The sequence below is a fragment of the Novosphingobium sp. CECT 9465 genome, assembly GCF_920987055.1.
GTDB lineage: Bacteria > Pseudomonadota > Alphaproteobacteria > Sphingomonadales > Sphingomonadaceae > Novosphingobium.
On the sequence record NZ_CAKLBX010000001.1, the window covers coordinates 1,645,101 to 1,701,019 of the forward strand.

Below are 55,919 nucleotides of genomic sequence, written 5' to 3' on the forward strand. Positions count from 1 at the left end.
CGTCGCCTTCGCGGGTGGCGTCTTCCTGCAACAGCACCATGTCCGCGCCTTGCGGAACGACCGCGCCGGTGCTGATCCGGGAGGCTTGGCCTTTGCCGATCGTGCCTGCGAACGGATGGCCCGCAGCGCTTTCCCCGATCACGTCGCACGGTCCGGGAAGGTCTGCGGAGCGCAAGGCATAGCCGTCCATGGCCGAGAGCGGCGCGGCGGGCTGGGTACGGCGGGCGTGCAGCGGGGCCGCGAGATAATGGCCGATGCATTCACCGACGGCGCGGTGTTCGACCGGAACGGCAGCGGCGAGCGCGAGCAGGCGCGCCTGCGCTTCGGCGAGGGGAAGCGGCGGCGTTCTCATTCGGGCGCTACCCAAATGCCGGACTTGCCGCCGCGCTTCTCGATCAGGCGGATACCTTCGATGACCATGCCTTTGTCCAGCGCCTTGGCCATGTCGTAGACGGTCAGCAGCGCGACCGATACGGCGGTGAGCGCTTCCATCTCGATCCCGGTCTTGCCTGTCAGAGAGGCGGTGGCGGTGCATTCCACACCGGTTTCGGTGAACGCAAAGTCCACGTTCACCGCGTCGAGCGCGAGGGGGTGGCACAGCGGGATCAGATCGCCGGTCTTCTTCGCGGCCATGATCCCGGCGATGCGCGCGGCGCCGAGCACGTCGCCCTTGGGCGCGTTGCCCTCGCGCACGGAGGCGAGCGTGGCCGCGTTCATGCGGATCGCACCCTTGGCGATGGCCACCCGGTGCGTCTCGGCCTTCGCACCGACATCGACCATCCGCGCGGTGCCGCCCGAATCGAGGTGAGTCAATCCGTTCATCCCAGCCCTAACTTCCCTGAACAGGTTTATACAGTCCAGAGCAAAACTCCGACGCCCCCGCTTTGGCCCGGAATGCGGGGCTTTTCAAGGAGAGTGCCACCTGACAAGGCGGCGAGCACGACCGGCGACGGTGCCGTGCACGAGAGATGTATCGGGCTGGAGAGAATACGATGATCGTACTATATCGAAAGTAAGTATAGTATATTCAAATAAAAATAGTCCACTTTGGTTCTGAGAATATGGAATGCTATAATATTTATATATCTCAATGCTTTCTGCAAAGTCTGTGGAAGGTCGCTGCAAGCAGGGCTACCTTGATTGTGTCAAGAGATGGGTGCAGCGCAAAAATATAAAATTAAGTAATATCAATGCAAAATATCATATATAGCAAAGAATTGCTGCGATGCGGCAAAAACGGATTGACTCTCCTTTTTCAAGATAAGAGTAAGTATATACTTATCATAAAAGGGTCATCCCAGGTGGCAAGCATTCTTCGATCCGAAGTGCAGGCGGAGCGCCATGTACTGGCCCCTCGTTTGTCTGTAGTCATTCCCACTTTCAATGAATTTTCAAACATCGCGCCGCTGGTAGAGGCTGTGCGCGGAGTGTTAGGGGATTTGCCGTGGGAAATGATCGTCGTTGATGACGATAGTCGTGATGGTACTTACGACGAAGTGTTGCGTATCGCGCAAACAGAGCCAAGACTGAGATGTCTTCGCCGGATCGGTCGCAGGGGGTTGTCTTCGGCAGTGACCGAAGGGGTGCTGGCGGCGAATGGTGATGTCATCGCGGTAATGGACGCCGATTTTCAGCATGACGAAACAAAATTGCCAATCATGTACCACCGCCTTTTGGACGAGGACGCAGATCTGGTTGTTGGCACCCGGTACGCCGGGGATGGTTCAGTAGGGGATTGGGACGCGACGCGCGCCCGGATGAGCGATCTTGCGACCCGTCTCAGTCGTCGACTGACCGGCTATCAGGCAACCGATCCGGTCAGCGGATTTTTTCTCATTCGTCGTGCCGTGTTTGTCTCCACGCTCTACGGACTTTCGCAGCAGGGTTACAAGATACTGATCGATATTCTTACATCGGCCACGCACAAATTAAAGGTGATTGAAGTACCGTACATTTTCAGAAATCGTGCCCAAGGTGAAAGCAAGATCAGCCTGATGGTTGTTGCCGAGTTCGCATTTTTGCTTATCGACAAGGTGACGCGTGGATGGATACCGCCACGGTTCGTTCTTTTCGCCGGAGTGGGTGGGCTGGGTCTGCTGGTTCATCTGGCAGTTCTTTTCAGTGGTGCGCGGGGGGGCATGAATTTTATTCATGCGCAAGCGCTGGCAACGTACACTTCCATGATATTCAATTATGTCATCAATAATGAGTTTACCTACCGCGATCGCCGTCTTGTCGGCTTGAATTTCGTGCGGGGGCTGGCTCTTTTTATCATCATTTGCAGTATAGGCGCGATTGCCAATGTCGGCGTTGCCGAACTCGTTATAAGTCGTACGCAAAGCTGGACGATTGCGGGCATTGGCGGTGCTTTGATGGGGGCGGTTTTCAACTTCGGTGCAGCAAGCAGCATCGTATGGGGACAACACAAGCGTCGGCGGGCAGGGGCGCCAAAGTGATTTTGGATTGCATAACGCGTCTGGTGACACGTGCAGGATTCTCCATCAGAGAAGCACTATTTCTTGCAGCGCTCATAATTGCTGCGATTATTGTGCGGATTGAATTGGCTGACTACTCCTTGGGGTTCGATGATTTTGCATCGCTGTTTTTTGCAGAGCAGCCCCTGTCAGTACTGTGGAGCGATTGGATGGTGCGGGAAACAAACCCGCCTTTATACTATTCTATGCTTCATGTATGGGTTTCCTTGTTCGGTCACTCAGAAATGGCGATACGCTGGCTATCAATCATCGGCGCGGCAGTCGGGATTGCGATGCTGGCGATGTTGGTGCGGCCTCGCTTCGGCATTCGAGCGGCAATCGCTGTCGTCGTGCTGACAGGCTTATCGGCGCACCATGTGTTTTTCAGTTTGGCCGCCCGCGGATATATCTTTGCGTTCGATGGAGTCGTGCTGTCTCTCTTTGGGCTGTTTGCCATGATAGAGCAGCCGCAGATGGATAGGCGGCATGCGCTGCCAGCGGTTGCGTGTTATGCGATTGGATCGCTTGTCGCGATCTACAGCCACACCACCATGGTGATCTGGCCGGTGGCAGCCACTGCTGGTGTATTTGTATTGCGCTGGCGCACATTGCTGGAAAACCGTGGACGCCTCCTTGTGATCCTTGCAATTGCCAATTTAGTAGTTCTGGTGGGCGCGGCGTGGTGGCTCTCGATCACCGTCATCCAGATGCGCGGCGTCAATCACAACATCAGCTGGATAGAACCGGTCGGTGGACGCAAACTTGCGCGATTGGTTTCGAGAAACAGCTATCTCGTTCGCGCAGTCGATGGAGCAGAGCGTATCACCTTCGTCATGATTGCCGGTTTGATTGTTTTGGCAATGGTGAGGACTTGGAGTACGTTGGCGACGCGGGCGATCACGATTTTGCTTGTTTTGGCAACGGTCGTGTTTTGCGCCGTCGGCTATGTAAAGCCGATCGTTGCACCTCGTACGCTGTTCTGGCTCAATGTGTTTCCACTGCTGCTCGTCGCCATCGCGATTGGATCGATCAAATCCCGCTTAGGATATTTGGCTGTGTTAGCGACTATGGTCGGCTTGTTTGTTGCAAACCTTTCCTGGAGCCATTGGACTTTCCTGGAAGAAGACGGATATTCCGAAGGGCTGATGCATGTCGCGGCAGATCCGAACCGGGTTATGGTCGTTGAAAGCGAAGCGATGGGCAATATCGTGCAGCGCGCCTGTCGGGTTACTTACCCTGACAAAGCCCGTTGTCCGATCCGCATTTTCACCATCAGGACAAATAAGAAAGCTGATGTCTGGGCAACCGGGACTATCGCTGAGCCAATTTTACCTTGGAATCGGTTACGTGAAGTGATTCCGCTGCGCACTGAGATATACACTTTGGGACGATGGGGGATTTATGATCCTGCCTCCAAAATCTACAAGAGTTACTGGATCAAACCTACCGCAGGCCCGATGAGAGTGAGATTGGATGGACCATTTTCAGCCGAACATTTTGCGCACGTGACCACCAATCTTTCGGACCACGCGCAACGCAAGTAGTTGATATACTTCACAACCTAAAAGATGGCTTGTTATCACCCCTCCAACAACCCCCGCGTAGCCGCTTCCACATCTGCTTGGCGCATCAGCGCTTCGCCCACCAGAAACGTACGCGCGCCGCACTTTTCGAGGCGCAACAGGTCCGCGTGGGTGTTGATGCCGCTCTCTGCCACAAGCAGTGTGCCTTCGGGTGCTAATGGCGCAAGGCGCTCCGTGGTGTCGAGGTCGGTAACGAAGCGTTTGAGGTCGCGGTTGTTTACGCCGATCAGGCGGGATTTGAGGCGGGCGGCGCGTTCCATTTCCGCTTCGTTGTGGACTTCGACGAGGGCGTCCATGCCGTGTTGGCGGGCGGCGGCTTCGATCTCGGCCATTTGCGCGTCTGACAGGCAGGCGGCGATGATCAGGATGGCGTCGGCGCCGATGGCGCGGGCCTCAAGGCACTGCCACGGATCGACCATGAAATCCTTACGGATCACTGGCAGGGTGCAGGCGGCGCGGGCTTCGATCAGGTAGTCCTCGTGGCCCTGAAAATAGGGCGCGTCGGTGAGGACCGAGAGGCAGGCAGCGCCTCCCGCCTGATAGGCGGCAGCGTGGGCGGCGGGGCTGAAATCGGCGCGGATCAGACCCTTGGACGGGCTGGCCTTCTTGATCTCGGCAATCAGCGCATATCCGGTGGCGGCCTTGGCGCGAAGGGCTGCTTCGAACCCGCGCGGCGGCGTTTGCTGCGCGGCGCGGCTTTCCAGTTCGCCACGGCTGATGGCTGCCTTGCGGGCGGCGACTTCGCTGCGCTTGGTGTCGCAGATTTCGGTGAGTTTGTCGGTCATGGTGGGGCGGCTTTTGGCCTGTGGGGCGGGTTTAGTCGAGTGGGTTTTGGGGCCGGTGTGGCGCATGTCCTTCGACAGGCTCAGGACGAACGGGGCGGGTGTGGTGCGTGGGGCGGAGTGTGTCTCGACTTCGCTCGACACGAACGGGGTTTGTGGGTTGGGTTGAGGCTAAGGCCCACCCCGCTGCGACTAACTTCACTGCGTTCAGTAAGTCTCGCGGCCCTCCCGCTTGCGGGAGGGCTATTGGTCGTGCGGCATTCGTTCTCCCCTCCCGCTTGCGGGAGGGGTTGGGGGTGGGTGGACGTGCTTATTTGAGCGCCGAAATCCAGCAGTTGAGCAGCGCATTGGCGAGGCCCTTGTCGATGGCTTCGGCGACTTCTTCTACGCCTTCGTGCCAGTCCCGCGCTTCGCCTGCCACGATCAGCGCGGCGGCGGCGTTGAACAGGACGGCGTTGCGGTAGGGGCCTTGTTCACCCTGGAGGAGCGCGCGCAGGGCGGCGGCGTTGTGGGCGGCGTCTCCGCCACGGATGGCATCGACCGGGGCGGTGGGCAGGCCTGCGTCTGCAGGGGTGATCCGGCGCATGGCGAGTTCACCGTCTTTCACTTCGGCCAGTTCGTTGCCGCCCGCCAGACTCAGTTCGTCCAGGCCTTCATCGCCGGAAATGACCAGGCTGTGGTCGGTGCCAAGGCGCAGGAGGGCTTCGGCGTAGATCGGCACATAGGCGGGTCGGGCGATGCCGACGAGCTGGCGGCGGACGCCTGCGGGATTGGCCAGTGGTCCCATCAGGTTGAAGATGGTGCGGCGGCCCAGCGCCTTGCGGATGGGCATGATGCGGCCCATCGACGGGTGGTGGCGCGCGGCAAAGAGGAAGCATATGCCGAGATCGTTCAGCGTGGCCTCGGCGGTTTCGGCCGCGCGATCGAGGTTCAGGCCGAGCGCTTCCAACGTGTCAGCAGCGCCGGCCTTGGAACTGGCGGCGCGATTACCGTGCTTGGCGACGGGCACCCCGCAGGCCGCAACAACGAGGCTGACAGCGGTGGAGACGTTGAGCGTGTGATGCCCATCGCCGCCGGTGCCGCAGACGTCGATGGCATTGTCAGGCGCGATGATGGGGATCATGCGGGCGCGCATGGCGCGGGCGGCACCTGCGATTTCGCTGGCTGTCTCACCGCGATCCGACAGCGCGACGAGGAAGTGGGCGATCTGATCGTCGGGCACCTTGCCATCGAGAATCGCGGCGAAGGCCTGTTCGGCTTCGGCCTCTTCCAGCGGGTGGAGGGCGTCGGGCAGCGCGCTCATGCCGGGACAGGGCGGATGTTGATGCCGCAGAGCTTGAGGAAATTGCCGATCATCGCGTGGCCGTGCTCGGTGGCGATGCTCTCCGGGTGGAACTGGACGCCGTGGATGGGTAGCGAGGTGTGGCGGAAGCCCATGACGTGCGTGTCATCGGACTGTGCGTTGACTTCGAGGCAGGCGGGAATGTCGGTGACGATCAGCGAGTGATAGCGCGTGGCGATGAACGGGCTGGGCAGCCCTTCGAACACGCCGGTGCCATCGTGGGTGACGGGCGAGGTCTTCCCATGCATCAGCCCGCCGCGCACGACCTTGCCGCCGAAATACTGTCCGATCGACTGGTGGCCGAGGCACACGCCGAGCAGCGGCAGCTTGGCGTCGGCAGCGGCTCCGACGAGGTCGAGGCTGATGCCCGCCTCATTGGGGGTACACGGGCCGGGCGAGAGCAGGAACCCTTGTGCACCGGTTGCGATGGCCTGTGCGGCGGTGAGCGCATCGTTGCGCACGACTTCGACCTCCGCGCCCATCTCCATCAGGTAATGGACGAGGTTCCAGGTGAAGCTGTCGTAGTTGTCGATGACGAGGATCATTGGCCGGCCTAGCGAATTGGCACGTTTGCGGCGATGAGTGCACTGCGCAGTGCCTCAAGCTCGCCAACATCAACTTGCGACTTGGGAATACAGAAGAACATCATTCGTGTCCGGCAGAGCAGTATCATCCGAGTATTTTCTGTCCAAGTCGTGATGTGGTCCCAAGGGAGCCGTGCGGTGCCCAATGTATTGGACACCAGCAGTTCGGTCTGATTGAAAGTGTAAGTCGTGGCAACGCCATCAAGTTTCAGTTCGGCATATGCCTTTCGCGCGGAACGCGGAACGGACCAACTAAACCACAAAAAGGTCACGGCCAGCGCTCCCGCCGCAAATGCGAGACCCAAGAGTAACGATGCTACAAGTCGGGCAGCGTCGAAACCGTCGCGGACCCACGCACCAGATTCGATGATTGCAGCCAAGATAGGACCCAAAACCAGCAGGTACCTGATGACACCGCGCCACAACCAGTTTCGACGAATCATTAGCCAGTTTGCTGCCAGATACTCCTCGAAAGGCATGGTGACCGCAAAGCTGGTGCTCATTGTCCAAATCCCGCTTCGCTCGCCACACGCACTGCCTCGCGCGCCGCAGCGAACAAAGCGCCCGACTTCAGCTCGCATTCGCGTTGTTCGTATTCGGGGGTGCTGTCGGCGACGATGCCTGCGCCTGCCTGGGCGTGGAGCATGCCGTCTTTGACGATGCCGGTGCGCAGGACGATGCAGCTGTCGACCGAGCCGTCGGGGGCGAAGTAGCCGACGCCGCCGGCGTAGGCGCCGCGGGTTTCGGGTTCGAGCTGCGCGATGATCTCGCAGGCGCGCACCTTTGGCGCGCCGCTGACGGTGCCTGCCGGGAAACCGGCGAATAGGGCGTCCACGCTGTCGGCGCGGGTGGTGTCGAGCTGGCCGACCACGTTCGAGACGATGTGCATGACGTGGCTGTAGCGTTCGACGGTGTAGCTTTCGGTGACCTTGACCGTGCCTGCCTTGGCTACGCGGCCCACATCGTTGCGGCCGAGGTCCAGCAGCATCAGGTGTTCGGCGCGTTCCTTGGGGTCTTCGAGCAGGCTCAGTTCGTTGGCGCGGTCTTCCTCAGGCGTTTTGCCGCGCGGGCGGGTTCCGGCGATGGGGCGGATGGTGACTTCGCCATCGCGGATGCGGACAAGGATTTCCGGGCTGGAGCCGGTGAGCGCGAAGCCCGGCAGGTCGAGGAAATAGAGGAACGGCGAGGGGTTAATGCGGCGCAAGGCGCGATAGAGCGCGATGGGCGGCAGCGGGAAGGGCGCGGTGAAGCGCTGGGCGAGGACGACCTGGAAGATGTCGCCTGCCTCGATATAGTCCTTCGCCGCGTTCACCATGCCGGCATAGTTGGACGCGGGCATGACCGGTTGGGGGGTGACGTCCACCGTTTCCGAAAGGCGCGGATCGGCAGGCACGGCGTCGGCCAGCTTGCGCAGGGCGTTGTCGATGCGGTCTGTGGCTGCTTCGAGCAGGTGTGCAGGGCTGCCGCCTTCGGCCCAGACCGGCGCAATGGCGAACAGTTCGTCGGACAGACGGTCGAACACCAGTACCACCGTGGGCCGGGAGAACAGCATGTCGGGCAGGACGAGATCGCTTTGCGGCGCGCGGGGAAGTTTCTCGACAAGGCCGATGGTCTCATAGCCGAAATAGCCGACGAGGCAGGCCAGTGCCGGGGGCAAGGCGACGGGCACATCGATACGGCAGGCCGCGACGAGCGCGCGCAGTTCGGCAAGGGCGTTGCCGGGGAGCGTGACGAACGAGGCCTTGTCATGCCGCCAGATGCGGTTGATTTCGGCGCTGGTGCCCGTGGCGCGAAAGACAAGGTCGGGATCGAGGCCGAGCAGGCTGTATCGTCCCCGTACTTCGCCGCCCTGCACCGATTCCAGCAGGAAATCGCCACGGCCTGATTCCATCAGCTTGAGCGCTGCGCCAACCGGCGTTTCGGTATCGACGATCAGCTTGCGCCAGATCAGCGCCGGGGCACCGGCGGAAAGCTGGGCGAGCGCGGGGCCGTGGTTTTCAGGCAGTGCGGCGGTGATGGTGGCGTCAATCGTAAGCATCGGATTACTGGGCGTTGGCGCCGGTCAACTGGTCGCGCACCGCCTTGATCGCAGCTTCGTTGCGTTCGACGCCGACATCGTTGCGGATCGCGCGGCGCAGGCTTTCGGCATATTCGTTGCCCGTGACCGTGCTGAATTCACGCGATGCCTGCGCCAGCACGGGATCGCCGCGCTTGATATCGCCCGGCACGATGTCCTTGAGGCTGACGACATACCAGCCCGCCTTGTTGGGGCCTTCGAGACGCTTGTGCGAGCCTTCGGCCATGGCGAACAACAGCGCCAGCGCAGGCGGCACTTGCCCTTGCATGGCGGAAAGCTGCTGGCGGCCCATTTCGACCGGCTGCGGTGCGGGCAGGGGAACGCCTGCGACCTTGATCGCATCGGCAAGCGGGGTGCCTTTGGCCAGCGCGGCAAGAATCTTGTCAGCGGCAGCCTTTGCCTTGGCCGAACCTTGATCGAGGCCCCAATCGCGCATCACGACGTCCCTGATCCGGTCAAGCGGGGCGGGTGTGGATGCCGTCAACTGGCCAACGTCGAACACGGCGAAGACTTCGCCGGGCTTGAGTTCGGCTAGCTGCGGTTCGCCTTCGCGCTCCATCGCAAAGGCCGCCTGGATGAGCGGCGCAACTTCAGCCGGGGCCTTTTCGGCAGGTTTGCCGAACACGCTGCCATCGGCGAGCAAAGGTTGCGTGGTCGAGAGGGTGAGGCCGAGAGTCTTGGCAATATCGGCAAGGCCGGTGCCGCCATCGACTTCCTGTTCGACTTGCGCAGCCAGATCGGACAGCGCGGCGCGGCGCTTTTCCAGAGTCAGCATTGCGACGAGTTCGGCGCGCGCCTGATCGAGCGTCTTGCCGGGATTGCGCTTGACCGCATCGACCTTGATGACATGCCAGCCGAGGCCGGACTTGGCGGGTGCGGCCAGCGTTCCCGATGCTGCGGCAAAGGCTGCATCGGCCACGGCTTGCGCCGTCTGGTTGGCGAGGTTCTGCTTGGTCTGATCGACCAGCTGGCTGGCGGCAAGGCCCTTGGCGCGGGCGGCGGCATCAAGCGACCCGCCCTTGGCCACTTCACCGGCGAGCGCCTTTGCTGCGGCTTCGGTGGGCACGATCACCTGTGTTACCGTGCGCTGTTCGCTGGGGGCGTAGACTGCGCTGTTCAGTTTGTAGCGGTTGGCAATTTCCGCCTCGGTCGGCGCGGCGACATTCTTCAGGCTCGCCTCGTTGACCAGGGTGTAGCGGATCGTGCGGCGTTCCGGCTGCATGTAACGGGCCTTGTTCGCGTTGTAGAACGCGGTGACCGTCGCTGCATCGGGCGGGGTTTGCGGAATGAAGGCAAGCGAGGGTATGGTAAAGACGGTGCCGCTGCGCTTTTCGGTCAGCAGGGAGGCATAGCGGACCACCGCTTCGGTGGGCATTTGCGCACCGAAGGCTGCGGGCAGCAGAAGTTGCCGGGCCATCAGGCCCTGCGCGAGATCGGAGCGAACTTCCTTGTCAGTCAGGCCGCGCTGGGCGAGCAGTTGTTCGTAGGCCGACTGGCTGAATTTGCCGTCCGGTCCCTGAAACGCGCCAATCTTGACGATTTCGCTATCGACCAGACGATCGCTTACCGCAAGGCCGTGCTTCTTGCCCCATTCGGCAAGCGCGAGCCGGTCGACCATGTCGTCAAGCACGCCATCCATGCCGCCGCTATCGAGGAACTGCTTCATGGTCAGGCCGGGTGACTTTTGGCGCTGCTGTTCGAAGGCGTTGGTGAGTGCCTTGGTCAATTCTGCCGTGCCGATGCGGGCAGAGCCGACCTTGGCCACGCGATCGCCGCCCGCGATGCCGCCAAAGCCGCTGCCGGTGACATCTGCGCTGGCAAAGGCGAGCGCGATAAGGCCAAGGAACACGAGCGCGATGGCAGCGCCGAAGCGGGACTTGAGAAAGGAGCGGAAGAAGCCGAGCATTTTGCGGGTGTTCGTCTCGTCAATCTGGGCACGAATATTGGCCCGGAGGGAAAATTTCCGACGCTTTAGGGGGCAAAGACATTTCCCGCAATGCCCGGTATGCCTGTGCCGCCCATGCAGGGCGGAATGCACTTGAAACCTGTGGTTGGTGCGCGCGGTCACGCAAAGATTTTGTTGACCGTGCGATGATCGTTTTTGCCGGTTATGCGATCAGGCGTTTTGCAGAATCGGCAAGGGTTTGATAGCCGCGCGGCGACTCAGGATATTTTGTAGCTGAGAAACAGGGATCGAGGCGGGGCAATACCGCCTCAGGTTATTGCAGGGGAATTGGCCGAATATGCCACATCGTCCATATATCGTCGGCAACTGGAAGATGAACGGGAGCCGTGCCATGCTGGCCGAAGCCCGCGCGATCGACCGCGCTGCGGGCCGTTATCCCGATGTGCAGGTGGCGTTGGCGCCGCCGTTCACGCTGATCGGCGCACTGCGTGAGGCCGTTACCGCAATGGGCGTGGGCGGGCAGGATTGCCACGCACAGGTCAAGGGCGCGCATACGGGCGACGTTTCGGGCGCGATGCTGGTCGATGCCGGGGCGGACTTCGTTATCCTTGGCCACAGCGAGCGGCGCAAGGATCATGGCGAAAGCGATGTGCAGGTGCGGGCCAAGGCCGAGGCGGCGCTTGCTGCGGGACTGGGCATCATCGTGTGCGTTGGCGAGACGCTGGCAGAGCGCGATGCGCGCAAGGCGATCAAAGTGGTTTCCGGTCAGGTCGATGGTTCATTGCCAGTGGGCGAAGGGTCTGCCGATGCGGTTGCATTGGGCAGGATCGCCGTGGCGTACGAGCCGGTATGGGCAATCGGCACCGGCCGCGTGGCGGCTGTCGAGGACGTGGTAGAGATGCATGCCGCGATCCGCGAGCGGTTGGTGAGCCTTTATGGCGAAGCGGGTGAAAAGGTCCGCATCCTGTATGGCGGTTCGGTGAACGCCGGGAATGCGGCCGAATTGCTGGCAGCCGAAGGCGTGAGCGGAGCCTTGGTGGGCGGCGCGAGCCTGACTGCCGAAGCCTTCCTGCCCATCATCGCCGCTGCGGGAATCGGAGAAGCCTGAACTGAGGGCGTGATCGGTATCGCCTGCGTCTGGCGGCTTGCGCCAGCGCGCTCGTACGCCTACATGCCCCCTGATCGAGGACCTTCCATCGAGGCCGGATATTCCTGCGCGGCATCGCGCCAAGGGTAGAGATACATGTCGCTGTTCATTTTCCTGACCGTGGTTCAGGCCATCGTTGCAGCCCTTTTGGTAGTGGCGATCCTGATGCAGAAGTCCGAAGGCGGCGGCCTTGGCGTGGGCGGCAGCCCTGCGGGCTTCATGTCCGCGCGTGGCGCAGCGGATTTCATGACGCGGGCAACGACGGTGCTGGCGACAGCCTTTGTGGTGCTGAGCATCGTGCTGGCAACGCTGGCGGTCGGCCAGACATCGGGCCGCGAGATCGATACGTCGCTTGACCGCGCGACGCCGGTGCAGAACGCACCCGCGGCCGATCCGCTGGCCCCGGCCCAGGGGGCTGGCACACAGGGTACGCCTGTGCAGCAGCAGGTCCCCGCTCCGGCCAGCGATCCACTGAACGGCGCCGCCGGACAGTAACGCAAATCTGCAATGCGGCAATGCCGCCTCGCTGCCGTTCGGGTTGCGGGGTGGCTTTGGTGTTGCGTTCCATCAATGCCAATCCATCCAAGCTTGTGGATTGCCGTGAAGATTACAGCGGCAACCACTTGCGCGTGTGCAACTTCTGACGCTAAGGCCCAATTCCCATGGCGCGGTACATTTTCATAACCGGCGGCGTGGTCTCCTCGCTCGGCAAGGGACTCATGGCGGCGAGCCTCGCGGCATTGCTGCAGGCGCGTGGATTCCGCGTGCGAATCCGCAAGTTTGACCCCTATCTGAACGTCGATCCGGGCACGATGAGTCCGTATCAGCACGGCGAGGTCTATGTGACCGACGACGGGGCGGAAACCGACCTTGATCTTGGGCACTACGAGCGTTTCACTGGGGTTTCGGCGCGGCAGGCGGACAACATCACCTCAGGGCGAATCTATCGCGACATCATCGCCAAGGAGCGGCGCGGCGATTACTTGGGCGCGACGGTGCAGGTGATCCCGCATGTGACGGACGCGATCAAGGAGTTCGCGCAGGCCGAAACTGAAGACCTCGATTTCGTGCTGTGCGAGATTGGCGGGACGGTGGGTGACATCGAAGGCCTGCCATTCATCGAGGCGCTGCGCCAGTTGCACAACGAGATGCGCGACGAGACGTGTTTTGTCCATGTGACGCTGGTGCCCTATATCGCCGCTGCGGGCGAATTGAAGACGAAGCCGACCCAGCATTCCGTGCGCGAGTTGACCGGGCTTGGTATCCAGCCCGACATTCTGCTGTGTCGCTGCGAAAAGCCGCTGCCGGAGGGTGAACGGGCCAAGATTGCGCAGTTCTGCAACGTGCGCAAATCGGCAGTGATCCCGGCGCTCGATGCTTCGAGCATTTATGCCGTGCCGCTTCAGTATCATGCCGAAGGGCTGGACAACGAAGTGCTGCGCCATTTCGGTCTGACGGCTCCCGAACCCGATCTGGCGGTGTGGGACGATATCGTCGACCGCTACCAGAACCCGGAAGGTGAAGTGACGATTGGCGTGGTCGGCAAATATGTCGGCCTGCAGGATGCCTACAAGTCCTTGAACGAGGCCCTGGCGCATGGCGGCATGGCCAATCGCGTCAAGGTGCGGATCAAGTGGCTGGACGCCGAACTGTTCGAGAAGGACGACGCCGAAATCGCCGCCAGTCTTGAACCGATGCACGGCATCCTGGTGCCGGGCGGGTTTGGCGAGCGCGGAACAGAAGGCAAGATCGCTTCGGTTCGGTTCGCGCGCGAACGCAAGGTGCCGTTCTTCGGGATATGCCTGGGCATGCAGATGGCCTGCATCGAAGGCGCGCGGAACACGGCAGGCATCGCCGATGCCTCATCGACCGAGTTCGGGCCGACCGGGGAGCCGGTGGTCGGCATCATCACCGAATGGATGACCGCCGAGGGTCTGGAAAAGCGGTCCGAAGGCGGAGATCTGGGCGGCACAATGCGCCTTGGTGCCTATGAGGCAAAGCTGGCAGGCAACAGTCATGTCGCCAATGTCTATGGCGCAACCACGATCAGCGAGCGGCATCGCCATCGCTACGAAGTCAACGTCGCTTACAAGGACCGGCTGGAGCAGGGCGGCCTGGTGTTTTCCGGGATGTCGCCCGATGGACTTCTGCCAGAGATCGTCGAGCGGCCCGACCATCCATGGTTCATCGGTGTACAGTTCCACCCTGAATTGAAAAGTCGTCCGTTCGATCCGCATCCGCTATTCAGCGGTTTCATTGCCGCTGCCGTAAAGCAGATGCGACTGGTCTGACAAAACCTAAAAGGACTGGCCAGCCAGCCTTTTCCCTGATTATTTGCGCGGGTAACGCTTTTGGGGGCGAAGGCAGCATGGACGCGGCAAAACTGGCAGACACTTTAACTGCGCAGAGCCTGTTCGCGGATTGCGAGCAAGCGGAGCTTTCCGACATCATCGCGCGCGGAAACGTGCGGCAGTTCAAGCCCGGACAGGAATTGATGGCGCAGGGTGAGGAGGGCAAGACCCTCTTCATCGTGCTCAAGGGGCTGGCACGAGTCAGCATGGTCGCGGCCAACGGACGCGAGATCATTCTCGACTATGCCGAATCCGGGCATGTGCTGGGCGAAATCGCTTTTCTGGATGGCGGAGACCGTACAGCCTCGGTCGAGGCAATCGATCCGGTGGAGGCGCTGGTGCTGACGCGCGGGGCCTTTGCCGACATCATCGAAAAGCACAAGGGGCTGTCGCTGCGCCTGCTCAAGGCCATGGCGCGACGGCTACGCCAGAACAACGCGGTGATCGAGGCCGACCGTGCCTATACGTCCGGGCCGAGGCTGGCGCGCTTCCTGTTACGCCTGATGATGGGCGATAACAGCGAAGCCGGAAACCAGCTCAAGATCGCGCTGAGTCAGGGCGAACTGGGCAATTTTGCCGGCATGTCGCGTGAGCAGATCAACCGCCAGCTTTCGGCGTGGGTGGATAACGGCATCGTGGCGCTCAAGGGCGGACGGGTGACCATCCTCGACCGAGAAGCGCTGGTTGACGTGGCCGAGGCCTGGTGATGCCAAAAAAGGGGCGAACCGCGCGGCCCGCCCCTTCGCAATTATCGCCAGACCCGATCAGGCAGCGGCGGTGTTGTCGCCTTCGATGACCTTGAGCGGGGTCTGGGCACCGATCAGCACCTTCTTGGGCTTCATCGCCTCTGGCACTTCCCGCACGAGATCGATGGTCAGCAGGCCATCGGCCAGATCGGCGGCCTCGACGCGGACGTAATCGGCCAGTTCGAAGCGCCGTTCGAACCCGCGATTGGCGATCCCGACATGGAGGTATTCGCGGTCGTGCGGTTCGGCGCGACTGCCCTTGACCGTCAGCAGGTTTTGCTGGGCGGTAATATCGATATCGTCGGGCTTGAACCCTGCCACGGCCAGCGTGATGCGATAGGCGTCATCGCCCCGGCGTTCGATATTGAAGGGCGGATAATTGTCACCGGCATTGGCGCGGGCCTGCCGTTCGAGCAGGTCGAACAAGCGGTCAAAACCCACGGTGGTGCGGCGATAGGGGGTAAAATCAAGACGGTTCATGGCAATATCCTCATCATTTGAGCAATCTGCACTTACCCTTGCCAGCCTGGGAACCCGGCGCTGGCACAGGCGGTTCTTCGGCCATGCCCGACTTGCGGCGCATGACACGAACAACCATGTGTGTTAGCGAAAACCGCATTTCAAGACCCCAAATTCAGAGGTTTCCATGGCCGATACACGCAAGGTTGAGATTTATACCAAATGGGGTTGCCCCTATTGCTTCCGCGCCAAGGCGCTGCTCGATGGCAAGGGCGTGACTTATGAAGAAATCGACGTGACCATGGGCGGGCCGAAGAAGGCAGAGATGCTCGAACGCGCGCCGGGACATGCAACGGTTCCATCGATCTTCATTGATGGCGCGCATGTTGGCGGGTCTGACGATCTGGCTGCGCTTGAAGCCGCGGGCAAGCTGGACGCGATGCTGGCGCCGTGAGCGTCCCGTCGGCGCGCGGTCCGGCCAGGGTCGCGCTGTTCCAGATGACCAGCGGCATCGATCCGCAGGCAAACGCAATCGCTATCGCCGATGCGGCACGGCGGGCAGCGGCTGGCGGCGCGGTTATGCTTTTCACGCCGGAAATGTGCGGGTTGCTTGATCGCGACCGGAAGCGGGCGGCGCCCCATATCGTCGTCGAAGCGGACAACCCTGTGCTGTTGGCCGCGCGCGAGACTGCGCGCGAACATGGCATCTGGATCGACCTTGGATCACTGGCGGTTCTGCGCGAGGACTGCAAGTGGGCCAACCGGGGGGTCGTGATCGACCCCGAAGGCGCGATCGGCGGCCGTTACGACAAGATCCACATGTTCGATGTCGATCTGGCGACGGGCGAAACCTGGCGCGAATCAGCGGCCTACACGCCGGGCGAAGCGGTGGTTACGGTCGACACGCCGATCGGGCGGCTTGGGCTTGCCATCTGTTATGACGTGCGGTTTCCGGCGCTGTTCGAAGAACTGGGGCGGCGGTGCTGCGATGCCATCCGCATTCCGGCCGCGTTCACCGTGCCAACCGGCAAGGCGCACTGGCACCTGATGCAGCGCGCGCGCGCGGTCGAGGCCAGCGCGTGGGTGATTGCCACCGCGCAGGCAGGGCGACATGAGGATGGGCGAGAGACGTTTGGGCATTCGCTGGTGATTGATCCATGGGGTGAAGTGGTGCTGGACATGGGCGATGCGGCAGGGCTGGGATTTGCCACCATCGATCCTGCGCGCACGGCTGAGGTGCGCGCCCAATTGCCCAGCCTTGCCAACAAGCGCGAAATCCCTAAGTCGGACGCATGATTGTCTTCGATCTGCAATGCACGCCACTGGGGCACCGGTTTGAAGGATGGTTCGGCTCGTCATCCGACTATGAAAGCCAGCAGGCGCGCGGGCTGGTGTCGTGCCCGTCGTGCGGATCGCTTGACGTGAGCAAGGCAGTGATGGCCCCCCATGTGGGACGCAAGGGCAACCAGATTGCTGCGCCATCGACCAGACAGGAAAAGCCCGCGTCGGAAGCGGACCAGTCTTCATCCGTTCCTGTATCGCAACCGATGGCCAACATCCCCATTCCGCCGCAAGCCGTGGCCATGCTGAAGGCGGTGGCCGCAATGCAGGCCGAGGCGCTCAAATCATCGACATGGGTGGGCGAAAAGTTTGCCGACGATGCCCGCGCAATGCACTACGGGGAAAAGGATGTCGCCCCGATCCACGGCCGCGCCACCTTGAAGGAGGCGCAGGAATTGGCTGAGGAAGGTATTCCGGTCGCTCCGGTACTGGTCCCGGTGATTCCCCCCGAAGAAGCGAACTGAGGCTGGATTTGCGCCAAAAGCGCGTTGCCAGCGTGAGTGCCGCTGCCTAAAGGAGAGGCGGGCACCCGTAGCTCAGCAGGATAGAGCACCAGATTCCTAATCTGGGGGCCATGGGTTCGAATCCCGTCGGGTGCACCATTAATTCTCTTTATATTTCAGATATTTATCTCACGCCAAACAGCGAGGCAGGGCCGGAATTGAGTTGCGTCCGTGTTGCACTGAATACCACTGATTTTCTTGGTTTCCCACCGCGTCCCGGCGAGTCCATGCAACACAGATGCAACACGGTGGACAAGGCTTCACTTCGCCATGCGGCCAGCGCTGTCCGTTGATTTGCGTTTGCGCCAGTACTGGCCGGAGCGTACCCAAACGAGGTCAAGATCACCCCCGCTGGTCAACTTGTTGAACTCGACCAGAACAGCCTTGGCGATACCCCAGTTGCGCTGCTTATTGCGGTAAACAAAAGCTTCGCCAAACTGGACTTTGATCTTATGCGCGACACTCTGTTGATAGAGATTCCCGGTTGGGCTGATCATGCCCACCATAAATTCCGCTACGTCGCGTGCGGTCGGCTCTACACTGTCCGTCATCGAATGCCCCCATTACTCTGGTCCTACCGAGATGGGCGATGTTGAGCGCAATACAAGTGAAGTGAACACCAACTGTGGATAACGCAGCAAGGGCACCAACCATAAGCCGATGCCCTTGCGCCACACGTGTTCTCAGGACACGAAGAATACACCTATCCGCCGTCGTCTTCAATCCTCCCGGTACGCACGCCCTCCCACCAGTCGCCCATATCTTGCGGCGCAGCGTCACCAGACATCACGTCCATAAGGAACTGTGCCGACGCCGCACCCTGTCCCGGTACAAGCCCGGTGACGTAGCCAGCAGCCTCCAGCGTGTTCCGTGTGGCGCGCGTAGTCTCTTTGCCCTGTGCGACCTTGCGCACGTCCCCTGCGACCCGCTCCAGCGATTCGCCGATGCCCTGCACAGGTGTGAAGCGGTAGCCGAACGACTTGTCGCCTGAGAGCTTGCGACCGACGACGGGCACGATGTCGCGCAACAGCGGTATCGGCGCGGCCAAGTTATAGACCGACTGTTTCGCCGCCCATTCGGTCCAGCTTTCCTCGTTGTCATCGTCAGGGCCGTTGCCCGTCAGGATCGCGGGCAGGACCGGCGAAATGACGCCAATCAGCAGGCCGCGCATCGCGAGTTCCGGGATCATCTTTTTGTTCCGGCTCCGCCGCGCATCGCCAACGTCCCAGCCCAACTCAATGAACCGCTGGAGGCTGGCAGACTGGAACGAATAGAACTGCGTCAGCACCTTGCCGAGTTCACCGGCAGGACCGCGCCCGCGCTGGATTGCCGCCAGATCCTTTGCAGCGCCCGCGCCTTGGCTTTCACGGACAGCCGAATCCGCTTCGTGCACGGCCTGGTCCTGTTCCATGCCCGCCGCGATGGCCTTGTTATAGGCACCAATCCACGTCGGGATGACGACAATGCGGTCGAACATACTGATACCCGAGAACGCGTAGCGCTGGACCATCGAAGCGAGGTCAGTCTTACCGGCGAACCGGCGCACGTTTTCGCGAATGTCACGGTCGAGCGTATCGAAACGGCTTTGCAGTTCGAGACTGCGCTCCAATGCAAACGCGCTCGTTTCGCGGGGATGGCGCAGCGTGGCATTCATCCCGGCCGCAAACCACTTCGGGCCGACGCGCTCGACGGACATTGCATAGCCGCCAAGCTGAGAGATCATCGTCCCGATCCGGTAGGCCATGCCCACGAACGTGGTGTTGCGCCGCGCCGCCCGCATGAAGCTTTCCAGCTTGCTCATACCCGCACGGTCATAAACCCATTCGTTCGCGATGAACTGGAGCCACGGGCGGAACAGGCCCGACACGTCAGGCCCCATAGTTTCGTCAACGGCATCCATCAGGCGCTTGTCGCCAAGGAAGCGCCAAGCCTGCATGACGGCTTCGCGATGCGTCAGGTCGTGCACCACTTCGGCAACGTGCCGATTGATGACATCGAGCGAGAGCAGCACGGGCCGCTGCACTTCGGTGCGTTCTTTCGTGAAGCCGCGCGAGGTCGAGGGGCGCGTATATCCGTTCTCGTAAAGCTTGCCTTCGCCCTTGGCCGCGTGTTCATTGGCGGTGCGGCTGCGGGCAGGGTCATAAACAACCGGGAAGTAACCACCACGCAGCACACCCGCCGACGTGGTCAGGACGCGCGGGCGAACCGCATCAGGCTCAATGCCGTTAACCCGCTTTTCGAGTTCGACAATGCGCGGCCAGAACTTGCCGATGGTATCCCATACCGCCTGGACATAGCGCCACTCTTCGGACTGCAGTTCGGCATCGAGGACGCGCATGACTTCAGCTTCCCGCCAGCCATAGCCACCGGCCAGCTTGGACGCGTTGCCTTCGTTACCCATGTTGAGCGCCATCGATATCAGGCGCGACCGAGGCCCCTGCATAGGCTCCCGCGTACGGGGATCGAACAGGCTCGCAACCGTTAGCGGGTCGTTCCACGTCGCGAGGATTTTGGGGGGAACCTTGCCAAGGTGCCCGTCCAGTTCGTCCAGCACTTCGCGCATCTGCTTATGTTCGTCGGCCTGAGCCTTGGCGAGAGGCTGGAACACCACGCGGTTGAACGCCCCGTGACGGCTACCGTCGAGCCGATGGAACACGGTTTCCATCTTGAGCAGGGCAGCGCCGATACCGAGCGCACCGCTCTTGATGTCGTCCCACTTCGAAGGATCATCGAAGCTTTTGACCTTGCGCAGCGGCAGGCGTTCCATCGTCTTGACGGCTTCACCGACCAGCGCGTCAAGCTCCCGCTGTTCCTGATTATCGAGCAGCGTCTGCTTGAGCCGACCGAGATGGAGAATCTGCTTTACTGCGTCATCAAGGCCGAGCAGTTCTTCCGCCGACAGCTTCGTCCAATGCGTCTTGCCAATCATCGTGGCGAACGATTTGGGAACCGCGATGGTGTGGCCTTCGTCCTCGCGAGCATTCGCCCACGCTTCGAACGACTGCTTGCGGTCTACCGCCTTGCCCGTCCGTTCCTTGAAATCGACCTGCGATAGAAGCTCATGCGCCTGGTCTAGATATTCCGCATCGACCCCGGCAATCTTCTTGCGAGACGCCACGCGGTCAAGCCGGGTTATTGCCGTGTCGATTTCCTGAGCAGCATCGCGCGCTTCACGAACCAAGGCGTTGTTCAGCAGTTGGGCTTGCTTGTGGCGGAATGCCAGATCGACCTTGCCCGCCGCCAGCGCCTCGAATGCCGCCTTCGAGTTCATCGCAGCCGTGCGCCGGTATTGCTGGATTGCAGCGCGGCTAATGTGATCGCGGACTTCGCCCGACCGTACACGGCGACGTGCCCACTCCCGCGCCATGCCGTAAGGGGTAGGACGCTTGGAGGTGCGCCGAGCCAGTGCCCGCACTTCCGCCGCGATGACTTCGCCCTGTAGATCGTTGTGGACCGCCGCGAGCGCTTCCTCTTCGATCTTGCCCGTCGTGAAGGGGTCGCCATAGCGCTCAGCCATCACGTCATGGGTTTCGGCATCGATGGTCGCTTGTCGGACGGTACGCTTGTCACCCGCCGCCCGCAGGCCCTTGCGCTGCTTTTCCAGCCCCATCAGCGTCTCGACAAGGTTGCGCCCATCCCGCAGCCCCAAGGCTTCAGCGAGACTGTCAGGATGGACGCCGCCCTCCCGGTAGGCTGGAGGCACCGACGCGGGAAGGAGTTTCAGGGAATCGGCCCCGAAACGGTCTATGACCCAATCGCGGTTAAGCGGCTGAGTGCGGATCGCTTCAAGGGCACGGAACGCAGGGCGAGCATCGACCGACCGCGACACTTCCGCCCGGGCCTCATTTTCCCAAAGGCGATACTGGTCAGTCTGCCGAGCCTTGAGAGCGCGAAGCGACTTTGCCAGCAGTTCGCTGTTAGCGGTCGATTTGGCCTGTGCGACCAGATCCATATAGGCATCGAATTCTTCGCGCGTCATGCCGCCCGAGGCAGCATCGGCGAACACCGGGTCCAGACCTTGCGCTTCGCTCTTTTCGGCAATCTCCTGATCGGTGGCGAGCAGCCGGTCCATCACGCGGCGTACGTCGTCCGAGATAGGCGACTTGAGATTCTGCACCCGGCGATAGAGGCCGACCATCCAGGCGCGCATGGTCTCGAACACTTTGAGCAGCGCCGAGGATGGCGACTTGCCTTCCATGAGATAGCTCTCAAACCCCCGCGCCCACAGTTCGTGGGCACCGACAGGAATGTCCTTACCGACCTTGTGACCGTTGGCAGAGAACCAAGCCTGCACGGCCTTCCAATCGGCCTTGAGCTGTTCCGGCGCGTCGGGAAGAGCCGCGTCTGCCTTCAGTTCCTCAAGCCACAGATGGCCGCTTTCGTGCAAAAATGTGCTTAAATTTCGCGATTGAAACAATTGAACGACCGCCTTGCCGTCAGCAGTGAAGCTGATCTTGCCGCGCTCGCCGCTGTTGTACGAACGGCCCGAACTGTCGCCCTGAGTGTATCGACCGATGAAGTCCCGGATTTCGCCGTCCGACATCGAAGCCGGATCACGGCCAGCGTCGGTCAGCATTTGCCCCAGCTCTTCCGAGGCTGCGCGCATGGCGTCAACCTTGGGATCGCTGGCGTAACGTGCATTTCCAGCAAGTTCATCACTGATTGCGGATATGAGTATCTGTGTGTCGAGCGTGCCCGTGTCCTGTCCTGCAAGCTCCGGAAAGAAGCCCGCTTCGACAGCTGCGCGCAACGTGGAGTCGTGACCGTAATCACCATTGCCGCTAATGCCGCCCATCGACGCCGCAGGGTCGAAGTCCCGAATAGCCTTGCGCCGGAACGGCCTTTCCTTGTGCCAATCAGCAAGCCCGACCGCCTTCAGATCGCCGCCGAGGTCGTTGATGCCGCCGCGCTGCACGATCCATTCAACCAAGCTAGGCCCGCTCTGGACGGTCGATGGCTGGCCACGACGTAGCGCATTGATGACTAGGTCGGTTGCATCGGCCTTGGTCGCCTCCCGCAGCTTTTCCGGCAGGACTTGTTCAATCCCGACGTGATCGAACTCCGTACCGGTCACAGCGCGTCCGAGCCGGTCGGACCGTGACATATAGCGTTGCGTCACTAGTTCGGCCTGCACCCGCGCCGTGTTGGGACTGAATCCGGCACCGGCCAGCTTTTCGAACGCCGACGAGAACAGGCGCGTGCGAGCCTGCCCACTTGAAGCATCGACCAGCACCGACAGGTCGCTTTCCATCAGGCCTTGCTCATCGGCCAGTGCGAGCGCTTCGGATCGGCTCACACCGCCCGCCGACATGCGCATGTCATTGCGCAGCGCATCCCATGCAGGCGTCCCCGCAATATGCGTCATCGCCGACGACACCGGCAGCACGACATCGCCGCCCGTGGCTTCAGCGCTGGCAAGGTCGTCTTCCAGCGAACGCCAGAAGTCGGAGTCCTCAAACCCCGGCGACTGCATAAATTCGCGGATCTTCTCAGCCGGGACATAGACCCTGTCACCCGTCATACTCTCGGTCAGGTGATCCATCATGGCTTTGAAGCCGTCCGGATCGCGCGCGCGCAGTTTGGATTCGCCCGCGCCTTCGCCAAGCCGATCTAGGAAGATGCCTTCCGCCTCAGCCTGTGCGCGCATGGTGTGCCGCTGTTCGGCCTTGCTTGCGACCGCATGCAGCCCGCCCAACGTCCCGGCAGCGACGAGCACGCCCAGCGCTGTTTGATAAGCCGCTTCGGGGCGTTCTGCGATGAACTGCCCCCAAGTCTTGTCAGGGTTGGCAATGGCCGTATCGACCGCGTCCTGCGCGAACGTCGTCGCCTGTTCCGACAGCATTTCTTTGGCAAGCACTTCACCAATGAATTTGCCGGTTGCACCCTTGCCGAACTTCGACACGACAGCCGCCATGGGGATCGCTTCGAACCCGGCTTCGATAGTGCCTTCCAGCAGCGCGCCCGTAGCAGACTCAGCACGAGTGCCACCGCGAACACGATACTTGCCGTATGCGGTTCCGCCCGTCTGAATACCGGCAACCGCCATCGCGGGGACCGGCGAGCGCGTGATGATCGACGCGGCCACACCCGGAGCCATCTGAGCGACCGAGGCGAAACCACCATATATGCCGCGCGCCGTCTCAGATCGAAACGCAGGCGTTGAGGTCTCCACGTCATCTTGCGCCTGCACGATGTCCGAACGCAAGCGGTCAGAGTACGCGGTCCCGCCCTGCAGCCACTTCGGCGCGGGAACCCAATCGTCGATTGCCAGCGACAGGCCAGCATCCATCTGTTTCCAGCCACCGACGAGGCTCGACCATACGCCTTTGACGCTGTTGACGAACGTCGGGTCTACCGGCTCAGGCGCGCTGATCGACCAACCGCGCGCAAGCTCTACAGGATCGAAGGCACGGCCCATCTTGCCCAGCGCTCGCGTATCATCTGCCGCCGCAGCTGCATCGCGCGGGTTGGCTTCGGCCCATGACCCGATGCGCGGAAAGATGCCCATCGTGTTGATGAAGCTGGTTGCCTGGTCGGCAATCTGAATTGCCTGAAGTTTGGGATCGACAGCCGCAGCAGGCAGGCCCCGCGCACGAGCGATCCTGTTTGCCTGTGCCGCCGCATCAGGGGCAGGGGCAGCACGCAGGATCGCACCGACCTGCCGATTGCGCCGCCGCGCGATGATGTCGTCATAAGGGTTTGCCGCCTCAGGGACAGGCTCGGGCTGGAAGGTGTGGAACGTGCTGGCCGGTCGCGCCTGCTTGCGCCGAATGATGTCGTCGTAAGGGTCGCTCACTGGCCAGATACTCGCTCGACAAAGAGGGTGACACGGTTGGCGTCATTCACCGGCAGGCCGTTCCGGCGCAGAGCGGCATCGATTTGATTGAGTGTGGTTGAGGGTATGTCCGCGACCGAAACGTCATGCGCGCGCACGTCTGTTTCGTTCGACCCCCACAGAATACCGGGCCGCTTGACCGTGACGGAACGCGTTGCCAGCGCGAAAGCGTCATCCAGTTCCTTATCCGTTGGCATGCGCTTGCCGCCCGTGCCCTGCGATACCGCTGCTTCCATCAGGCGGTAGACTTCCAGCCAGTCCGACTTGTTGCCGCTGCCGGTCAGGTTCATGTCGGGTGTCGCGAACGTGTTGATATGGCCCGCGATGGCCGTGCGGATGCTTACCTCTTTGGTTCCACCAGTCTTGATGCGCGACCGGTCGGCATCGAGGCGGGCGAACTCTCCCGGCGTAAGCTTCGCGGCAGAGCCATTGATATCCATTGCTGCAAACTGTTCGGGCGCTTCGATTGCGAGCCGTTGCAGGCGCAGGAATTCAGGCCCGTTTGCCTCTATGGGCTTGGGCGCTGAATTAGCCTTCGCCATATCCGAGAACGACGATACCGCGTCGATGCTCATACGGTCACGAACGTCTTTTGGGATTTGATCGAGAGACTTGAAACCATCGCCTAGGCCGACAACCACCTTCTTGGCTTCGTCATCTGCCTCGCGTTCCTCGCGTGCGTCGATGGAATCTTTGCGGGAGAATTCCTGATCGACCCACTGCTTGGCCCGTTGCTTCCGCTCAAACGACCACTCAGCATTGCTGTCGATCGACGCATAGGCAGAGCGTTTGTCCCACTCCCCCGCCGCTTGGGCCGAGGGTGCATTGCGCCCGATGTACTGCATCGGATCCACCGCCTTGCCGTTCTTGCGCGCCACGACGTGGACATGTGGGCCGGTTGTGTTGCCGGTCATGCCGACAGGGCCGAGCGTTGTCGTGCTGGTCACCTGATCGCCACGCTTGACGCTATGTGTCCCGAGGTGGGCATAGCTGGTCGTGACGCCGTCGCCATGATCCACGATCACAAAGTTGCCCGACCGTGCATCCGATCCGACCGCAACGACAACACCTCCAGCAAGAGGAGAGACCGCCGAACCTTCCGGCGCAGCGAAGTCTACCCCGTTGTGCGCACGACCCTTGCCACGCTCAACCCCATAGGCCGACGTAATGCGTCCATTCTTGACGGGTGGGGTAAACTTCGCGCCGGGTGACGATGCTGGCACTGGACCACCCTGACCAATCGCCCACTGTGCGTCAGTGGAGGCCTGCCGGGTTTCGATTGCCCCGCGCATGCCCGACGACACCGCCGTCAGATCGCCGAGCGACATGCTCCCGAGGTGGGCCATGCCGTAATCAAGTGCGCCGTCCACATCGCCCTGAGCTTGCAGGGATTCGACAACGCCGCGATGCACCGAGCTTTCGTATTCGTGTTCCGCCTGGGCGATGCTTTCGTCAGATGACCCGGCCAACCGCTGCTTTTCGCGGATCGCTTCCCGGCCAAGCTGGACCTGTGCCGCCACCGCTTCGGGCTGTTGCCACATGCGGGCCGCTTCTTCGCGGGATTTGACCGCCTGCGCGCCAAAGGTCTCGCTTGCCGCCGCTCTGGTCTCTGTGACCTCGTGTTCCGCCAGTTCGGCACGGTACGAGGTCATGTAAATGTTCGTCTTTTCCTCAAGCAGCTTGCGCGCACGAGGGCTGCGGGCTTGTGTCAGCAGCGTTTGCCGCGTCTTGAGCAACTGTTCCTCTGCCGACTTGAACGCCTTGCCCGCATCAACGCCGCGCGAGGCTTTGGCATTCGCCAGCACTTCACCGGCTTCGTCCTGAAACGTCAGCGTGCTGTTGCCGACATCGGTCTTATCCTGCTCCAGTTCGAGGCCGTCTTTCATCTCAGCATATTTGCCGAGTATCTTGGCAGCACCACCGAGGGCAGCAGCGAGCGGGCTGTCTCCGAACTCTGGCGTGCGCAAGCGGGCGTTCGTGGCTTGGACCGAGCCGACCTGATTGGGGTTGTAAACCGGAGCGCGTGGCATCCTCAGTTACCCTTTTTGTATTTGTTGTATTGCTGAGCGCCACCCAAGATTGTGGACCCCATGTCAAACACGCCCTTGACCAGAGCAGCCGTGCCCGCCGAACGAGCGGCATTGGCTTCACCGACGTAGTTCGACGCGGCGATGTCGCGCCCGCGCATCTTCTGAAAGCCGGAACTGTAAATGCGACCGACGTCTTCGCTGCCCAGCGCCTTGGTATCCGCCACGACATCGGCAGCGGTCCCAAAATCAATCGCGACACCGTTCGCACCGGCAGCAACACGCTGTTGGCCCTGCAGCTTCGCCATCTGGCGATACTGTGCCTGAGCTTCACCGCGTGTGTTTTGCTGGTCCTGCAACCATGCTTCGCGCTCAAGACCCGCGTTGCGTTCCGCAATCTTGGCCTTGTAGTTGGCTTGGGCATTGGCTTGCAGTGCCCCGACGCCGGTTCCAAGAGCGGCCATGCCCGCTGCGATCAAAGGTAGGGCCGGGGCGCACATATCAGACCACCCAACCAGACGTAGGGAAGCGGGGGAGTTCGGCCCCGCCATCGGGTGCAAAGACGCTCTCGCCATCAGGGAACGCCCCACCGATGGCGGTACGGCCCACAGCCTCAGCCACGCGGTCAGGGTCGCTGATCGTGCGTTCCCATGCTTCACGCTGGACGGGGTCGAGCGGCTCAAGCTTCCAGTTGTCAGGCCCGTCGTAATCAACGAGCGCACCAGCACGCCACCAGCTGAAGTCGGGTGCCTGCATCATCACCAGGATACGGTGTGTCGCCATGTTTTAGCCCTCCGTTTTCGGAGCAAAGGACGCCACTTGCGCGCGAATGATTTCGTGCTGCCGTTCTTCCAATTGAGCCGCCGAACGGTCACCGAGAAGGAAGCGGTCGCCGCCCAAGAGAGATGTTTGAATGCCGTTTGCAGAAAGGACCGACCCCGCGACCGCATACGGACCAAATCCGCCCGACAGTACGGCGAACAACGGATCGAGGTTTGCTTTGCTCGCGTGCGCGGAGCGATAACCAACAGCTTTGGCGCGGATTGTTCGTGTCAATTCGACGTGCGCATTAACAGCAGCGGCAAGATCTTGAGCGGCTTGGAGAATGGAGGCCAGCTTCTCAGCTCGTGCCTTAAGCAGCTTATCCACGTCTACCGTGAGTGCAGCGAATGCCGCATCGCGGTCGGCTGCGATGCCATCCTTTCGGGCCTGCTGAGATCCACTCCAGGCCGCGTGCAATCCTTCGAGCGCAGCGTTGAGTGCGTCGAGATGATCCTTTGCCGCCTTGGTGCCTTTATCGTCACCTGCGCCCGTCTGGGCCTTGAATGCCGACGAGTGATATTCCGCTTCAGCATGCGAGATTGCGCGTTCCAAATCGGCGCGCTGGACGTCGTAATCGTCCTGACTGACAAGCTTCGTCATGTGTGTCCCTCCAGACGGAGGAAGCTGCACCGCGCACCTATCGACCGTCGTTTCGCGACGGTAGGGTTGATGCATATGCGGTTGAATCGCGGTACAGGTGGCGAAGCAATCAGGGGATCGAGATGATAGCTTTCGTCATGGCCGCACTACTCGGAGCGTCCGAGCCTGCCAGTGCCTCACTCTCGACCGGCGACATGCTGCCCGTGGCGTCCGCGAAGTTGAGCGATTGCATCGTCTACAATGCCGTCAGGGCAGATGATGGAACGTCTGATGTCGCTGGCCTTGTCGAAGGTGCCCGTATCAGTTGCGCCACGAAGCTGGGAATCTGGCGGTACGTCGCGCGAGCGTACATCGTCGCACAACATGGAGCGGTGGACACCGACAAGATCACCGCCGGTTCAGAGCGCTCATTCTTCGACACGGTCAACACGAAGGTTGCAACCCTGATCGAGGCTGGCCGGAAGAACTGAGAACCGACCGTGCTTCCAGTTGGGGTTATCCGCCCCACGCGGCGCGCCGGGTGACTTCCCGCCGTGGCGATGACAGCGCCCGTTGTGCATTGCCCGTGCACCACAGACGCCGCCGTCCCGCCGACGTGCCCCGCAGGGATTACGAGAACACATCGCGCACGGTAACGTCACTATCAGGGACCGACGAGCCATCGCAAACGGCGATGCAGTATTCCTTTACAGTCCTGCCGTCGCTACGCCGCTTGAGTTCGGCTTCGATCAACTGTTCGTGCCCCATGCCATCGGCGCGAAGCCCATCACTGAGCGCATGGACACGCTTGCGGCTCGATTGAACGCGCTCCTGCATGTCCGCCCATATCGCCTTAAGGCTCTGGTCCCGTGGATCAGCATAGCGGTTCATCACCATATCCAGCGTGGCGCGCACCTCAGCCTCATCGCCTGCGTCAGAGAAGTGGGTGAATATCTCGCCAATCTCACGCCGCTCAGCCGGTGAAGCTCGTTTCAATATCTCTAACAGATGCATGTCTTACCCTTTCCGTTTTTCTGCCGCGTGCATGATTGCCGCCAGCCTCACTGCAATGTCTTCGGTGCTCATCTTGCGCGCACGATTATCCAGGCCATCCATGCCGCCGAGGCGTAGGGCGGTTGAATCCCCGTAGCGCTTGGGGGCCAGCTTCCCGGCCAACCACTTGCGGCTATCGACGCGAAGCCTTGCCCGCTGGACGTGCTCAGGGACGAACGTCTGCCCGTCTTCGCCCTGCACATAGTCCGCGCCGGAATCGTCGCTGATTTCGATCACGTCTTCTGCTAACGTCTCGGCAAGCAGTTGCTTGGCAATCTGGTACGCCGTCCGGAACTCGACATCGGTCGCCAGCCATTCGAACACCGTCGTTTTCGAAGGCATGTCTTCGTCCAAGCATATCTTGCGGACGCTCTCACCCAGCATGAGCCGCTTGCAGATCGTCACCTGTACGGGCGTCAGTTCCTTTTCCTCGCGTGCGCGCGCGGGCGCGGGGGCGTAATGGTCCGGTCCCGCCATTATCTGCCCCCGATGTCGCTGATGTCGTCGTCCAGTTCACCCGGAGCGAGGCGCGAGGCGCGGGGAGGGCGCTCTGCCCGTGCATGGCGAGGGGCGCGCCGAGATGCACCGTCCTGCTTGGGTTGCGAGACGTAGACCTGCCATGTCGGCTCCTCTGCCTCGCGATCAAGGAACGCCACCACAGACGCCTTGCCCAGCCAGCCCGACAAGTAGCGATTACCGCTGGCACTGATCCGCTCGCGCAGATCGAACAAATGTACCTTGCTATCCATCATGTCATTTCACTCCTCATTGCGCGGGGACCAGAGCGTCCGCCGACAGTTCCAAGCACGCAGCTTCGAGTTGATTGAAGGGGAGCATCCGCCCGCAGGCTTCTTGCAGGGGGATGCGGTAATGGTCGGGCAGGGACCGGCCAGCGCGGAACCGTGACAACGCCGCCTCCGGTATCTGAGCATTGTGAGCCAGACGCCGAGCGCCGCCATATCCAACCATGTCGATGATGGTCCGTGACCACCGCCGCAGTTCGGTCAGTTCGAGGCGCAAATCGGCCCGCCGTAGTTTCTCACCTTGAGACGGCAGACTTTCAGACCCCGACGACCCAGCCCCATACTGGTTATCTATAAGCAGTGTTGTATTCACACCGACACATGGGGTGCAAAACTCAGGACTTGCCGCATCATCAGTTGTGAAAACAACAACGGAGTTTTTCACCATCGTTGTTGTTTCAACACCGGAAAGGGGGTCCTGCGTTGTTGTTCTCACACCGCCGAATTTCCGAGTTTTTCCAGCAGCAGGCCTCCAATCGCGATAGTCATTGGTCGCCTTCTCGATGTTGCGCGGCTTTCCCGTGGACACGAACGTCAGGCGGTACTCACGAACTTTCGCGTGCTGGCGGTCAGCATCCGAGACGCATTCGAGGAAGCCGTGCTGTATAAGCTCTGCCACCGCCTTGGCGTTCGGGCCGTGGTTCTTGTTGCCCAGCCTCGCGCCGATCGCATGAATGCCGAGGCCGAGATGCCCGTTGTTGTAACCGTCGTGGCGGTCCTGGAATACCTGCAGGACAGCGCGCGCACGAAAGCTCAGATGCTTCCATGCGACGCTGTCGATGACAGCGCGGGGCGTCTGGAAGAAGTTTCCATTGACGTCGGCTTTCTGAGGTCCTCCAGCCATTAGCCGGTTGCCTGCAGCCAGTGAGGCGTTTCATGCGGTACAATGGGCAAGCCTTGGCGAACCAGCGGGTGCAGCATCAAGGCGGTCACCTCAGCGAGCGAGCCTTCCTCTGTCAGCACTGGTCGAGGGTCAGCAGGATCGCGTTCACCCCGGAACACGCCGCAGATCACTCCCTCATCGACTTCGATCATCACCCACGCGCGCACAGGCATGCCGGGGAATATCCGGACGGTTGCTGTCATCGCCGCACCCCCAGCATGGGGCGCAACCGGCGAGCGGCGAGCCTTGCCCCAAGGCGTCCAATGTCGTATGGGTTGCCCTGTCCCGTCGCCTGCCAGCATGGAACAGCGAGGCCCCTCATCGGGCCTCGTTTTCGTTCAGGGGGTGCCATCGTTTGCGCCCTCCTCATCGCTGGAGAGGCGAAGGAACGGCAAACCGCTGCGGTAAAGGTCGGCACCCTTCGTAAGCATGCTGACATGGTGGCGATGCCATTCGCGCGCGTAGTCATTCGCCCCCTTCGCAGAGAGCGTGAAGTGTTCAGCCTGATGCAAATCAGGATCCCCATCGATTGTGGGAATGTGTGTCAATACCTCGTAACCAGCGCCCAGCCTTGAGGGCCGCACTTCGACGCCGAACAGTCGATTGCGCGTCATGCTGTGACACCCCTTCCTGCGACCCAGCGGTCGAGGTCGGCCAGACGGTAGCGAACGCCCCGGCCATCACGATGGAGGCGGGTGAATTCCGGCCCGTCTCCTCGTGCGCGCATTGCGGCGAGAGTGCGCTCAGACAGCTTGAGATAGCGGGCCGATTCAGGTGAAGTCATGAGTTCCATAGGACACCCCTAAGTTGATTGTGCATGCATGCAGGAGGCTACCGCTTGAATGAATCGCGCCGCATGCCCATGCTCAAGCCCCCTTCGGATTGAAGCGAAAGTTCATCATGGCGGCGAGATAGCCAGCATCTCGCGATGCCTCGCAGTCTGGCGTCCGCTCACTCATCATCATCACTTGAAGCAGGACGCGGCTGCGCTGCTTGGCTGGCAAGCTGCCGACCAGTGCGAGGATGAATGCCATCTCGGGCGTGCGGGTGAAGTCGGGCTTGCGCGGCTCTGATACCGGCTGCTTGGCGGCACGGTGCGCGGCAAGGTTTATGACGGTGCCCATGGTCACGCCTCCCCGATCAGGCGGCGAATGTCAGTTGACACCTGCCGGATATGGTCGGGTGACAGAGACGAGCCGTTTGCATCGACCTCCAGCCTGTCCAGCTTCCACAAAATGGCTCGCAAGTGCGGAGCGTCGAGCCGAAACAACGCATCTTCGGCGTCCGTCATAGCGTTGCACAAGTCATCAAGTGCGAAGCTACTTGGCGTGATGGCTTCTTGATCCGCGAATGCTTTGGTCGCCTCGGCATAGGTCTGCATCGCTGCGTCCCAGATGGACAAGTTTGCGGCGTCATTGCTAGTCATGGCTCAGCCCTCCACCAGCAGGCGGCGGCAATCCGCGAGCGTCTGCGCCAAAAGCTCTATGTTGTAGGGGTCGAGCGAACCGCTGGAGCCTTGGAAAAGATATTCCAGCTTCCATAGAAGAGCGGGGCGATCCGGAGCAGGCATGCCAATTAACTCCCACCGGATATCGTTCTCGATATCGCAAAGCCGGTCGGCTTCGTGATCATCCAACGACGCGCTGGCTGCTATTGCTTCGTAAGCGTGTAGCGCGATGGTATGGCGGCGCATGGCCTGCGTCCAACCGACACGGGTTTGGTCATCACCATTCAGCCGTGCGGTGATATGGTTCTTTATCCGCTGCGCGTCATCGGTGCCAATCTGGCGCATGAGTTGCGCAGCAAGTCTGCGGTTTGCTTCTTTGGCATTGGTCTGCAAAACCCCAAGCAAGAGTTCGCCATCCGGCGTGAGCCAATAGCCCCCGCCAAGTTCGGTAAAGTAAGCAAGGAAGCTTGCCGGATCGGTTCCGAGATCAGTTTCGCAGGCAAAGTTCGCCCGATGCTGGAAATCAGCCATTTCGTCAGTCCTTTCAATGGTGGCGCGCCTGTGCGCCGATGGAACTACTTGAGTTCCCACACGAATTGGCTTAGGACTGAGGCGTCAGGTCTCAATTGACACCCCCAGCCCTCGCACCTCACCGTGCGGGGGTTTTTGGTTTCAGGGCATCAAGCCGCAACTGAGCGGAATGCAGCCTCCAGTTCCGACTTGCGGAAATAGAGCTTGCGGCCTTTGCGGATCACCGGGAGCAAGCCTTGTTGAACCATGTGATATATGGCGCGGTCGTTCTGGCCGATGTATGCCGCCGCCGCCTTCGCTCCGCCCAAAAGATCATCACTAAGCATTTACGTGGCCTCCGTTTAGTGTGATGTGCAACCTTCCTATGCAACGTTGCACAAGCTAGACTTATGCCATGCCATCCTCTAACGCAAGGTTCCTTAGAAACTTTTCTTTAGTGGGGGCGATGTGCCTGATTCTTGGCAATTCGGTCAGCTTGAAGGAGTGCTCGCCGCGCTCCACCTAATCCACCCGTCCAAGCGTACAGCCTTTCAGGCACGCTTAAAAAACTTTCATCGCCTTGGATTTCCGGGAGATTTCAGAGCGATAAAGGGCCGAGCCGCACAGTACACCGCAGGTCAGTGTTTCCAAATCGCGTTGGCAGTAGAGCTGACCCAGCTTGGCCTACCGCCTGAACGAGCAACCACCATTATCTCGCGTAACACGTTCCCAGTTGCGTCCGCAGTTACGTTGGCCGCTCAATCGTTGATCTTGGCGGAGCATGGCAAGATCGAGGAGGGAGACGATATATTACAGATGTACGTCTATTTTGACCCAAGATCTTTAGATGCTTTATGCGATGAGACGGAGCAGGATAATATAAGCGACCTCGAATCGTTCTTCTACGGCGGGGCAGAGCTAGTTTCGGAGCTTCTTAAAAGGTCATCATTCGAAGATTCGCCTAGGCTTTCGCTTGTCAACATAACTCGAGTTCTTGCGACTGTGGGAGCACTGCTCCCGGGGAACTTCTTGGAGCCCCTGCTGGACTGGTCGGATGCTGCCGTCCGATCTATTGATGAGTTCGAGGCCGAAAATGCGTTGGTTAAGCAAACCTACCGGGATGAGGGCAAGAGCGACCGCTATTACGACGTTTTAAGGGAACTGTTCAGAAAGCACTCCAATGGCAATCCGTAAGCGCGCCTGGACCGCGCCGGACGGCAGCGAGAAAACGGCTTGGCTGGTCGATTACAAGGATCAGGCCGGGAAGCGCCGCGCCAAGCAGTTCGCCCGCAAGAAGGATGCGGAAGCGTGGCGGGTAGGTGCTGCATGGCAGGTGAGCCAAGGCGTGCACACTGCCGACTCGCAATCTGTGACTGTCGCCGCCGCTGCCGATCTGTGGATCAAGAAAGCAGAGGCAGAGGGCAGGGAGCGCGGAACCATCGCTCAGTATGGCCAGCTTGCCCGAAAGCACATCGTGCCCTTCCTTGGCGCTGAGAAGCTGTCACGCCTCACCCGGCCCGCCATCGAGGCATACCGCGATGAACTTATCGCAACGCGATCCAAGGCCATGGCAGGCAAGGCGGTGCGTGCCCTGTCCAGCATCTTGACCGAAGCGCAGCGCCGGGGCCTCGTTGCGCAGAACGTAGCCAGTGGCGTCAAGGTAATCCGGCAGGCCCGCGAACGCGCCAAGATTACCATTCCCGACAAGACCGAGCTAAAAGCGATTCTTGACGCTGCTAGCGACGATCTACGGCCCATGCTGCTTACCGCCATATTGACGGGTCTGCGTTCATCCGAACTGCGGGGGCTGCGCTGGTCGGACATCGACCTAAAGCGCGGTCGGCTTTCGGTAAACCAGCGCGCCGACAAGTTCGGAGAGATTGGACCGCCGAAGTCGGGGGCTGGTTATCGCACGATTCCGATAGGGCAGGCGTTGGTCAAGGAATTGACCGCATGGAAACTGCGCTGTCCGAAGGGACCGGAGGGGCTGGCGTTCCCGAACACTGAAGGCGGTGTTCAGCAATACGGCCACCTGTTGCGCCGGAAGTTTCTGCCCTTGCAGGTCAAGGCGGGCGTCTGCGATCCGGTGATCGAGGATGGCAAGCCCAAGCTGGACAAGAAGAGCCTGCCAACGATGCAGGCCCGCTACGGCTTCCACGCTCTACGCCACGCCGCCGCGAGTGCCTGGATAAAGCAGAAGATCGACTTGAAGCGCCTGCAGGTGTGGATCGGGCACGAGAGCATCCAATTGACGCTGGATACCTACGGCCACCTTATCACGGATGCGAGCGGGGACGCGGCTATTATCGCTGCTTCACAGGCCGAATTGCTGGCTTAAGTGCAACACCAGTGCAACATGGACCGAGAAATCCTAATTAAATCAAAGTCGCGCGGACGATTCCTAATCTGGGGGCCATGGGTTCGAATCCCGTCGGGTGCACCATTTTTCAGAATTTTCGATGGCAATTCGCGGTCTGATCAGGGACGGCCGAGTGCGACTTTTATCTTGGCGCTTGCCCCGCGCGCCTGCGCGATGTCTGCGAAGAGCCGTCGCCATTCGTGTAGGGCGATGTGCACGGGATTGCGGGAATCGAGATCGTGGACCAGTCCGTAGCGCAGGGCGCGGTCATGCGGTTCTGCGCGGAAAGTGCCGAACAGGCGGTCCCACACGATCAAGATGCCGCCGAAGTTGCAATCGAGATAGTCGGTCTCGCTCGCGTGGTGAGCACGGTGGTGCGAAGGTGTGTTGAACACCGCTTCGATCCACTTTGGCAGGCGGCCCACGGCCTCGGTATGCAACGGGAACTGATAGATCAGGTTGGCACCCAGCAGCACCGCGACGACCATAGGCGGAAACCCGATCAGCACCAGGACGGCAAAGAAGACCCAGCCCAGCGAGAAAAATTCCGTCCAGCCCAGGCGGATCGCGCTGGGCAGGACATATTCGCGGGCGGAATGGTGCACAGCGTGGGTTGCCCACATCCAGCGGACGGTGTGGCTGAAACGGTGGAACCAGTAGTACGCGAATTCGAGAGCGAAAAATCCGGCGACCCATGTCCGCCAGTTGTCCGCAGGCAACTGAACAGGCGAAATGTCGGCCAGCAGCAGAAAGATCGCGCCGGTCAGGAGGCCGGTGAGCGGACGGAAAATCGCCTGCCCCACCGCCACGCCGAGACTGGCGGCCGCAGCACCGCCATCATAGCCGCGCCCCTTGCGCAGCCGCCAGCCGATCTCTCCCAGCACCAGCGCGAGCATGATCGCGACAATCCACGGATGTTGAAACGCAAGACGCATGGTTCTAGCTTTGTTTGAGGGCGGAAATCGCTGACTTGATTTCAGCTTCGGTCACGCGGCCATCGCGATTGGCATCGGCCATATCATAAGCTGGCGTAGGGCCGGACGAGAACTCCGCGCGACTGATGCGCCCATCACGGTTCGTGTCGTATGTCTGGCGCATGGTAGCGAGACGTCCGCTGTCCCAGCGGCTTCTGGCGAAGCCGGGCAGATCTTCCTTGCTGAAGTAGCTATCGCCATTGCGATCGAGGCGCGGCCATTCGGCGGTGCGGTGCTTCAGCAGTTCGGGGCGGGTTATCACGCCGTCCTTGTTGGCATCGGCTGCACGAATACGTTCGAGCGCTTCTTCTCCGCCGAAATCGTGGGAAGGGCGGCCCGATGGGGCTGCCTGGACAGCAGCGGGCATCACGGCCACCAGGGCCAGGGCGGAAATGATGTTGCGAGCGAAAGGCATGGGATCGGGATCCATCGGAAAGGGGCATGACGCGACGCATCGGGGGGGCTTCATCCAGGGTGGGATGAGCGCCGCGCCATGCCAGGTTGAAGGACGTCCGACAAACGGCAGTCCAGGGGTTATGGCGCAGCGCTTAACGGCAGGCGATCGTTTCGCCCGCAGCGTTGGTGCAGGTGCCGGAATGGCTGAGGGCGCCATCGCTGAGCGTGGTGGAGCCGGAATAGCTGTTGCCGGTGGTAGCGTTGGTGGCATTGGTCGAGCGCGAACCGCTGGCGGTGCCATCTGCACTGCGGGTGAAGTTGCCCTGCGACGATGCACTGCCGCGCGCACCGCTGGTGGATGCCCCGGCATTGCGCGTTACGGTGCCGTCGGGCGAGACCGAGGTGGTCGAGGCCCGGCCGCCGCGCGCACCGTTGGCGCCCCGGAAGCCCGATGCGCTGGCACGGGTTACGGTGCCATCTTCTGCAGTGGTGGTGCCTGCCGCACGACCGGCGACGCCCTTCTTGCCCGCAACGGCGCCGGCAGAGCCGTTCTGTCCGCGCAGGCGCACACCGCCGCTGGCATCGGCGGTGGATGCAAAGGCGAGCGCGGCAACGGCGGTAAACGCGGTCAGGGTGGTGCGAAGTTTCGTCATGTCCAATCTCCTTCAAACTGGCCCGCGGCGAAGTTGCACTTGTGTTTGCGGGCGACAGGAGGTTTTCTGCCTGCAAGATGCATCACCGCAATGTCGGGAAACGGCAAAGTCGTGGCAGGGCATGACAGCGGCAGCCTGTTGTAACGGTTTGTCACACCTTGCCCGCCGGGCCGACTGGCTGATCGCGAACGGCAATGGCAGGAGTCCGTCCATGACCGAACGTCCGCACCGCCTGCTTGTCGTCGATGACGATCCCGAACTGCGCAATCTTTTGCAGCGGTTCCTTTCCGAACACGGCTTTGCCGTGCGCGCGGTGGACGGTGGCAAGGCGATGGACGTGGCGCTGCAGCGCGAACCGGCCGATGTCATCGTGCTGGACCTGATGATGCCCGGCGAGGACGGGCTGGCCATCCTGCGCCGCCTGCGCGCCAATGGTGAGCAGGTGCCGGTGATCATGCTGACCGCGCGCGGCGATCCGGTTGACCGGGTTCTGGGGCTGGAAATGGGTGCGGACGACTATCTTGGCAAACCGTTCCTGCCGCGAGAACTGGTGGCCCGGATTGCCGCGCTGCTTCGCAGGATAGCACCGGCGCGCGGTGCAAGCAGCGACGAGACGGTGACTGTCGGTCCTTTCGAGGTCAACTTTTCAGCGATGACGGTTTGCCGTGATGGTGCGGCGTTGCCATTGTCATCGCGCGAATTTGCGCTGATGGCGGCGCTGGCGCGCAGCCCCGGACGCCCGCTCAGCCGCGCACAACTGATCGACCGGGCGCTGGGCCGCGACGCAGAAGTGACCGATCGCGCCATCGATGTGCAGGTGGCGCGCCTGCGCCGGGCCATAGGCGACGATGCGGGCGAGCCGCGGTATATCCGCACGGTATGGGGCGTGGGCTATGTTCTGGCACCTGAAAGCAGCGGGCCGGGACCGGCATGAACTGGAAGCTTCCTGCATTCGCGCTCCCGCGCAGCCTGTTGCGCAGGAACGTGGCCCTGATGGTTGGCGTGGTGCTGGCCGGGCAGGTGGTTGCCGGGCTGCTGGTGATGACGCTTGTGATCCAGCCGCAAGTCAACCGGATCGCACAACTCACCGCAGACATGGTGTCCGTGCTTGCACAGGTCATGGACGAGCTGCCGGAATCGCAGCGCGAGGAGATGCTGGCGCAGATCGGGCGCAGCGGTAACGTGCTGGTCAGGCTGGAGGAGCCAGTGATGCACAGTGGCCAAACCGGTTTGCGCAATCGCCTGCCAAGCTTCATCGAGCGTCAGTTCATCCGCGCCCTTTCCGGCAGGCTGGGCATGAACGGCAATCTGGACTGGCGGCGTGGCCGCGACAATCGGCTATGGTTCCAGTTGAAGATCGGTTCCCGCATGGTGTGGATAAGCGTCACCCCGCCATCGGGCCGCAGCGCGATGCAGACGCTGCTTTATGCCTTGATCGTCGCTTTCATCGTCGCGGCCGCAGCAGGGCTGATGTTGCAACGACGGCTCGATGCCCCGCTCCGGCGGTTGGCGGCGCAAGTCGATGCCTTTGCGCCGGAAGCTGTAAAGCAGGGGCAGATACTGCCCTTGCTGGAAACGTCCGGGCCGCAGGAAGTCGCCGCAGTCGCCAGCGCCTTCAACCGGCTGACGGAACGCCTTGCGCAGGACGAGGCAGAACGATCGCTGATGCTGGCAGGCGTCAGCCATGATCTGCGGACGCCATTGACCCGGTTGCGGCTATGTCTGGAAATGATGGGCGGCAGCGATGCTGAAATTGAGGCAACCGCTGCGCGTCAGGTCGATCGCATAGAGGCAATGCTCGAACAGTTTCTCGATTTCGCACGAGGGTTTGCCGATGAGCGGGTAGCGGACTGCAATGTTGCGGAACTCCTGAAAATCGTGGCGCGCGATTGCGATCCGGCGGGGGAAACCGAAGTGAAAGCCGATGCCGCGCTGCATGCGACGCTTCGGTGCCTGGCCGTTGCGCGGGCGGTCGGCAATCTGCTGGGCAATGCGCTGCGGCATGGGCGGCGCCCGGTCCGTCTGACCGCTCACGCCGTGGCTGGAGTCCTCCGCATAGAGGTGAGCGACGCTGGCGCAGGGTTTGATCCGGCCCAGGCACAGCAACTCCTGCGGCCCTTTGCGCGAGGTGACAGCGCGCGCGGCGGTGATGGCGCCGGGCTTGGTCTTGCGATTGCAGAGCGCGTCGCGCTGGCGCATGGCGGCACTCTGCGTTTCATGGCGCGAAATGACCGTTTTTGTGCCGTGCTGGAACTGCCTGATGTGCAAGCAAACGTCCGCTGAGGTGCGGGCGGGCCGACGGAACTGGGAAAGCATCCGGTAAAATCGGCCAGGTGGTTCAGCTTGCGGGTATTACGGCTTGAATCGACCCGACAATTGTGATTCAGTATGAACATGCAATCACGACGTTCACCCATGCTGCCGAACGACAGTCTGACCCAGTCTTTTGCGCTGGTGGCTTTGCTGGTGCTGGGTGCGATCGGCGTTGCCGGGCCAAGCGGCTTGCTGGCCTGGGGCGAGAATGCGCGCCTGCTTGAACAGCGCGAGGCTGAAATTGCGCAATTGACGGCAGAACGGGATCGGATGAAGAACCGGGTGACGCTGCTTGATCCCCGACAGGCAGACCCCGATCTTGTCGGTGAACTGCTCCGCAGCAATCTGAACATGGCCCACCCAGACGAACTGGTGATTTCCGTACCGGACTGATTTAGCGCGCGCGCAGCGCGATGTCGGGCGACTTTCGGGAACCTTCATATTCTTTGCACGTTGCCCTGCAATAGAGCAGGCATGCCAGTGTGCTGACGTTGTGTCGCCAGCTGACCTTTATCGCAATTGCGATCGCGCGAGCTTGGAGTGACACAGATATGCGGTGGGCGGGGGTTTGGTGACGCGCGACGAGGCCCCGGACGAGAACCCGTCTGTTCCAGAAGATCAGGTCGATCACGCAGGCGAATCGCCTTCGGTTTGGCGCTATGCCATGGCAAGCCGCGCGCATGCGGTTATCGACGCGGCCGACTATTTTTCCCTGATGCGCGAAACCATGATGCGGGCGCAACAGCGGATCATGCTGATTGGCTGGGATTTCGATACGCGGATACTTATCGGCGGTGGACGGCGGTGGTGGAACCTGCCGCGCCGTAAGGTATCGCCCGCACGCCTTGGCGCCTTCGTGGTGTGGCTGGCCAACCGGCGCAAGACGCTTGATGTGCGCGTACTCAAGTGGAATTTCGGTGCGTTGAAAGCGGTGTTTCGCGGATCGATGATGCTTGATCTGCTGCGCTGGTGGCGGCATCCGCGCATCGTGTTCAAACTGGACAGCGCGCATCCACTGGGATGCAGCCACCACCAGAAGATCGCGGTGATCGATGACAGGTTTGCCGTGTGCGGCGGAATCGACATGGCGGGAGACCGCTGGGACACGCGCGAGCATCTTGATAATGACAAGCGACGCAGGCGGCCGCGCGGTCAGCTATATGGTCCATGGCATGATTGCACCATGTTGATGGAAGGCGAAGCTGCGGCGCTGCTTGGCAAGTTCGGGCGGACGCGGTGGGTTCAGGCCGGTGGCAAGCCGATGTTGCCGTGCCTTCCACAGGATGCATCGCCCTGGCCTGGCCAGGTTGAGGCGGAATTCCGCAATGTGGAGATCGGAATCGCGCGGACCCGCTCGCAATATGCCGATGCGGGTGAAATCCGCGAAATCGAGGCGCTGTTTCTTGAGCATATCGCACGGGCAAGGAAGTTCATCTATTTCGAGAACCAGTACTTTGCATCGCGCAAGATTGCCGAGGCGATTGCATTGCGCATGGGTGAACCCGATCCGCCGGAGGTGATCCTGATCAACCCGGAGAGTTCTGACGGGTGGCTGGAGCAGACCGCGATGGACGGGGCGCGCATACGTCTTGTCCGGTCGATCGACGAGGTCGATCACAAACGCCGGTTTTCGGTTTGGCATCCGGTAACTGCAGGCGGAACGCCGATCTACGTCCATTCGAAGCTGACGATCATTGATGATGAAATATTGCGGATCGGGTCGGCCAACCTCAACAACCGGTCGATGGGGCTGGACAGCGAATGCGATGTCTTCATCGACAGTGCCAGACCGGCGAACGGCCATTGCGCGAAGACAATCCGCGACTTACGCATTTCGCTGCTGGCAGAGCATTGCGGTGTGACGCCTGACCGGGTAGCGGAACTTCTCGACCAGCATGGCGGGATGGCGGCGATGATCGCGGCGGTGCCGCAGGATGGCAAGCGCCTGATACCTTTCGTTCCGCGCGAGCTGAGCGATGCGGAGAAGGCGCTCGCCGACAACGAGGTGCTGGACCCTGAGCGACCGGAGGAGATGCTCTCGTTCTATCGCAGGGGGTTGTTCAAGAGCCGGATCCTGCGGCGGCCGATGCGATAGTGAGGGATGCGATGAGCAGTCTTGTTGGACCGGATGAGGACGACGATCTGGCGCGTGGCAAAGTGCCCGTGCCTGCCGATGTGCAGGAGGCCATTCGCACATTGATCCGCTGGTCTGGCGACGATCCATCGCGTGAGGGGCTTCTCGATACGCCAAAGCGCGTGGCGCGGGCGTGGAAAGAATACTGTCTCGGTTATGGAGAAGATCCCGCCCGGCATCTTGAGCGGCAGTTCGAGGAGGTGGGCGGTTACGACGAGATCGTGCTGCTGAAGAACATCCCGTTCCAGTCGCACTGCGAACATCACATGGCACCGATCATCGGCAAGGCGGCGATCGCCTATCTGCCGCGCGACAAGGTTGTCGGCATATCGAAGCTGGCGCGTGTGTTGCACGGCTTCGCCCGCCGCCTCCAGATACAGGAACGGCTGACCGCCGAAGTCGCGCAATGTATCTGGGATAATCTGCGGCCGCACGGCGTGGCGGTGGTAATCGAGGCGAGCCATGCCTGCATGACTGCGCGCGGCGTTCGCACACCCGGCGTCGGCATGGTGACGAGCCGGATGATGGGCACGTTCCTGGAAGATACACGCAGCCGCAAGGAAGTGCTCAGCCTGATGGGATATTGATCGATACAGCGGCAAAGAAACATTACAATTCCGCGTCTTGGGTTGGCCTGCGGGCCGGTCTAGGTTGCTCAGGTCACTGGCAGGAACAGGCCGGGTCAAAGCAGGAGACCGTGGAAATGAAATGCTTCGCTATCGCCATGCTCACGTTCGGCGCGATTTTTTCCGTGCCTGTACAGGCGCTGGAACATCGTGAAACGATCGATCATCCGGCAGCCGGACCGATTGCCGCAGACTATCGTGGAGCCACTGCGATTGCGACAACGCAGACAGGTACGACCGGTCCCGGCGGTCGTGCGACAACGCTGCGGTGCAACTGGTCAGTGTCCTTGACAGTCGAGCGCACTGCGATTGCCGGATCGGGATTGCAAGCCTCACGCGCGATGACGCGCGACGGTGCGCTGAAGGGATCGCTGCCGGGGTGGTGTTCATCCAGCGGCAAGGAGATCGGTCGCATCGTCGAGGCGAGACGTGCCGCATTGCGCGAGGCGATGATGGCCATGGTGGCGCAGGATCGTGCGGTGATCCTCGTTGAAGCAGACGGGGCGCAAAAGCGCGCCCGTGAAGGATAAGGGGTTTTCCAGATTATGATCGGTGTGAACGCGCGGATCGGGTTGGCGCTGCTGGTTGCGGGGGCATATGTCCCCGCAGCCCATGCGCAATCGGTGGATTTCGGCGTGGAGGCGACAACCGACGAAGTGCGCCGGGGTCTGAGCTGGAGCGATGGCGAGATTTCGGCGTCGAGCGATGCCTATGTCGGGTTTGCCGGGCTGGACGCAGCGGTGCGGGTTTCGGCCCTGCGCAAGTCCGATCGCCATGCCAATGCAGATGTCGTGGCCGATCTGGCACTGGGCAAGGATTGGGATGCGGGCGCATTCACGCTGCGGACCGAGGCCATCGGTCATGTATTTGGTGGTGCGGACACCGGCATGAACTATGCCGAAGTGGGGCTGGGCGCCCGCTATTCGATCGGGCCGTTGCAAGTGGGCGCAAATGCCTATTACGCGCCGGGACAGGAAGCGATCGGTGGCGATAACCTGCATCTGCGCGCATCGGCGCTTGCGGGCATACCAGCGTTTCCCCTGAGTGTTTCGGCATCGGTCGGCTACACGTCAGGCGATGCCGACAATGCGGTCCGTGCGGCGCGGTTGCGCCCGGTGGGCAGTTATTCAGACTGGAAGGTAGGGCTGGAATACAACCAGTATCCGTTCACCGTCGGTCTGGATTACGTGGGTACGGATATCGACACCTCACGCGTGGTCGCATCGCCCTTTGCGGATGTGCGCCATGCCGGAGACAAGGTCGTCGGGCGCGTCAGGCTTTCATTCTGACAGGTAGCGGCCCCCGCGCGCACGTGCGGGGGCCGGACCGGATCAGAGGTTTTCGAGCATGTGTTCGGCCGAGGAGACCTTGAAGTCGCCCGGTGCTTCGACGAACAGCTGTTCTACCACGCCATCGTTGACGACCATCGAGAAGCGCTGGCCACGCTTGCCCAGACCAAAGCCCGAACCGTCCATGGTCAGGCCGAGAGCTTCGGCAAGATCGCCGTTGCCGTCTGCCAGCATCGTCACTTCAGGCGAACCAGTGGCAGCACCCCATGCCTTCATCACGAAGGGATCGTTGACGGCGGTGCAGGCGATTTCGTCAACGCCCTTGGCCTTGAGGTCAGCCGCCTTTTCGACATAGCCCGGCAGGTGCTTGGCCGAGCAGGTGGGCGTGAATGCGCCAGGCACCGAAAACAGGGCGACCTTCTTGCCCTTGAAGTAATCGGCGGCCTGCACGGCTTCGTTGCCTTCTGCGGTTGCCTTGACGATCTTCACGTCGGGCAGCTTGTCTCCAACAGCGATTGTCATCCCCAAATTCCTTTCATGGTGCTCAATTGGCGGGTCTTGCCGCAGGGATATAGGTGGCTTGCGCGAAGGCGCAACGGGGCAGGCGGGGGGATAGTCCTCAACAGCGATATAAAGAAGTCTTTATACTATGTTTGCACGATGGGCACAGGTTCGCTAAGGGGCGGACATGGCGCAGATGCGCAGACCGGAATTCAGGAGAATGCCTCGTGGCCAGCGTGATTGACGCCAAGAACGACTATGTGATCGCCGACATCGGCCTTGCCGACTTTGGCCGCGCCGAAATCCGCATCGCCGAAACCGAAATGCCGGGACTGATGGCCCTGCGTGAGGAATTCGGCGCATCGCAGCCGCTCAAGGGCGCGCGCATCACCGGATCGCTGCACATGACGATCCAGACCGCCGTGCTGATCGAAACGCTGGTGGCACTGGGCGCTGACGTGCGCTGGGCCACGTGCAACATCTTCTCGACGCAGGATCATGCTGCCGCCGCGATTGCCGCCGCCGGTATCCCGGTGTTTGCGATCAAGGGCGAAAGCCTGGCCGAATACTGGGATTATGTCGGTTCGATCTTCGATTGGGACGACGGCACGGGCCGCACCGCCAACATGATCCTGGATGATGGCGGCGACGCCACGATGTTCGCGCTGTGGGGCGCGCGCGTTGAAGCGGGCGAAGATCTGTTCGAGCCGAGCAACGCCGAGGAAATCGAATTCGTCCGCGCGCTCAAGGAATTCCTCAAGCGCAAGCCGGGCTACCTGACCATGTCGGTCGCGCACATCAAGGGCGTGTCCGAGGAAACGACGACGGGCGTCCACCGTCTTTACCAGATCGCCAAGGACGGCAAGCTGCCGTTCCCCGCGATCAACGTGAACGACAGCGTGACCAAGTCGAAGTTCGACAACCTCTATGGCTGCAAGGAATCGCTTGTCGATGCCATCCGTCGCGCAACAGACGTGATGCTGGCGGGCAAGGTCGCTTGCGTGGCTGGGTTCGGCGATGTGGGCAAGGGTAGCGCGGCGTCGCTGCGCAACGGCGGTGCCCGTGTCATGGTCACCGAAGTCGATCCCATTTGCGCGTTGCAGGCGGCAATGGAAGGCTATGAAGTCGTCACCATGGAAGAGGCGGTTACCCGCGCCGACATCTTCGTGACCGCGACCGGCAACGAGGCCGTGATCACCGCCGAGCACATGAAGGCGATGAAGCCGATGAGCATCGTGTGCAACATCGGGCACTTCGACAGCGAAATCCAGATTGCCGCGCTGGACAACTACAAGTGGACCGAAGTGAAGCCGGGCACTGATCTGGTGGAATTCCCCGACGGCAAACAGATCATCATCCTTGCCAAGGGCCGTCTGGTGAACCTCGGCTGCGCGACCGGCCACCCCAGCTTCGTGATGAGCGCCAGCTTCACCAACCAGACGCTTGCGCAGATCGAACTGTTCACCAAGAACGCGCAGTACAAGAACGAAGTCTACGTTCTGCCCAAGCATCTCGACGAGAAGGTGGCCGCGTTGCATCTGGAAAAGCTGGGCGTAAAACTGACCAGGCTTTCGAAGAAGCAGGCCGACTACATCGGTGTTCCAGAACAAGGTCCGTTCAAGCCGGATCATTACCGCTATTGATGGTGGCTGGCGTCCCCGCGAAAGCGGGGACCTCAGGCGTATTGCGCGATGGCGGTTTTATCTGTCCTGAGGCCCCCGCCTGCGCGGGGGGGCGCATGCCGGGTTTCGCGCGCTTGGCATTGTAATTCGCCCGGCCAGACCGTAGCGAGTGCAGGATGCCGTTGCTTAACCAGACCGCTTTGGTGCTGATCGGACTGCTGCTTGCCACTTGGACCGTGGGGGCAGGCTGGTTCGTGCTGGAGGCGCGCAAGCGGGCGCGGCGCGGCGAAGCGGTGCAGCGGCAGGCGCGGCGGCTGGCGCGGATGATCGACGAATCGCCCGCACTGCCGCTGCTGGTGCGCGCGGACGGACGGATTGAAGGGCCTGCGCGGCTGGCCGGATGGCTCGGTTTCGAGGCTATGCCGGGCTACCTTTCCGAACTTGACGCGGGTGAGCGCGGATTGGACGAAGTACAGCTTTCGTGGCTGAGCGATGCCGTGCGGCGCGCCCAGAAGACCGGCACACCATTCCGTCTGGCGCTGACCCCGCGTGGTGGCACACGCAGCCTTGCAGCGCACGGGCATCTGGCTGATCCGCAAGTATCGCCGGGCGGCGCAGCGCTGGTGTGGCTCTTCGACTTTTCCCAAAGCGAGGCCGAACTGGTGCAACTGCGCGCCGAGACGGCCAGCGCCAAGGCCGATTTTGCCGGGCTTTCGGGCCTGATCGAAGCCGCGCCCTTGCCGATGTGGTTTCGCGGGCCGGATTTCCGCTTGCGGCTGGTCAACAGTGCCTATGTGAAGGCAGTCGGTGCGGCCAGTGCCGAGGCGGTCATCGCGCAGGGCATCGAACTGATCGAGCCGGTGGATGGGCTTTCGGCGGCGCAAGTGGCGCGACAGGCACATTCGCGGCAAGTTCCGGTCGAAAGATCGTTGCAAGCCACGATCAAGGGTCAGCGCCGGGCGCTGCGGGTAACCGACCTGCCGCTGGGCGAAGAAGGCGTGGCAGGATACGCCGTCGATATAGAGGAAATGGAGGAGCTGATCCGCCAGTTTCGCCGGTTCCGTGAAGCGCAACGCGAAATGCTCGACACGCTGTCCGCCGGGATCGCGCAGTTCGACGACAAGCGCAATCTGGTGTTTGCCAACCAGCCATTTCTGCGCATTTTTGCCGTGCCGCATGCCTGGGTGATCGATACGCCGCCATTCGATCGCGTGATCGACAGGATGCGAGATGCCGGGCGCCTGCCAGAAGTGCGCGATTTTCCCGAATGGCGGCGTGAACGGCAGGGCTGGTTCCTGGCGCGCGAACCGATGGAGGAATCGTGGCACTTGTCTGACGGTACGCATCTGCGCGTGATCGGCCAGCCCATGCCCGATGGCGGGCTGTTGATGATCTTCGAGGATCGTACCGAACAACTCCAGCTTTCCGCCACGCGCGACACGCTGCTGCGGACGCGCACGGCAACATTCGACAATTTGTTCGAATCGCTGGCGGTGTTCGCTCCCGATGCCAAGTTGCAGTTGTGGAACCGGCGTTTTGCCGCTGACTGGGGGCTGGACGAGGCGTTTCTGGGTACGCATCCGCGGGCAGATGTGCTGCTGAACCAGATTGCATCGCAATTGAAGCGTCCGGCGCAAGTCGGCACGATAGCGCAAGTGATTCAGGGGGCAACGCTGGAGCGCAAGCAGCGCAGCGGGCGGCTGACGCTGGCCGACGGGCGGCATCTGGCGATTGCGGGTGTACCCTTGCCCGATGGCAATGGCATGCTGACGGTCCTTGACATTACCGACAGCCAGAAGGCCGAGGCGGCACTGCGTGAACGCAATGCCGCGCTGGTCGAGGCAGACGCCGTGAAGACGCGGTTCATCGCCAACATGAGCTATGAATTCCGCACGCCGCTGACCTCTATCGGCGGTTTTGCCGAACTGTTGCAGAGCGGCCTTGCCGGGCAACTGACCGAGCAGCAGAACGAATATGTCGCTGCGATTCTTTCTTCGGTGGAGCGGCTGGGCGAGCAGATCGAAAATGTGCTCGACCTTTCGCAAAGCGAGGCCGGAACGCTGCCGCTGGCGCAGGAGCAGGTCGAGATGTTCCCCTTGCTGACCGAAGTGGTGCATGAACGCGAGGAGCGGCTGGTTGCCGCGGGCCTGACGCTCGATTTGCGCGGCGACAAGTCTGCGGGACTGGTGACCGGCGATGCGCGGCGGTTACGGCGGGCTTTCGGACAATTGATCGACAACGCGATTGCGGCGACCCCTGAAGGTGGTCGCATCCTGGTGGAAGCCGCGCGCAAGAAGGGTGCGAAGCTGCAAGTCGTGGTTTCCGACAATGGTCGGGGCATGGAACCCGCCGTGCTGGCGCGAGCCATGGAAGGACTGAAAGTCAGCGCCGATGGCCGCGCTGTGGAACGGCGGCAGGGGCTTGGCCTGCCCTTGGTGCGGCAACTGGTCGAGGCGCATGGTGGCACGCTGGAACTGATGTCCGAACCGGGGCTGGGGACAAGCGCGATCGTGGTTCTGCCGTGATCGTCGAACTGCCCGATCTCGACGCCTCGCAAGCGCTGGCGCATCGGATCGCTGCGGATTTGCGTAGTGGCGACGTTGTGGCGCTGACCGGCGGACTGGGGGCGGGCAAGACCACATTGGCGCGCGCCATTATCGCGAGCCTTGGCCATGACGGCGAAGTGCCCAGTCCCAGTTTTGCGATCATCGAGGTGTACGATCCGCCATCGGTGCGCCTGCCGCTGGTGCACGCCGACTTCTATCGGCTTGAGCATCCATCGGAAGCCGACGAGATCGGGCTGGACGATTACCGGCAGGGTGCGGCACTGCTGGCGGAGTGGCCTGAAAATGCGGGCGGCTTTGCGCATGAGCCGGGGTGCCTGTCGATCACGCTTGAATCCACGGAAAACGGGCGGCGGGCCATTGTGCGCGCGGGGATGGATTGGCTAGGGCGGGGTTCATGGACCTGACCATCCCTTTGGGCACCGAGGCTTTCCTGAACAACGCAGGCTGGGTCGGCGCGACGATAGAGCCTTTGCCGGGGGACGCATCGTTCCGCCGCTATTTCCGTATCCGCCATACGAAGGGCACGGCCATGCTGATGCATGCACCGCCGCCGAACGAGGACCCGGAACCGTTCATCCGCTCGGCCAGATGGCTTGAAGGCAATGGCATGCGCGCGCCGATCATTCTGGCCGAGCAGGCCGAGGACGGCTTCGTGCTGCTGGAGGATTTCGGCGAAGTGCGGATGCGCGAATACCTCGACGCCTGGCCGCAGGATGAGGAAGAGATTTACCGCGGCGCGATCGATGCGCTGATCCGGTTGCGCCGCCTCCCGCCGGGACCGTTCACCGGCTATACGCTGGCCGAATACCAGCGCGAGGCAAAGCTGTTCATCGACTGGTTCGTGCCCGCGCGCGGGCTGTATGTCGATGGGCGCAGCTGGACGAACGCCTGGGAAGATGTGCTTTCGCCCTTGCTCGGAAGGCAACGGCCGGGTGTGACGGTGCTGCGCGATTATCATGCCGAAAACGTCATGCTGGTGGGCGGGCTGGACAAGCAGGGCCTGCTTGATTTTCAGGACGCGCTGGTGGGCCATGCCGCCTATGATCTCGTTTCGCTGTTGCAGGATGCGCGGCGCGACGTATCGCCGGAGCTTGAGGCGAAGATGCTCGACTATTATCTGGCGCAGTCGGGTGTTCAATCGGCAGGAGAAGGCGATGACTTCCGGGCTGATTATGCCCGGCTTGGCGCACAGCGCAACGCCAAGATCGTCGGCATTTTCGTGCGGCTGTGGAAGCGTGACGGCAAGCCGCGCTATCTCGATTACATCCCGCGCGTGTGGGCGCTGATGGAGCGCGATCTGGCGCACCCCGCGCTGGCACCTGTGGCTGCGTGGTTCGATGCGAATATTCCGGCTGACGTTCGCGCCAGCCTGGGGGGCAGGTTCGCGGTATGACGAAACCGCTGGCGAGCGACGTGGCGATGGTGCTTTCGGCAGGCCTTGGCAAGCGCATGCGGCCTTTGACGGCATCGCGCCCCAAGCCACTGGTGCAGGTGGCGGGCAAACCGCTGATCGACCATTGCCTCGACAAGCTGGAAGAAGCGGGCGTGGCGCGGGCGGTGGTGAACGTACACTATCTGGCCGATGCGATGGAGGCTTATCTGTCGCGCCGACAAGCGCCGACGGTCGCCATTTCGGACGAGCGTGACCTGTTGCTGGAAACGGGTGGTGGCATGGTCAAGGCGCTGCCGCTGATCCGCAGCGATCCGTTCTTTGCGCTGAACAGCGACAACATCTGGCTGGATGGGCCGCGCAACGTGTTCGAGCATCTGTCCGATGCATGGGATCCTGATCGGATGGACGCGCTGCTGTTGCTGGTGCCCCATGCACGCGCATTCAATTATCGCGGCAAGGGCGATTTCCACATGGACCCGATGGGCCGGATTTCCCGGCGGCGCACCGGGCGGATCGCTCCGTTCATCTACAGCGGCATCCAGATCGTTTCGCACCGCCTGCTGCGCGATGCACCGGAAGGATCGTTTTCGACCACCAGGCTGTGGGACCGCGCGATAGCCGAGGGACGACTGTACGGAACGTCGCACCTGGGCCTGTGGTACGAGGTGGGCGAGCCGGGCATGATCGCGCCGACCGAAACCGCATTGCGGCAGGATTGAGATGAACGAAGCGGCCGCCCGCCCGCGCGTGTGGTCCATCGCGGCGCACCGTGGCTTTGCCGATGCACTGGTGGCGGGCCTGATCCCGCGATACCGCGAGGACCGTTTCGGCCTTGCCCGCCTGACGCTGCTGCTGCCCAGCCAGCGCGCTATTCGCACGGTGACCGAAGCCTTCGTGCGGGTCAGCGGTGCGGGCTTGCTGCTGCCGCGCATGGCGGTGGTGGGCGATCTCGATCTGGACGAGACGCTGGGACCGTTGCTCGATCCGATCGGCGCAGGGCTGGATATTCCCGAAGCCGTCGATCCGGTGTGGCGGCTGTTGCGACTGGCGCGCATTCTGGGTGATGTGCTGGGGACCGAGGCGCCGGGCGAAGCGGCGCTGCTGCGGCAGGCGCGGGGGCTTGCGCAAGGGATCGACCGTCTGCTGGTGGAAGGGATTCACCCCCTGCAACTGCTGGACGAAACCGTTGTCGGAATTGCGTCCGATCTGTCGGTTCACTGGATCGAAAACACGCGCGTCTTCGCGTCGGTGTTCACGATCTGGCAGGCCGAACTGGAATCCATGGGGCAGATTGACGCGCCTGACCGGCGCAACCGGCTGCTCGACCATGCTGCGAAAACATGGCGGGACCGTCCGCCTGCGCATCCGGTGATTGCGGCAGGCGTCACCTCGGCATCGCCCGCAGTGGCAAGGCTGCTGCGCACGGTGGCGGACATGCCCGATGGCGGGGTGATCCTGCCCGATCTCGATCTGGCGCTGGACGCGGGCGTCTGGGATGCATTGGGCAGCGCGGGCGGGCCGGATGGCGCCGTGTTCGAACGCGGCGATGTGGTGACCCATCCGCAATATCACCTGAAGTTGCTGCTGAACCGCATGGGCATTGCGCGCGGTGAGGTGCAGCCGTGGCACCGCGCGGGCCTTTCGCCTGCGCCGCCTGAGCGCAGCCGTGCTATTTCCAATCTGTTCCTGCCGCCCGATGCAAGCGCGGCGTGGGTTTCGCTGGAGGCAAAAGACCGACGGCTTTCGGGCGTTCGGGTAATGGAATGCGCCAACCCGGAAGAGGAAGCGCAAGCCATCGCGGTACTGGTGCGCGAAGCCCTGGAGGTTCCCGAACGGCGGGTGGCGGTCATCACACCGGATCGCAGTCTGGCCGCGCGCGTGGTGGCCCATCTTGGTCGCTGGAACGTGGTGGCCGACGACACGGCGGGCAAGCCCTTGCCGCAGACGGCAGCGGGACGGCTGCTGCTGCAACTGGCTGAAGCGGTGGCCGAGCGGGTCGCGCCGGTGCCGCTGGTGGCCTTGCTGGGGCATCCGCTGGTGCAGGCTGGCGAGAGGCGACCGCGATGGCTGGAGCGTGTGCGCCAGCTCGATCTTGTCTTGCGGGGGCCAAGGCCGGGACCGGGATTGCCTGCGATCCGGCAATCGGTGGAGAAGTTCGAAAAGCGCTTTGCGGGGCTGACCGAATGGTGGTCGGGCGTGGAGGATCTGCTGTTTCCGCTGGTCTCGCTCGAAGGGGCGTTGCCGCTCGATGCCGCGCTGGTTGCGCTGGGCGAGGCGGGCGAGGCTTTGTGCGGTATCGGGCTGTGGGCGCAGGCCGATGGGCGCTGTCTGGCCCAGTTTGTCGAGCGCTGGCGCGAGGCTGCGGGCGGTGTGCCGACGATGATCGAATGCGCCGAACTTCCCGCCTTGCTGCGCGATGCGATGGACGAGATTTCGGTGCGCCCACCTTATGGCAGCCATCCGCGACTGGCGATCTACGGCTTGCTGGAGGCGCGGATGAGCCGCGCCGATCTGGTGATCTGCGGGGGACTGACCGAGGGCACTTGGCCGGGCAATCCCGCGCCCGACCCACTGCTCGCCCCGCCGATCCTGCGGGCGTTGGGCATTCCCGGCGCAGATTTTCGCATTGGCCTTGCCGCGCACGATCTTGCCGCAGCGCTGGGCGCGCCCGAAGTGGTGCTGAGCCACGCGCAGCGCGATGCCGCCGGGCCTGCCATTCCTTCGCGCTTCCTTTTGCGCATTCAGGCGATGCTGGGCGAACAGTTGCGCGTGGAAAGCCGCGCGGTGGACTTTGCCAGGGCATTGGCCCATGCCGAGCCTGCGCCACACTATCCGCAGCCAAAGCCGATGCCGTCGGCCGACCAACGGCGCGTACCGATTGCGGTGACCGCGCTCGATCGGCTGCGCGGCGATCCGTATCAGTTCTATGCCTCGGCCATCCTCGGCCTGCGCAGCCTTGATCCGCTTGATGCCGACCCGACACCTGCGTGGAAGGGCACGGCGGTGCATGAGATTCTGCAGGATTGGCACGAGGCTGGCGGTGTGCCCGGTGAACTGGTCCCGTTTGCCGAAAGGCGCTTCTCCGAAATGAGCGCACACCCGTTCATGCGGACAATGTGGAAGCCGCGCCTGATCGATGCGCTGCACTGGATCGAAGAAGAGACCGACCGGCTTGCGGACGAAGGGCGCGAAGTTCTCGCAGTGGAGCGCAAGGGCGAGATCGTGGTCGATGGCATCCGTATCCACGGACGCGCGGACCGCATCGACAGGCTGGCCGATGGCACTCTTGCGGTGGTCGATTACAAGACCGGGATGCCGCCCTCCGGCAAGATGGTGGAGCAGGGCTTTTCGCTGCAACTGGGCCTGATCGGGCTGATCGCGCAGGGCGGCGGCATGGATGGGGTGGCGGGCGAACCCTCGCGTTTCGAATACTGGTCCATGGGGCGCAACAAGGAACGCGGTTTCGGCTACATGAAGTCCCCGGTGAAGACGACTGCGCGCCAGTCGGGCATCCCGCTGGAGGATTTCCTTGTAAAAACCGAGGATTTCCTACGCGAAGCCATTGCGCGGTGGCTGCTGGGCACGGAACCGTTCACCGCGCGGCTCAATCCTGATCTTCCGGGCTATTCCGACTATGACCAGTTGATGCGGCTTGATGAATGGCAGGGGCGTGAGCGCAAGGGCGATTCCGGCGAGGACGCTACATGAGCAAGGTCTATCCGCTGCGGGACAATCAGGCACATGCCGTGGATCCGGTCCGCACTGTCTGGCTCTCGGCGTCGGCCGGCACAGGCAAGACGCAGGTGCTCTCGGCGCGCGTATTGCGGCTGCTGTTGCAGGACGGCGTCGAGCCTGAGCAATTGCTGTGCCTGACCTTTACCAAGGCCGGCGCCGCCGAAATGGCAACGCGCGTGAACGAAGTTCTGGCGGGCTGGGTACGGATGGACGATGCCCGTCTGGCGCGCGACCTGATGGCGATTGGCGCGCCGTTTGATCCGGCAACCGTGGCGCGGGCGCGAAGCCGCTTTGCCGCCGTGCTCGATTGCCCCGGTGGCGGTTTGCGGATCGAGACGATTCATGCGTTCTGCCAGTGGTTGCTGGCGTCCTTCCCGGTCGAGGCTGGATTGCGCCCCGGAACACGCGCGATGGAAGACCGTGATCGCGCGCTGCTGGTGCGGCAGGTACTGGCCGAACTGCTGGTAGAGGCCGAGGCGCGCGGCGATGAGGCTTTGCTGGATGCACTGGCCGCGCTTTCGCTGCGGATGAGCGAGGATCAGGTCGAGGCGTTCCTGCTGCGTTGTGCGGGCGCGCGTGATCTGTGGTGGGGACCGGGTTCGTGGCTTCCGCCCCTGCGGCCAAGGATCAACAGCGTACTGGGCTTGGGGGAGGACGACGGCGAGGCCAGCCTGGCCGCCATCTGCGCGGACGGGGCGTTCGATGCGGCGGCCCTGCGATCCTGCCTTGAAGTGCAACTGGACTGGGGCACCGCCAACGGGGCCAAGATGGCCGAGCCTATCGCATCCTGGCTGGCGTCGACGGCGGAGAACCGGGCGCGCGGCATCGAGGACATGGCCAGAGCGCTGTGCAACGCCGAGGGCGAGCCGAAGTGGCTGAAGAACCTGCTCAAGATCGATGCCGCCTATGGCGAGGCGGCAGGTCGGGTGATTGCTTCGATCGAGGCGGTGCGCGAACTGAAGGCGAAGCTGGATCTGGCGGACCTGCTGGATACCGCGCTTACCGTGGGGCGGCGGTTTGCGCTCGCTTGGGACGAAGCCAAGACGCGCGAAGGGTTCATCGATTTTGATGACCAGATCAGGGCAGCGGCGGACCTTTTGACCAAGCGCACAACGGCGGACTGGATCCGGTTCAAGCTGGACCGGCGGTTCGATCACATTCTGGTGGACGAAGCGCAGGATACCAATGCCTCGCAATGGGAAATCGTGCTCGACGGACTGGTTTCCGATTTCTTCACCGGCGAAGGGCAGCGCGGGCCGAAGATGCGCACGCTGTTCGTGGTGGGCGATTACAAGCAGGCGATCTTCGGATTTCAGGGGACCAGCCCGGAAAATTTCGCAAAGGCCAGCGGCAAGGTCAAAGGCCAGCTTGATGACGTGGCGGCGGTGCTGCGTGACCCGGAACGGCAATTGCTGGAACTGGGGCTGGGCCAATCGTTCCGCACCGCCAATCCGATCCTCGATTTTGTCGACAGCGCGATTTCCCGGATCGGTTGGGACCGCTTTGGCCTGAGCCAGCCGCCGGAACCGCATCGCGGGCTGGATATACCCGGCACAATCGGGCTGTGGCGCGTGGTGGGTGACGAGGAAAAGCTCGAAGAGGCGGGTGAGGATGGTGACGAGGGCGAGGAGGGCTGGCTCTCGCGCCCGGACCGCGAACTGGCCGACCGCATCGCGCGGCAGGTTCGCGCCTGGATCGACAGTGGCTTTCCGCTCTCGAAGGGTGGGCCGAATCTGGCCGATGCAGGCGATGTGATGATCCTTGTGCGCAAGCGCAAGGAACTGGCAGGGTTGATCGTGGCGCGGCTACATGCGCGGGGCGTTCCGGTGGCGGGCGTCGACCGGCTGCGGCTGGGCGCGCCGCTGGCGGTGAAGGATCTGGTGGCGGCGCTGCGTTTTGCCGGGCAGCCGCTGGACGATCTCAATCTGGCGGGGCTGCTGGTTTCGCCGCTGATCGGGTGGACGCAGGAAGACCTGCTCGAACACGGTTATCGCCCGCATGGTGAACGGCTGTGGAATTGGCTGCGGCGCAACGAAGGGCCAGCCACGTTTGCGGCAATGGAGCGCTTGCGCAGTCTGCTGGCGCGGGCCGATTATGATCCGCCGCAAGTGTTGCTGCACTGGTTGCTGGTCGGGCCGTGGGACGGGCGGCGCCTGCTGGTGGCACGGCTTGGGCGCGAGGCGAACGACCCGATCGATGAACTGCTGAACACGACCATGGCCTATTCCAGCGCCAATGTGCCAAGCCTTGTCGGATTCCTGCAATGGTTCGATGCAGGTGAGGGCGAACTGAAGCGCGAGGCTGGCAAGAGCGACGGTCTGGTGCGGGTGATGACCGTGCACGGATCGAAGGGCCTGCAGGCACCCATCGTGATCCTTGCCGATGCGGCCGATGACCCGGATCTTTCGCCCCCGCGCGGGCTGTCGCTGGTCGAGGATGTGATCGGTGCCCGTCGCAAGGTGCCGCTGCCACCCCTGCGCAAGGAAGAGAAAGCGTCCGCCGTGCTGGAAGCCGAGGCCGAGGCGAAGCGGGCCGAGCGCGAGGAGCACTGGCGATTGCTCTATGTCGCCATGACCCGCGCGGAAGAGGCGCTGTTCATTGCCGGGGCCAAGGGCAAGAAGCGCAGGCAGAGCGGCGATGAACTGCCCAAGGACAGCTGGTTTGCGCAGCTGGAGCCGCTGTTTGGCGATAATGGCTGGGAAGACTGTGCATTGTGGGGCGGTCGCAAGACCATTGGTGCGCCACTGTCCTTCCCGATAAAGGCGGCACTACCGGGCGATTTGGTGCGGGCGGTACTGCCGGATGTGCTGCTGACGCCTGTCGGTGCCGAACCAAGCCCGCCGCGCCCGCTCGCGCCGTCGTCACTGGGCGATGACGATGCGTCCGATCCGCCAGCGCCTTCGGGACCGGGCGCGATACTGGCGGCGCGACGCGGGACGCTGCTGCATCGTTTGATCGAGCGGTTGCCCGAAGTCGCTGCCGACGCGCGCGCCGAAGCGGGGCATGCGTGGCTGTTGCGGGCCGGCAGCGAATTTGCCGCCGATGAGCGTGACGCAATGGTTCGCTCGGCGCTGGCGGTGCTGGAGCATCCCGACTGGGCGGA

The 55,919-nt window shown here is 62.1% G+C and carries 57 protein-coding genes and 1 tRNA gene (2 of these 58 cut by a window edge); 27 read left to right on the forward strand and 31 right to left on the reverse strand.

Translation table 11 applies throughout. From position 1 onward, the window contains the following. Both LUA85_RS07985 and moaC read right to left on the reverse strand, forming a co-directional pair. A protein-coding gene (locus LUA85_RS07985; RefSeq protein ID WP_231468560.1) for a molybdopterin molybdotransferase MoeA crosses the window boundary here: on the reverse strand, positions 1-352 show its beginning. It extends 854 nt beyond the left edge of the window; only the first 352 of its 1,206 coding nucleotides appear in the window; the start codon lies at positions 350-352; its stop codon lies off the left edge, out of view. After that, positions 349-822: a cyclic pyranopterin monophosphate synthase MoaC gene (moaC, locus tag LUA85_RS07990; protein ID WP_231468562.1), complete on the reverse strand. Its 474-nt coding sequence runs from the start codon at positions 820-822 to the stop codon at positions 349-351. The genes LUA85_RS07985 and moaC overlap by 4 nt, the downstream gene beginning before the upstream one ends. A 479-nt stretch (positions 823-1,301) precedes the next feature. Between moaC and LUA85_RS07995 the strand changes: the two genes are divergently transcribed. Beyond that, positions 1,302-2,456, forward strand: coding sequence for a glycosyltransferase family 2 protein (locus LUA85_RS07995; protein ID WP_231468564.1), 1,155 nt, complete (start codon positions 1,302-1,304; stop codon positions 2,454-2,456). A 23-nt stretch (positions 2,457-2,479) separates the two neighbouring features. Continuing rightward, positions 2,480-4,018: a glycosyltransferase family 39 protein gene (locus tag LUA85_RS08000; protein ID WP_231468566.1), complete on the forward strand. Its 1,539-nt coding sequence runs from the start codon at positions 2,480-2,482 to the stop codon at positions 4,016-4,018. Between the two features lie 35 nt (positions 4,019-4,053). On the opposite strand, the gene trpC is transcribed toward LUA85_RS08000, so the two are convergent. The 6 genes from trpC to LUA85_RS08030 form a co-directional block, all read right to left on the reverse strand. Continuing rightward, positions 4,054-4,842 carry an indole-3-glycerol phosphate synthase TrpC gene (gene trpC, locus LUA85_RS08005; RefSeq protein ID WP_231468568.1) on the reverse strand — a complete coding sequence of 263 codons (789 nt, stop codon included), beginning with the start codon at positions 4,840-4,842 and terminating at the stop codon, positions 4,054-4,056. A gap of 307 nt (positions 4,843-5,149) precedes the next feature. Next, the gene (trpD, locus tag LUA85_RS08010) at positions 5,150-6,142 is read right to left on the reverse strand and encodes an anthranilate phosphoribosyltransferase (protein WP_231468570.1); all 993 of its coding nucleotides are present in this window, start codon (positions 6,140-6,142) and stop codon (positions 5,150-5,152) included. Then, a complete protein-coding gene (locus LUA85_RS08015) occupies positions 6,139-6,726 on the reverse strand; it encodes an aminodeoxychorismate/anthranilate synthase component II (RefSeq protein ID WP_231468572.1) in 588 nt (195 codons plus the stop codon). The genes trpD and LUA85_RS08015 overlap by 4 nt, the downstream gene beginning before the upstream one ends. An 8-nt stretch (positions 6,727-6,734) precedes the next feature. Further along, positions 6,735-7,268, reverse strand: a complete 534-nt coding sequence (locus LUA85_RS08020) for a YcxB family protein (RefSeq protein WP_231468574.1) — start codon at positions 7,266-7,268, stop codon at positions 6,735-6,737. Then, positions 7,265-8,803 carry an anthranilate synthase component I family protein gene (locus tag LUA85_RS08025; RefSeq protein WP_231468576.1) on the reverse strand — a complete coding sequence of 513 codons (1,539 nt, stop codon included), beginning with the start codon at positions 8,801-8,803 and terminating at the stop codon, positions 7,265-7,267. Before LUA85_RS08025 ends, LUA85_RS08020 begins: the two co-directional genes overlap by 4 nt. Before the next feature lie 4 nt (positions 8,804-8,807). Then, positions 8,808-10,748, reverse strand: coding sequence for a peptidylprolyl isomerase (locus LUA85_RS08030; RefSeq protein WP_231468578.1), 1,941 nt, complete (start codon positions 10,746-10,748; stop codon positions 8,808-8,810). 337 nt (positions 10,749-11,085) lie between these two features. On the opposite strand from LUA85_RS08030, the gene tpiA reads away from it, so the two are divergent. From tpiA to LUA85_RS08050, 4 genes are all read left to right on the forward strand, one after another. Beyond that, positions 11,086-11,856 carry a triose-phosphate isomerase gene (gene tpiA / locus LUA85_RS08035; protein ID WP_231468580.1) on the forward strand — a complete coding sequence of 257 codons (771 nt, stop codon included), beginning with the start codon at positions 11,086-11,088 and terminating at the stop codon, positions 11,854-11,856. A gap of 141 nt (positions 11,857-11,997) precedes the next feature. Next, positions 11,998-12,390, forward strand: a complete 393-nt coding sequence (gene secG / locus LUA85_RS08040) for a preprotein translocase subunit SecG (RefSeq protein WP_231471800.1) — start codon at positions 11,998-12,000, stop codon at positions 12,388-12,390. 167 nt (positions 12,391-12,557) lie between these two features. Further along, the gene (locus LUA85_RS08045) at positions 12,558-14,186 is read left to right on the forward strand and encodes a CTP synthase (RefSeq protein ID WP_231468582.1); all 1,629 of its coding nucleotides are present in this window, start codon (positions 12,558-12,560) and stop codon (positions 14,184-14,186) included. Between the two features lie 77 nt (positions 14,187-14,263). Continuing rightward, entirely contained in the window at positions 14,264-14,953 is a 690-nt protein-coding gene (locus tag LUA85_RS08050; protein ID WP_231468584.1) for a Crp/Fnr family transcriptional regulator, read from the forward strand. 57 nt (positions 14,954-15,010) lie between these two features. Here LUA85_RS08050 and LUA85_RS08055 read toward each other — a convergent pair whose 3' ends face one another. Beyond that, positions 15,011-15,472: an Hsp20 family protein gene (locus tag LUA85_RS08055; RefSeq protein ID WP_231468586.1), complete on the reverse strand. Its 462-nt coding sequence runs from the start codon at positions 15,470-15,472 to the stop codon at positions 15,011-15,013. 166 nt (positions 15,473-15,638) lie between these two features. Here LUA85_RS08055 and grxC point away from each other — a divergent pair, with 166 nt between their 5' ends. The 4 genes from grxC to LUA85_RS08075 all read left to right on the forward strand — a co-directional run bounded on the left by grxC (position 15,639) and on the right by LUA85_RS08075 (position 17,394). Then, positions 15,639-15,905: a glutaredoxin 3 gene (grxC, locus tag LUA85_RS08060; RefSeq protein WP_231468588.1), complete on the forward strand. Its 267-nt coding sequence runs from the start codon at positions 15,639-15,641 to the stop codon at positions 15,903-15,905. Continuing rightward, positions 15,902-16,747 carry a carbon-nitrogen hydrolase family protein gene (locus tag LUA85_RS08065; RefSeq protein WP_256448234.1) on the forward strand — a complete coding sequence of 282 codons (846 nt, stop codon included), beginning with the start codon at positions 15,902-15,904 and terminating at the stop codon, positions 16,745-16,747. The genes grxC and LUA85_RS08065 overlap by 4 nt, the downstream gene beginning before the upstream one ends. After that, positions 16,744-17,256 carry a DUF1178 family protein gene (locus tag LUA85_RS08070; RefSeq protein ID WP_231468590.1) on the forward strand — a complete coding sequence of 171 codons (513 nt, stop codon included), beginning with the start codon at positions 16,744-16,746 and terminating at the stop codon, positions 17,254-17,256. The genes LUA85_RS08065 and LUA85_RS08070 overlap by 4 nt, the downstream gene beginning before the upstream one ends. Before the next feature lie 61 nt (positions 17,257-17,317). After that, positions 17,318-17,394, forward strand: a tRNA-Arg gene (locus LUA85_RS08075). A 161-nt stretch (positions 17,395-17,555) separates the two neighbouring features. On the opposite strand, the gene LUA85_RS08080 is transcribed toward LUA85_RS08075, so the two are convergent. The 6 genes from LUA85_RS08080 to LUA85_RS08105 all read right to left on the reverse strand — a co-directional run bounded on the left by LUA85_RS08080 (position 17,556) and on the right by LUA85_RS08105 (position 27,579). Then, positions 17,556-17,846, reverse strand: coding sequence for a hypothetical protein (locus LUA85_RS08080; RefSeq protein ID WP_231468592.1), 291 nt, complete (start codon positions 17,844-17,846; stop codon positions 17,556-17,558). A 152-nt stretch (positions 17,847-17,998) separates the two neighbouring features. Further along, the gene (locus tag LUA85_RS08085) at positions 17,999-24,091 is read right to left on the reverse strand and encodes an acetyltransferase (RefSeq protein WP_231468594.1); all 6,093 of its coding nucleotides are present in this window, start codon (positions 24,089-24,091) and stop codon (positions 17,999-18,001) included. Beyond that, positions 24,088-26,160 carry a peptidoglycan DD-metalloendopeptidase family protein gene (locus tag LUA85_RS08090; protein WP_231468597.1) on the reverse strand — a complete coding sequence of 691 codons (2,073 nt, stop codon included), beginning with the start codon at positions 26,158-26,160 and terminating at the stop codon, positions 24,088-24,090. Before LUA85_RS08090 ends, LUA85_RS08085 begins: the two co-directional genes overlap by 4 nt. A gap of 2 nt (positions 26,161-26,162) precedes the next feature. Beyond that, positions 26,163-26,636, reverse strand: coding sequence for a hypothetical protein (locus tag LUA85_RS08095; protein WP_231468599.1), 474 nt, complete (start codon positions 26,634-26,636; stop codon positions 26,163-26,165). Between the two features lie 22 nt (positions 26,637-26,658). Beyond that, the gene (locus LUA85_RS08100) at positions 26,659-26,940 is read right to left on the reverse strand and encodes a hypothetical protein (RefSeq protein WP_231468601.1); all 282 of its coding nucleotides are present in this window, start codon (positions 26,938-26,940) and stop codon (positions 26,659-26,661) included. A 3-nt stretch (positions 26,941-26,943) separates the two neighbouring features. Next, positions 26,944-27,579 carry a hypothetical protein gene (locus LUA85_RS08105; protein ID WP_231468603.1) on the reverse strand — a complete coding sequence of 212 codons (636 nt, stop codon included), beginning with the start codon at positions 27,577-27,579 and terminating at the stop codon, positions 26,944-26,946. A gap of 122 nt (positions 27,580-27,701) precedes the next feature. On the opposite strand from LUA85_RS08105, the gene LUA85_RS08110 reads away from it, so the two are divergent. Further along, the gene (locus LUA85_RS08110; RefSeq protein ID WP_231468605.1) at positions 27,702-28,049 is read left to right on the forward strand and encodes a hypothetical protein; all 348 of its coding nucleotides are present in this window, start codon (positions 27,702-27,704) and stop codon (positions 28,047-28,049) included. On the opposite strand, the gene LUA85_RS21710 is transcribed toward LUA85_RS08110, so the two are convergent. From LUA85_RS21710 to LUA85_RS08165, 12 genes are all read right to left on the reverse strand, one after another. After that, entirely contained in the window at positions 27,987-28,241 is a 255-nt protein-coding gene (locus LUA85_RS21710) for an HGGxSTG domain-containing protein (protein ID WP_371823660.1), read from the reverse strand. The two genes, LUA85_RS08110 and LUA85_RS21710, sit on opposite strands and share 63 nt — an antisense overlap. Further along, positions 28,189-28,572: a hypothetical protein gene (locus LUA85_RS08115; protein WP_231468607.1), complete on the reverse strand. Its 384-nt coding sequence runs from the start codon at positions 28,570-28,572 to the stop codon at positions 28,189-28,191. Before LUA85_RS08115 ends, LUA85_RS21710 begins: the two co-directional genes overlap by 53 nt. Positions 28,573-28,575: 3 nt before the next feature. Further along, the gene (locus LUA85_RS08120) at positions 28,576-29,088 is read right to left on the reverse strand and encodes a hypothetical protein (RefSeq protein WP_231468610.1); all 513 of its coding nucleotides are present in this window, start codon (positions 29,086-29,088) and stop codon (positions 28,576-28,578) included. Beyond that, positions 29,088-29,363 (reverse strand): hypothetical protein, encoded by a 276-nt coding sequence (locus LUA85_RS08125; protein WP_231468613.1) that lies wholly within the window; start codon positions 29,361-29,363, stop codon positions 29,088-29,090. The genes LUA85_RS08120 and LUA85_RS08125 overlap by 1 nt, the downstream gene beginning before the upstream one ends. 13 nt (positions 29,364-29,376) lie before the next feature. After that, positions 29,377-30,258 carry a hypothetical protein gene (locus LUA85_RS08130; RefSeq protein WP_231468615.1) on the reverse strand — a complete coding sequence of 294 codons (882 nt, stop codon included), beginning with the start codon at positions 30,256-30,258 and terminating at the stop codon, positions 29,377-29,379. Further along, a complete protein-coding gene (locus LUA85_RS08135; protein WP_231468617.1) occupies positions 30,258-30,500 on the reverse strand; it encodes a hypothetical protein in 243 nt (80 codons plus the stop codon). The genes LUA85_RS08130 and LUA85_RS08135 overlap by 1 nt, the downstream gene beginning before the upstream one ends. A gap of 135 nt (positions 30,501-30,635) precedes the next feature. Continuing rightward, complete coding sequence (locus LUA85_RS08140) at positions 30,636-30,911, reverse strand: hypothetical protein (RefSeq protein ID WP_231468619.1); 276 nt, start codon at positions 30,909-30,911, stop codon at positions 30,636-30,638. Further along, positions 30,908-31,081, reverse strand: a complete 174-nt coding sequence (locus LUA85_RS08145) for an AlpA family transcriptional regulator (RefSeq protein ID WP_231468621.1) — start codon at positions 31,079-31,081, stop codon at positions 30,908-30,910. The genes LUA85_RS08140 and LUA85_RS08145 overlap by 4 nt, the downstream gene beginning before the upstream one ends. 82 nt (positions 31,082-31,163) lie before the next feature. After that, a complete protein-coding gene (locus LUA85_RS08150; RefSeq protein ID WP_231468623.1) occupies positions 31,164-31,421 on the reverse strand; it encodes a hypothetical protein in 258 nt (85 codons plus the stop codon). 2 nt (positions 31,422-31,423) lie between these two features. Then, positions 31,424-31,678 (reverse strand): hypothetical protein, encoded by a 255-nt coding sequence (locus LUA85_RS08155; protein ID WP_231468625.1) that lies wholly within the window; start codon positions 31,676-31,678, stop codon positions 31,424-31,426. A gap of 48 nt (positions 31,679-31,726) precedes the next feature. Then, entirely contained in the window at positions 31,727-32,275 is a 549-nt protein-coding gene (locus tag LUA85_RS08160) for a hypothetical protein (protein WP_231468627.1), read from the reverse strand. Positions 32,276-32,424: 149 nt separating this feature from the next. Next, positions 32,425-32,601: a helix-turn-helix domain-containing protein gene (locus tag LUA85_RS08165; protein WP_231468629.1), complete on the reverse strand. Its 177-nt coding sequence runs from the start codon at positions 32,599-32,601 to the stop codon at positions 32,425-32,427. Positions 32,602-33,004: 403 nt separating this feature from the next. Between LUA85_RS08165 and LUA85_RS08170 the strand changes: the two genes are divergently transcribed. Both LUA85_RS08170 and LUA85_RS08175 read left to right on the forward strand, forming a co-directional pair. Next, positions 33,005-33,448: a hypothetical protein gene (locus tag LUA85_RS08170; protein ID WP_231468631.1), complete on the forward strand. Its 444-nt coding sequence runs from the start codon at positions 33,005-33,007 to the stop codon at positions 33,446-33,448. After that, complete coding sequence (locus LUA85_RS08175) at positions 33,435-34,592, forward strand: site-specific integrase (protein WP_231468633.1); 1,158 nt, start codon at positions 33,435-33,437, stop codon at positions 34,590-34,592. The genes LUA85_RS08170 and LUA85_RS08175 overlap by 14 nt, the downstream gene beginning before the upstream one ends. Before the next feature lie 140 nt (positions 34,593-34,732). On the opposite strand, the gene LUA85_RS08180 is transcribed toward LUA85_RS08175, so the two are convergent. From LUA85_RS08180 to LUA85_RS08190, 3 genes are all read right to left on the reverse strand, one after another. Further along, positions 34,733-35,548: a sterol desaturase family protein gene (locus LUA85_RS08180; RefSeq protein WP_231468635.1), complete on the reverse strand. Its 816-nt coding sequence runs from the start codon at positions 35,546-35,548 to the stop codon at positions 34,733-34,735. 4 nt (positions 35,549-35,552) lie between these two features. Then, positions 35,553-36,002, reverse strand: a complete 450-nt coding sequence (locus tag LUA85_RS08185) for an EF-hand domain-containing protein (RefSeq protein ID WP_231468637.1) — start codon at positions 36,000-36,002, stop codon at positions 35,553-35,555. 133 nt (positions 36,003-36,135) lie between these two features. Further along, positions 36,136-36,636, reverse strand: a complete 501-nt coding sequence (locus tag LUA85_RS08190) for a hypothetical protein (RefSeq protein WP_231468639.1) — start codon at positions 36,634-36,636, stop codon at positions 36,136-36,138. 211 nt (positions 36,637-36,847) lie between these two features. On the opposite strand from LUA85_RS08190, the gene LUA85_RS08195 reads away from it, so the two are divergent. The 7 genes from LUA85_RS08195 to LUA85_RS08225 all read left to right on the forward strand — a co-directional run bounded on the left by LUA85_RS08195 (position 36,848) and on the right by LUA85_RS08225 (position 42,998). Next, positions 36,848-37,570 (forward strand): response regulator, encoded by a 723-nt coding sequence (locus tag LUA85_RS08195; protein ID WP_231468640.1) that lies wholly within the window; start codon positions 36,848-36,850, stop codon positions 37,568-37,570. After that, positions 37,567-38,919 (forward strand): ATP-binding protein, encoded by a 1,353-nt coding sequence (locus LUA85_RS08200; RefSeq protein ID WP_231468643.1) that lies wholly within the window; start codon positions 37,567-37,569, stop codon positions 38,917-38,919. Before LUA85_RS08195 ends, LUA85_RS08200 begins: the two co-directional genes overlap by 4 nt. A gap of 132 nt (positions 38,920-39,051) precedes the next feature. Continuing rightward, a complete protein-coding gene (locus LUA85_RS08205; RefSeq protein WP_231468645.1) occupies positions 39,052-39,342 on the forward strand; it encodes a septum formation initiator family protein in 291 nt (96 codons plus the stop codon). A 178-nt stretch (positions 39,343-39,520) separates the two neighbouring features. After that, complete coding sequence (locus tag LUA85_RS08210) at positions 39,521-41,044, forward strand: phospholipase D-like domain-containing protein (protein WP_371823661.1); 1,524 nt, start codon at positions 39,521-39,523, stop codon at positions 41,042-41,044. An 11-nt stretch (positions 41,045-41,055) separates the two neighbouring features. Next, positions 41,056-41,670 (forward strand): GTP cyclohydrolase I FolE, encoded by a 615-nt coding sequence (gene folE / locus LUA85_RS08215; protein WP_231468647.1) that lies wholly within the window; start codon positions 41,056-41,058, stop codon positions 41,668-41,670. A gap of 116 nt (positions 41,671-41,786) precedes the next feature. After that, the gene (locus LUA85_RS08220; protein WP_231468649.1) at positions 41,787-42,239 is read left to right on the forward strand and encodes a hypothetical protein; all 453 of its coding nucleotides are present in this window, start codon (positions 41,787-41,789) and stop codon (positions 42,237-42,239) included. A gap of 15 nt (positions 42,240-42,254) precedes the next feature. After that, complete coding sequence (locus LUA85_RS08225; protein ID WP_231468651.1) at positions 42,255-42,998, forward strand: TorF family putative porin; 744 nt, start codon at positions 42,255-42,257, stop codon at positions 42,996-42,998. Between the two features lie 42 nt (positions 42,999-43,040). Here the strand turns inward: LUA85_RS08225 and LUA85_RS08230 are convergent, their stop codons facing one another. Next, entirely contained in the window at positions 43,041-43,520 is a 480-nt protein-coding gene (locus LUA85_RS08230) for a peroxiredoxin (protein ID WP_231468653.1), read from the reverse strand. Positions 43,521-43,726: 206 nt separating this feature from the next. On the opposite strand from LUA85_RS08230, the gene ahcY reads away from it, so the two are divergent. The 7 genes from ahcY to addA form a co-directional block, all read left to right on the forward strand. After that, positions 43,727-45,142 (forward strand): adenosylhomocysteinase, encoded by a 1,416-nt coding sequence (gene ahcY, locus LUA85_RS08235; protein WP_231468655.1) that lies wholly within the window; start codon positions 43,727-43,729, stop codon positions 45,140-45,142. A 155-nt stretch (positions 45,143-45,297) separates the two neighbouring features. Next, on the forward strand, positions 45,298-47,646 hold the full coding sequence (locus tag LUA85_RS08240; protein WP_231468657.1) for a PAS domain-containing sensor histidine kinase: 2,349 nt from the start codon (positions 45,298-45,300) through the stop codon (positions 47,644-47,646). After that, positions 47,643-48,092, forward strand: coding sequence for a tRNA (adenosine(37)-N6)-threonylcarbamoyltransferase complex ATPase subunit type 1 TsaE (tsaE, locus tag LUA85_RS08245; RefSeq protein WP_231468660.1), 450 nt, complete (start codon positions 47,643-47,645; stop codon positions 48,090-48,092). The genes LUA85_RS08240 and tsaE overlap by 4 nt, the downstream gene beginning before the upstream one ends. After that, complete coding sequence (locus LUA85_RS08250; protein WP_231468662.1) at positions 48,083-49,081, forward strand: aminoglycoside phosphotransferase family protein; 999 nt, start codon at positions 48,083-48,085, stop codon at positions 49,079-49,081. The genes tsaE and LUA85_RS08250 overlap by 10 nt, the downstream gene beginning before the upstream one ends. Continuing rightward, on the forward strand, positions 49,078-49,800 hold the full coding sequence (locus LUA85_RS08255; protein ID WP_231468664.1) for a nucleotidyltransferase family protein: 723 nt from the start codon (positions 49,078-49,080) through the stop codon (positions 49,798-49,800). The genes LUA85_RS08250 and LUA85_RS08255 overlap by 4 nt, the downstream gene beginning before the upstream one ends. 1 nt (position 49,801) lies before the next feature. After that, the gene (gene addB, locus LUA85_RS08260; RefSeq protein ID WP_231468665.1) at positions 49,802-52,789 is read left to right on the forward strand and encodes a double-strand break repair protein AddB; all 2,988 of its coding nucleotides are present in this window, start codon (positions 49,802-49,804) and stop codon (positions 52,787-52,789) included. After that, a protein-coding gene (addA, locus tag LUA85_RS08265) for a double-strand break repair helicase AddA (RefSeq protein ID WP_231468666.1) crosses the window boundary here: on the forward strand, positions 52,786-55,919 show its 5' portion. It continues 343 nt past the right edge of the window; 3,134 of the gene's 3,477 nt are visible here — the first part of the coding sequence; it begins with the start codon at positions 52,786-52,788; its stop codon lies beyond the right edge, outside the window. Before addB ends, addA begins: the two co-directional genes overlap by 4 nt.

Coding starts and splice junctions, on each gene's coding strand:
- LUA85_RS08155 (WP_231468625.1), bottom strand. CDS start 31,678: ATGCAGACCTATGCCGAGGCGACCAAAGCATTCGCGGATCAAGAAGCC.
- LUA85_RS08185 (WP_231468637.1), bottom strand. CDS start 36,002: ATGCCTTTCGCTCGCAACATCATTTCCGCCCTGGCCCTGGTGGCCGTG.
- LUA85_RS08205 (WP_231468645.1), top strand. CDS start 39,052: ATGCTGCCGAACGACAGTCTGACCCAGTCTTTTGCGCTGGTGGCTTTG.
- LUA85_RS08110 (WP_231468605.1), top strand. CDS start 27,702: ATGATAGCTTTCGTCATGGCCGCACTACTCGGAGCGTCCGAGCCTGCC.
- LUA85_RS08135 (WP_231468617.1), bottom strand. CDS start 30,500: ATGACAGCAACCGTCCGGATATTCCCCGGCATGCCTGTGCGCGCGTGG.
- LUA85_RS08220 (WP_231468649.1), top strand. CDS start 41,787: ATGAAATGCTTCGCTATCGCCATGCTCACGTTCGGCGCGATTTTTTCC.
- LUA85_RS08025 (WP_231468576.1), bottom strand. CDS start 8,803: ATGCTTACGATTGACGCCACCATCACCGCCGCACTGCCTGAAAACCAC.
- LUA85_RS08070 (WP_231468590.1), top strand. CDS start 16,744: ATGATTGTCTTCGATCTGCAATGCACGCCACTGGGGCACCGGTTTGAA.
- LUA85_RS08190 (WP_231468639.1), bottom strand. CDS start 36,636: ATGACGAAACTTCGCACCACCCTGACCGCGTTTACCGCCGTTGCCGCG.
- LUA85_RS08100 (WP_231468601.1), bottom strand. CDS start 26,940: ATGGCGACACACCGTATCCTGGTGATGATGCAGGCACCCGACTTCAGC.
- LUA85_RS08140 (WP_231468619.1), bottom strand. CDS start 30,911: ATGACGCGCAATCGACTGTTCGGCGTCGAAGTGCGGCCCTCAAGGCTG.
- LUA85_RS08105 (WP_231468603.1), bottom strand. CDS start 27,579: ATGACGAAGCTTGTCAGTCAGGACGATTACGACGTCCAGCGCGCCGAT.
- LUA85_RS08145 (WP_231468621.1), bottom strand. CDS start 31,081: ATGACTTCACCTGAATCGGCCCGCTATCTCAAGCTGTCTGAGCGCACT.
- LUA85_RS08115 (WP_231468607.1), bottom strand. CDS start 28,572: ATGCATCTGTTAGAGATATTGAAACGAGCTTCACCGGCTGAGCGGCGT.
- LUA85_RS08195 (WP_231468640.1), top strand. CDS start 36,848: ATGACCGAACGTCCGCACCGCCTGCTTGTCGTCGATGACGATCCCGAA.
- LUA85_RS08255 (WP_231468664.1), top strand. CDS start 49,078: ATGACGAAACCGCTGGCGAGCGACGTGGCGATGGTGCTTTCGGCAGGC.
- LUA85_RS08165 (WP_231468629.1), bottom strand. CDS start 32,601: ATGCTTAGTGATGATCTTTTGGGCGGAGCGAAGGCGGCGGCGGCATAC.
- trpD (WP_231468570.1), bottom strand. CDS start 6,142: ATGAGCGCGCTGCCCGACGCCCTCCACCCGCTGGAAGAGGCCGAAGCC.
- LUA85_RS08055 (WP_231468586.1), bottom strand. CDS start 15,472: ATGAACCGTCTTGATTTTACCCCCTATCGCCGCACCACCGTGGGTTTT.
- moaC (WP_231468562.1), bottom strand. CDS start 822: ATGAACGGATTGACTCACCTCGATTCGGGCGGCACCGCGCGGATGGTC.
- LUA85_RS08090 (WP_231468597.1), bottom strand. CDS start 26,160: ATGCCACGCGCTCCGGTTTACAACCCCAATCAGGTCGGCTCGGTCCAA.
- folE (WP_231468647.1), top strand. CDS start 41,056: ATGAGCAGTCTTGTTGGACCGGATGAGGACGACGATCTGGCGCGTGGC.
- LUA85_RS08050 (WP_231468584.1), top strand. CDS start 14,264: ATGGACGCGGCAAAACTGGCAGACACTTTAACTGCGCAGAGCCTGTTC.
- LUA85_RS08200 (WP_231468643.1), top strand. CDS start 37,567: ATGAACTGGAAGCTTCCTGCATTCGCGCTCCCGCGCAGCCTGTTGCGC.
- LUA85_RS08175 (WP_231468633.1), top strand. CDS start 33,435: ATGGCAATCCGTAAGCGCGCCTGGACCGCGCCGGACGGCAGCGAGAAA.
- LUA85_RS08120 (WP_231468610.1), bottom strand. CDS start 29,088: ATGGCGGGACCGGACCATTACGCCCCCGCGCCCGCGCGCGCACGCGAG.
- LUA85_RS08030 (WP_231468578.1), bottom strand. CDS start 10,748: ATGCTCGGCTTCTTCCGCTCCTTTCTCAAGTCCCGCTTCGGCGCTGCC.
- tpiA (WP_231468580.1), top strand. CDS start 11,086: ATGCCACATCGTCCATATATCGTCGGCAACTGGAAGATGAACGGGAGC.
- LUA85_RS08080 (WP_231468592.1), bottom strand. CDS start 17,846: ATGACGGACAGTGTAGAGCCGACCGCACGCGACGTAGCGGAATTTATG.
- LUA85_RS08125 (WP_231468613.1), bottom strand. CDS start 29,363: ATGATGGATAGCAAGGTACATTTGTTCGATCTGCGCGAGCGGATCAGT.
- LUA85_RS08015 (WP_231468572.1), bottom strand. CDS start 6,726: ATGATCCTCGTCATCGACAACTACGACAGCTTCACCTGGAACCTCGTC.
- LUA85_RS08020 (WP_231468574.1), bottom strand. CDS start 7,268: ATGAGCACCAGCTTTGCGGTCACCATGCCTTTCGAGGAGTATCTGGCA.
- LUA85_RS08130 (WP_231468615.1), bottom strand. CDS start 30,258: ATGGCTGGAGGACCTCAGAAAGCCGACGTCAATGGAAACTTCTTCCAG.
- LUA85_RS08150 (WP_231468623.1), bottom strand. CDS start 31,421: ATGGGCACCGTCATAAACCTTGCCGCGCACCGTGCCGCCAAGCAGCCG.
- LUA85_RS21710 (WP_371823660.1), bottom strand. CDS start 28,241: ATGGCTCGTCGGTCCCTGATAGTGACGTTACCGTGCGCGATGTGTTCT.
- LUA85_RS08230 (WP_231468653.1), bottom strand. CDS start 43,520: ATGACAATCGCTGTTGGAGACAAGCTGCCCGACGTGAAGATCGTCAAG.
- grxC (WP_231468588.1), top strand. CDS start 15,639: ATGGCCGATACACGCAAGGTTGAGATTTATACCAAATGGGGTTGCCCC.
- LUA85_RS08045 (WP_231468582.1), top strand. CDS start 12,558: ATGGCGCGGTACATTTTCATAACCGGCGGCGTGGTCTCCTCGCTCGGC.
- addB (WP_231468665.1), top strand. CDS start 49,802: ATGAACGAAGCGGCCGCCCGCCCGCGCGTGTGGTCCATCGCGGCGCAC.
- LUA85_RS08250 (WP_231468662.1), top strand. CDS start 48,083: ATGGACCTGACCATCCCTTTGGGCACCGAGGCTTTCCTGAACAACGCA.
- LUA85_RS08225 (WP_231468651.1), top strand. CDS start 42,255: ATGATCGGTGTGAACGCGCGGATCGGGTTGGCGCTGCTGGTTGCGGGG.
- trpC (WP_231468568.1), bottom strand. CDS start 4,842: ATGACCGACAAACTCACCGAAATCTGCGACACCAAGCGCAGCGAAGTC.
- LUA85_RS08160 (WP_231468627.1), bottom strand. CDS start 32,275: ATGGCTGATTTCCAGCATCGGGCGAACTTTGCCTGCGAAACTGATCTC.
- LUA85_RS08240 (WP_231468657.1), top strand. CDS start 45,298: ATGCCGTTGCTTAACCAGACCGCTTTGGTGCTGATCGGACTGCTGCTT.
- LUA85_RS08180 (WP_231468635.1), bottom strand. CDS start 35,548: ATGCGTCTTGCGTTTCAACATCCGTGGATTGTCGCGATCATGCTCGCG.